We start from the raw sequence: 57671 nt of genomic DNA, 5'->3' as shown, positions 1-57671 counted from the left end.
AACCGTTTGATTTTGAAAAAAAGCCTGCAGTTCATCAAACGCCCTTGAATCATATTGGCTTGTGGGTAGATGATTTGCCGAAGGCGGTTACATGGCTCTCTGCACATGGTCTGCGATTTGCTCCTGGGGGCATTCGTAAGGGTGCCGCTGGATATGACCTTACTTTCGTTCATCCTAAAAAGCCAACGATGAATTTCCGATTAGTGGTGAGGGCGTCCTGATCGAGCTAGTACAGGCACCCCCCCCCGAGGTAATTTCTGGATTGAGTTCATAATGTGGATTACTAATTAACAAGTAATCCAACCTAATAAGGTTTAACGTGGCAAATATACTAGCCATCGACACCTCTGCAGAATGGTGTTCGGTGGCTTTATCTTTAGAAGATCAAGTACCCGAGCTAAGACACGAAAGAGTTTCAGCGGGTGCTAGCCAATTGCTTTTGCCCTGGATTGAATCTCTTTTGAGTGATGGGAGAGTTGTCTTAAAAGATCTTGATGTAATTGCGGTTGGTGTTGGACCAGGTGCCTTTACTGGGGTGCGCTTAGGTGTTGCAGCGGTACAAGGATTGGCAATTTCTCAAAATATTCCAGTATTGCCAGTTTGTAGTTTAGATGCTCTCGCCGCCCAGCTTCTCACCACTGAAGTATTTAAACAAATACGCCCCGAGCAATTTACGGTCGCCATTGATGCCCGTATGGAGGAGGTTTACTGGGCTAATTACGAAATGCAGAATGATGGATTACCAAAACGTATCAACGAAATGCAACTGACTAGACCAGAGGGTGTGAATTTGAAGGGAGCAGAATTCTTGGCTGGTAGCGCTATTCATCCATACCGCAATCGATTACCTGCGTTTGCCTGTCCAATACACTCCGATATTGCTGTTTCAGCTTTAGGCATCTTAACTTGTGCAGAGCAAATGCTGAGCGATGGCCTGCAATGTGATGTTCATCTACTTGAGCCGTTATATGTCCGCAATAAAGTGGCATTTACAACCGCAGAGCGCGAAGAGGGTATGAGGTAATGCCTGAAAGCATCTTTGATGAATTCGGTTACCGAACTTTCCTTTTTGCCGATGCAGGAGGCGAATCTCGATCAAGTATTGGGGTACGAGCAGATCGGTATCCGCAAAAATTATGACCAGAAAGTCCGGAGACAGGTTGTCGCGAGAGGGTGCACTCGTAATGGCCAAATCGATTAAGCTACAAAAATGAATGGATGTGGAAGGGTGCCTCTAAGTCTTTATCTCAGATGGGCATTCCAGAATTACCAGTTGTAGCAGTTGCTTTTGGTGGCTCTGTCGCACAAAAAATCACCGGAGAGAAGGATCCTTTGACAGAACTGCGCCAAACGGTCTTAGCTCTCATTGCTGGTGGCAACGAAGAAGTTCCTGTGATTGCCTCCTTCGATTTGCCTCAGGTTCTTACTAAGCCAAAAGAAAAAGCAATGCTTTGGCAGGATTTACTACTTGCAAGATCTGTTCTGCAGAACAGCTAATATTCTTCATACCCATTACACAACTTAATGGGTATGTTCACCGATTAGGTGCATAGAGTCATATTCTGCCTGGTTCCTAGTGTGACGCTTAATTACTAACCACATGATTAAGCTGACTGCAACACCAAAGCCAATGATGACTGCCTGAATTGTGACATCTAGCCAAATCAGTAATGAATAGATTAGCAACATTATTAAGACGGAAATATTTTCGTTAAAGTTTTGGACAGCGATAGAGTGACCGGCTGACATGAGTACATGGCCACGATGTTGTAGTAGCGCATTCATTGGAACCACGAAATAACCTGCCAACCATCCCACCAAAATTAATAACAGGTAGGCGGGCAGCAAGTTCCATGTCACCTGAAGTTTGCCTAGCGAGACAATGGCCGTATCAGGAAGCATGTCAGAGTTATAAATTGCCATGATGCAAACAACTAAACCCATGGCAACGCCATATGGCAATACGTTTAACGATTTGCGTAAAGGGATACGCCAAGCAGCATATACCGCTCCACCTGCTACGCCGACAGCGGAGATGGCCTGCAAAATTGCGCCTTGCGACAGATTCATGTGTAAAGCAACTTGCGCCCACTTGATCACAATAAATTGAAGGGTTGCGCCAGCACCCCAGAACAAAGTCGTAACCGCCAAAGAAATTTGCCCGAGACGATCATCCCAAAGTGTTTTTAAGCACATGGCGAAATCTTTTACTAATTCGATTGGATTGGTTTTTTGCGAAACATAGCGAGCACCGGTATCCGGAATTTTGAGATTAATGAGTGCGGCTATGACATAGATCATCATGATGATCATGATGGCAGATTCGGCTGGCGTATCAATGCCCGTCTCGAGAGTCAGAATATCCCAAGCCAAAAGACTTTGAGAGACAGTACTGCTAATTAATACGCCTCCCAGAACAGCACCCAAAATAATTGAGCTTACAGTCAGACCTTCAATCCAACCATTGGCGGCAACTAATTTCTCGGGCGGCAAGAGTTCCATCAGAATTCCATACTTTGCCGGAGAGTATGCAGCGGCTCCCAGGCCAACAATGGCATAAGAGAGCAATGGATGACTGCCAAACAACATGGCTACACATCCAGCAAATTTAATAGTGTTTGTAATGAACATGACATTGCCTTTTGGGCGGGAGTCAGCGAATGCTCCAACAAACGCAGCCAGAAGCACATAGGACCATACAAAGAACAATTTGAGCAATGGGGTCATCCACGCCGGTGCATGGAGCTGGGCCAAGAGGGCAATAGCCGCAATTAGGAGAGCATTATCAGCAAGCGACGAAAAAAATTGTGCCGCCATAATGGTGTAAAAGCTACAGTTCATTCGTACAATCTAGTCCTTAATACAATTAAAACATGAAAGGAGGAGTGTTCTTGGGTGATTCAGCTAACGATCTGATTAATAGGCCAATTATGGCCTCTATGCATACTGCCGCCTTTCAGCATAATTTAAACCGAGTTCGAGAGTTAGCGCCGGAGTCCAAGATTTGGTCGGTAATCAAAGCTCGCGCCTATGGTCATTGTTTTGAAGCTGCCCTCAAGGGTTTGGCCTCTACTGACGGTTTTGCCCTATTGGATATTCAAGATGCGTCTTGGCTTAGAGAGCAAGACTGGGAGGGTCGAATTCTGCTTTTAGAGGGTTTTTTTCATGCAAATGAGTTAAGTCTCGCAGAAGAATTATCTTGTGATTTAGTAGTTCACTGCGATGCACAAGTAGATTGGCTTGAGCAATTTAAAGGTAAAAACCACAAACCTTTTAATATCTTTCTAAAGATGAACACTGGGATGAACCGTTTAGGTTTTAAACCTGAGGCATATCGCGTGGCATTTCATCGTTTGCACGCAGCTGGTTATCACATGCATCACATGACTCATTTTGCCAATGCCGCTCAGTTAGAGCGACTGCCCACCGTAGGTGCACAGCAAGAACTTTTCAATGAAACGATTGCAGGTCTAGAAGGGGCAACCTCATTGGCCAATTCGGCCGCCATTTTGTGGCATCGAAATGCCTTAGGTGATTGGGTTCGTCCTGGGATCATGTTGTATGGGGCTTCGCCAACTGGATTGCACGCTGATATTGAGCACGCTAACCTTCAGGCTGTCATGCGATTCCATAGTGAGATTATTGATATCCAAGATCTGCAAAAGGGTGACCGTATTGGCTACGGTAGTCGCTATGAAGCTCCTGAAGATATGCGAGTTGGTATCGTAGCATGTGGCTATGCCGATGGCTATCCCAGGCATGCAAAGGATGGCACGCCTGTTTGGGTTGCAAATGGAGACCAAGGTATTGTGTGCCCATTGGTTGGAAGAGTTTCAATGGATATGCTGACAATTGATTTGCGTAATACTCCCCAAGTCACAATAGGAAGTCATGTTCAGTTGTGGGGTGACAAAGTACCGGTAGATGATGTAGCCCAAATGAGCGATACGATCGGCTATGAATTACTTTGTGCTATTGCACCCAGAGTACCGGTCGCCATCACTTGATTCAAAAAAATCCTCCTGATTGTAGGATTTTGACAACACTACTTGTTCCAGAATTGCCACCATCTGCGCTCTTTTTTCACGCGTTGTCCAGTAAGCATCATCTCGCTTTCAGGGAAGTTTAATTTGAAGACGCGGGCAGCATCATTACTGAACTGTGTCATCCCCAGTTTTTCATATGATTTAGTCAGAATATAAAGAGCCTCTTCGACAGCAGGTGCTCGGTCATAGTCTCGAATCACTAACTGAGCGCGATTGGCTGCCGCTAAATAGGCGCCACGCTGGTAGTAATAACGCGCCACAATAACATCAGCCTCGGCAAGGGAGTTAACGATGTAACGCATGCGGTCGAGAGAGTCGGGCGCATATTTGCTATTAGGAAAGCGCTCAACCACGACCTTAAATGACTCAAACGCTTCTTTGGCCGCCTTGGGGTCGCGCTCACTTAGATCTTGGCCGGTAAATTTACCTAGCCATCCAAGATCATCGTTAAAAGTAATTAAGCCTTTAAGGTAATAGGCGTAATCTAAATTAGGACTACCTTGGTGAAGTTTAATACAACGATCAATTGCAACGAGCGCTTGAGTTTGTTCTTGGGCCTTCCAATAGCAATATGCTGCATTAATTTGTGCTTGTTGAGAGTAGGGTCCGAATGGAAAACGCGCCTCTAGCGTTTCAAAATACTTTCCGCACTTGGCAAAGTCGGCGTCATTTAATTTGACTGTTGCCTCAGAATATAACTTTGCCTCAGACCAGATATCAGTATCGTCTTTGCCTCCATCGCTGCCAGCGCATCCGGTCAATAGAATGAGTGTCAGCAGCAAAGCTAAAACTAAGGTGAAGCGCATACCCTTTAATTTAGGACTACCATTTTGGGCAGAATAATTTCCAGCAAGCCTTAAACTGGCGTCTGACACTACCTCCGACATAACTGAAAGGCTATTTAAGCGTGGCATTGCCGCAAACTCCTGAATCGAATCCTGTTGATTATATCGATGATGAGGATTTCATCTCCCTGGAAATTCCTTTGGAGATGGCTGGCGAACGCTTGGATAAGGTGTTGGCTGGGTCTTTGCCTGATTATTCGCGTAATCGTCTTAAGGCTTGGGTTGAAGCTGGGGCGGTTATGGTCGATGGCAAGGTTACTAAGGCGCGTTACCTGCTAATGGGAGGCGAGAGCGTCAAGGTGTTTCCCCGGGAAATGCCAGAGCAATTTGCCTTGAGCCCAGAGGATATATCCTTGGATATAGTTTATGAGGATGAATCCATCATTGTGGTCAATAAACCAGCCGGCCTAGTAGTGCACCCAGCAGCTGGTAATTGGTCTGGAACGCTTTTAAATGGATTCTTGTTTCGATATCCCGAGCTCAAATCCTTGCCTCGCGCTGGAATAGTACATCGTTTAGATAAAGATACGTCAGGATTAATGGTTGTGGCAAGAACACCTCATGCACAAACTTCTTTGGTGCGTCAGCTCCAGGAGAGAACGGTTGGGAGACGCTATCTTGCCTGGGTTTGGGGGGAGCCACCGAGTCATGGCAAAGTTTTAGCATCGGTTGGGCGAGATCAGCGTAATCGCCTAAAGATGACTGCTGGCAGCCCTCAAGGCAAGCCTGCTGCTACATTATTTCGAAGATTGGCAAAAGGATTGGTTGGGGAATCTGCCGTGGCTTTGTTAGAGTGTCGGCTTGAAACGGGCCGCACTCATCAAATTCGAGTGCATTTGGAGTCTTTGGGCTTTCCATTAGTCGGAGATCCCGTCTATCGTAAAAAAACTCCTGGAGTGGCCAAGAATCTTTCATTTAATCGTCAGGCTTTACATGCTTTTGCATTAAGTCTTCAGCACCCAAGCTTAGACAAATTGATGACTTGGTTTCGACTTCCCCCTCAAGGGTTATTAGAGTTGCTGCCCAAATTAGGCATGGATGGTGAAGTTTTGCCCAATGAGGCATCTGTAATGGGTTCTATGCAAAATGAGCCTCAAAAATGAGTTTTATTGCTCCTCAATGGCCAGCCCCTAAGACTATTCACTGCTTAGTGAGCACCCGTTCAGATGGAGTCAGCGGCGCACCATTTCATTCGCTTAATTTAGGGGATCATGTTGGTGACAATGCCGCTGATGTTCTTCTTAATAGAACTATCTTCACTAAAAAATTGCCCAATCAGCCCATTTGGCTAAAGCAGACACACAGCATAGTTGTTAGCACTCCCAAGAGCCGAGCTTTGCCAGGGTGTGATGAAATCCTTGCTGATGCTTCGGTAAGCAATGTTCCGAATGAGGTCCTAGTCATCATGACGGCAGATTGCTTGCCTGTTTTATTGACGAATACCAAAGGTACGATTATTGGTGCAGCCCATTCTGGTTGGCGGGGACTGAGCGCTGGCATTTTAGAAAATACCGTCAATGCAATGCTCAAACTTGATAGCGAAACCCAATCATCAGATTTGATTGCTTGGATGGGGCCCGCCATTGGGCCGGATTTCTTTGAGGTAGGCCAAGATGTAAAAACCTGTTTTCAAGAATCAGGTGTGTCATTTGCTGAGAATGCGTTTAAACCAATCCCAAATAAGCCTGGGAAATTTCTCGCAGATATTTGCCGATTGGCGAGAGGACGTTTGGAGACTCTAGGGCTCAAAATGATTTTTGGTGCCGAACACTGCACGGTTAGGGATCAAGAATTATTTTTCTCATATCGTCGCGACGGTCAAACAGGAAGATTCGCCTCTGCCATCTGGATTTCAAAATAATTAGTCTGAATCTGTATGAGGGCATTCCCTAGCTAATCTCTTGGGCTAGGGTTATTGAGTATAACGCCTATAGAGCGTATGGGTTGAAAATGTCTCTAACTAATTGAAGAGACGACTATGTTTGCAGGCATAAATACCGGTGCAACGCCATCCTTGGCGCCGCACCATATGGCGTTAATTCCACCAGAGCGTTTGTCCGAAATTCAAAAGGAATACTTTACGGAGTTAGCGCATATCGCGACCAATCCTGAGGTGATAGAGGTTAAAGACCGTCGCTTTCCTGGTTAATGCTTTTGGCACTCCTCTTGGAGTAAGGTCATCGCTGCGACTTATTTATTAAATTCAAAGCACTTAATGGCTTTAGCCAAAGCAGTTGAAACGAATGAAAAGTCAACGCAAAAAATTCTGTTCACTACAGAGCAGATGATTGGTGCATTATCGCCATCTAACGTTATTGCCACTCATCCTGAAGTGCTTGAGAGCATTATTAGCTCTCAAGGACAATCTATTCAAAAGGGGATCATTAACCTTTTGGGGGATATGAAAAAAGGCAAAGTCTCACAAACAGATGAGTCTGCTTTTGAAGTGGGCAAAAATATTGCAACCACAGAAGGTCATGTGCTGTTCCGTAACGAGTTATTTGAGTTAATTCAGTACAAGCCTTTAACAGAGCAAGTTTTTGAACGTCCCTATTTAATGGTGCCACCTTGCATTAATAAGTACTACATTTTGGATTTGCAACCTGATAACTCGGTTATGCGTCACATAGTCAGTCAAGGTTATACCGTGTGCTTGGTTTCTTGGAAGAATCCAGATGCCTCGATGGCGCAAGTCAGCTGGGATGAGTATGTTGGTAAAGGCGTTATCAAGGCCATCGATGTTGTAAAAGAGATTGGTGGCACCAAGCAAATTGACGTCTTAGGTTTTTGTGTTGGCAGCACAATAACAACCTCAGCATTGGCTGTCCTGGCTGCCAGGGATGAGCATCCAGCTGCTAGCTTGACTCTCTTTACTACACTACTGGATTTCACGAACACAGGTATTTTGGATGCCTTTATTGACGAAAGAATGGTTGAGTTGCGTGAGAATACCATCGGCGGTAAGGGTGGACAGTACGGCATGATGTCAGGTTTGGACTTGGGTAATACGTTCTCATTCTTGCGTCCAAATGATTTGGTCTGGAATTATGGGTTGAAAACTATCTCAAAGGTAATTCACCGCCACCATTCGATTTGCTTTGCTGGAACAGCGACTCTACGAATTTACCGGGCGCTATGTACTGTTGGTATCTGCGCCACACCTATTTGCAAGATGATTTAGTAAAACCAGGGAAAGTAAAAATTTGTGGCGAAAAAATTGATCTAGGTAAGATTAAATGTCCGGCCTATTTATATACCTCACAAAAAGATCATATTGTTCCTTGGCAATTCGCTTATGAAGCTACCCATCTCTTGAATGGTAAAAATCGGTTTGTTCTAGGTGCATCTGGTCATATCGCTGGCGTTATTAATCCGCCAGCTAAAAATAAGCGCTACTACTTTGAGTATAAGAAGATTGCGCCAATGGCACATGAGTGGCTCGAAGGTGCAAAACAGCTTTCTGGAAGTTGGTGGCCCGACTATACTAAACGGCTAGAGCAATTTGGTAGCGAGAAAAAGCCAGCAAGTAAGACATTTGGCAATGCCAAGTACAAAAAGATGGAGGCGGCTCCCGGCGCATATGTCAAAGAAAAAGCAACTTCAGAATTGAACCAACAATTAACGAAGGTTTTTAAAGTAGTGGAAGTAATGTCTCAAAAAGTCGAATATGTAACTGGTGTTATGGGTACCGCCATTTTTAATGTCACCAAGCAAGTGATCGATGGGATGGTTGACAATAATTGGGGGCGCATTATCAATATTTCCTCGGTAAACGGTCAAAAAGGACAGTTTAGCCAATGTAACTATTCGACTGCTAAAGCTGGTCTTCATGGTTTCACAATGGCTTTGGCCCAAGAAGTGGCGACTAAAGGGTGACAGTTCATACTGTTTCACCTGGCTATATTGGCACCGATATGGTGAAGGCAATCCGTGAGGATGTTTTAGAGCAGATTGTTTCTGGCATTCCTGTGAAGCGTTTAGGTACCCCTGAAGAAATCGCTTCTATTTGTTGCTGGATTGTGTCGGAAGATGGTGGTTATGCTACTGGTGCTGATTTCTCATTGAACGGCGGTATTTATACAGGCTAATATTGCGCTGCAGCAATTCATGCGGTATTTGTAGTGCGCAACACAGTGTATTTACCTTTAGGTCACACTAGAGATAAACTACGCTGATGGTGCGGTGCAGTAAAGAGCAAGGAAAAAAATGGTAACTCGTGCGAAAGGAGCTGGCGAAGATCGGCTCATTAAGAAGTATCCCAATCGTCGCCTATACGACACTCAAACTAGTACGTATGTCACGCTGTCAAACATCAAAAATTTAGTCATGTCCAATGAGGTCTTTAAGGTCGTTGATGCTAAAACAGAAGCAGACTTAACTCGCAATATCTTGTTGCAAATTATTCTTGAGGAAGAGGCTGATGGTGCTCCAGCATTCTCTTCACAAATGCTTTCGCAAATTATCCGCTTCTATGGAAACTCCATGCAAGGATTAATGGGGAACTATCTTGAAAAGACTATGCAGTCATTTGTAGATATTCATAATAAGTTGGGCGACCAGACAAAAGGTTTAGGCGCAGGCAGCACTCCTGAAGCATGGTCTCAGATGATGAATCTACAAAATCCTTTAATGCAAGGATTAATGGGTAATTACATGGAGCAGAGCAAGGATTTATTCATCAAAATGCAAGAGCAGATGCAAGGCTCGCAAAATATATTTGGAAATTTTCCCTTCACGCCTCAGCCGAACACAACTGAAAAAGAATAGTTGTGACAGGCACAGTCGGATTTGTATCCTTAGGCTGTCCTAAGGCCTTAGTAGATCCGGAGCGCGGATTCTGACGCAACTGAGTGCTCAGGGTTATGAAACTCTGCTAAGGATTATTCAGGCGCCGATCTCGTTGGTAAGGTCATTGTCATTGGCTGTCTTGGTGCCAGACAAAATACTGATGGTAGCGATCTGATTCAAAGCATTCATCCAAAAGTGCTGGCGGTTACTGGTCCGCACGCTGTGCTGATGAAGTCATGCAGGCGATTCATTTTACATTTGCCCAAGCCGCATGATCCCTTCACTGATTTCGTGCCTCTTGCGGGTGTCAAACTGACACCCAAGCATTACGCATACCTCAAAATTAGCGAAGGCTGCAACCATCGTTGCACTTTTTGTATTATTCCGAATATGCGGGGAGACTTAGTTTCGCGTCCCATCGGTGAAGTTTTGCTTGAAGCAAAACGCTTATTTGAGTCGGGCGTAAAAGAATGATTAGTTGTCTCCCAAGATACCAGCGCCTAAGGAGTTGATCTTCAATATCGGACGGGCTGTTGGGATGGCAAGCCAGTCAAAACGAAAATGTTTGATTTAGTAAACGCTTTAAATCAAATGGCGCCTGAACATCAAGCATGGGTTCGTTTACATTATGTCTACCCCTATCCGCATGTGGGTGATGTTTTGCCGTTGATGGCGGAATTTTCTGAGCACATGGATATGGCGATCTTGATATTCCCCTCCAGCATGCTCATCCAGATGTATGAGAGCGCATGAAACGTCCTGCTAGTGGTGAGAAAAATTTAGAGCGTATCTTGGCATGGCGCCAAGCTTGTCCTGATTTAGTCATTCGCAGTACCTGTATTGCTGGCTTTCCAGGTGAGACCGCAGAAGAGTTTGAATATCTTCTGAATTTTTTAGATGAGACTCAAATCGATAGAGCGGGTTGTTGTGCTTATTTGCCAGTCGAAGGTGCTGCTGCAAACCTACTCGATAACCCGGTTCCAGATAATATTCATGAAGAACGGCGTCCCAGATTTATGGCAAAAGCTGAAGAAATTTCCATTCATTAAGCGGATTGCCAAAAAATAGGCAAGCATATCCAGGTTCTGATAGATTGTGTCGATGAATCTGGTGGAATTGGTCGAAGTATCGGTGAGGCCCCTGAAATTGATGGTTTAGTGAGGGTTTTGCCACATACTAAGCCGTCCAAGCGTTATCGAGTCGGTGTGAAATCATCAAGGTAACAGTGGTTAGCTCCCAAGGGCATCACCTAATAGCCGAAATGTGACTAATACAATAAAACTATTAGTTGTAGTAATTTTTAGTACAAAGTTAGCCCAAAATTGGACTTAGTAAAGTGGATTGATATGAGTCGTGATATCGTTGTTTTAAGTGCAGTTCGTTCCGCAATCGGCGCCTTTAATGGATCGCTTAGTAGCTTTGAGCCTGCTGAGTTAGGCGGCATCGTGATGAAAGAGGCAGTAACGCGCTCAGGTGTAGATCCAGCCTTGATGAATTATGTGACCGTTGGAAACACGATTCCTGCTGATAGCCGCTATGCCTATATTGCACGTGTTGCGGCGATTGTGATTATGGAGTTGGTGGTGGTGTTGAGGTAATGTCACGCGGAATGTATGGTTCACCTGCAATGCGCAGTGCTGCGCGAATGGGTGATACCAAGATGCTTGACCTGATGGTGGCAGTGTTAACCGATCCATTCGGCGTTGGACATATGGGAGTTACCGCTGAAAACCTCGTTGAAAAATGGAAGCTCACTCGTGAAGAGCGGGATGCTCTTGCGCTTGAATTTCATCGTCGTGCTGCTCACGCTATCAAAGATAGGTCGCTTCAAATCTCAAATCGTGCCGATCACGATTAAGACTCATAAGGGCGATGTCATATTTGATACGGATGAGCATTGCAAGCCGGATACTACGATGGACACATTGGCCAAGATGAAGATAGTGTTCAAGAAAGAGGGTGGCTCTGTCACGGCAGAGCAATGCTTCAGGCATTAACGATGGCGCTGCATTTTTTGTATTGGCTGATGCTGAAACTGCGAAGAAAGCTGGTCATAAACCAATAGCTCGCTTAGTTTCTTATGCAGTTGCTGGAGTGCTTAACCACATCATGGGTGAAGGTCCCATGCCTGCAACCAAGTTGGCTCTCGAGCATGCTGGACTCAAGCTTGATCAAATGGATGTTATTGAGTCAAACAAAGCATTTGCTGCACAAGCGTTGGCTGTGACCAAAGGTTTTGGTCTCGATCCAGCAAAAACCAATGTGAATGGTGGTGCGATTGCATTGGGTCACCCGATTGGTTGTTCCGGTGCTGCAATTGCTACTAAGACAATTCATGAATTACACCGCGTACAAGGTAAATATGCATTGGTAACAATGTGTATTCGTGGTGGTCAGGGTATTGCTACGCTTTTCAAGCGCATGTAATTGCGCTGAAAAATTGATCGATGATCTCTTGGGTTAAGTCTTAAGAGATCAGTAGTACAGCAGCATCTAAGCCGACTCGGTCGAAAGCTGCGTCGGCTTTTTCTTTCACTACTGGTTTTGCTTGGTAGGCTACGCTGATCCCAGAGCCATTCATCATGATTAAATCATTTGCTCCGTCTCCCATAGTGATGGAATTCGTTTTAGTGCACCCGAGACGTAAACATGCTTCATCTAAATATGCCGCCTTGGCTGCACCATCAACGATATCACCGACGACTTTTCCCGTTAGCTTGCCATCAATGATTTCTAGGGTGTTAGATTGCGTTTGTTTGAAGCCCAACTCTTGGCGTAACTTCTCAGTAAAGAAGGTAAACCCACCAGAAACCAATAACGTGTAAAGACCGCGCTCGTGCGCGCCGGTCAATAATTCAGCGGCTCCAGGATTGGGGCGTAAACGCTCTCGATAAACCGATTCTAGTGCATTTGCTTCAACCCCTTCCAGTAATGCAACACGTCTGCGCAAGCTTTCTTTAAAATCTTTGATTTCCCCACGCATTGTGGCTTCAGTTATTTCTGCCACAGCCGCCTTCTTGTCGGTGAAATCAGCTATTTCATCAATGCATTCAATGTTGATTAATGTTGAATCCATGTCCATCGCTAAAACACGAATCTCTTGAGGTAAAAGATCGCCCTTTAAAAAACAGAGATCGGTATTAAATTGCGCTGCTATTGAACGTAAATACTCTCTCTGCTCTACCCCTAAATGCCCACTAGATTCAAAGCGTTCACAAAAATAGCTGGCATTACTCGTTTGCAATCCAATAGAGTGCAAGGATATGTCAAATCTTAGAGCGCTATCTTTTAAAGAAAAGATCAGTTCTCCAGAGATGGGTGCCCTGGAAAGGACAACCAGAACTTGGTGTTTCATCATCATCATCAATAATCATTGGATTTAACTTGCCTGGGCAGTACTGAGAACAGCGGATTCGTTGTGAGGCGACGTAATATCTGGCGAATGGCATCTAAGCGCTGTTCTAGCTTTTCAAACTCTCGGTCTTTTTGAGGTAGTACCTTCAATTTATCTTGACCATTGAGTTGAATATGTTGTGATGACTGAATCAATTGAATGATTTTCATTGGATCAATTGGTGGATTGGGAATAAATTGAATTTGGATTGAGGCTGGCGTAGCGTCTATTTTTTTAATGCCAAATCCCGTCATTTCAAGTCTTAGGCGATGGGTTTCATAAAAAGACTTGGCTTGATCAGGCAGATCACCAAAGCGATCGACCAACTCTTCGCGCAGACCCATCAATTCTGAGAAGTCATGTGTGCCTGCAAAGCGCTTGTAGAGAGATAAGCGCTCATGTACGTCTGGACAGTAGGCTTCCGGAAGTAAGGCGGGGACACCAAGATTAACATCAGTTGTTGCCTGAAGAGGAGAGAGTAAATCCGGCTCCTTACCGCTGCGAAGAGACTTAACAGCGCGATCAAGCATTTCGGTATAGAACTGAAAACCAATCTCATAAATTTCACCAGACTGTTTATCACCTAGAACCTCACCAGCACCACGAATCTCTAAATCATGCATAGCCAAATAAAAACCAGAGCCTAATTCTTCCATCGCTTGGATGGCATTGAGGCGCAATTGGGCTTGCTTACTCAGTGCTTCTGGATCTGGAACCAACAAATAGGCATAGGCTTGATGGTGAGAACGACCAACCCGTCCGCGAAGTTGATGCAACTGAGCAAGGCCAAATTTATCTGCACGATGCATGATGATGGTGTTAGCAGTAGGAACATCAATTCCAGTTTCAATAATGGTGGTGCACAGTAAGATATTTGTTCTTTGCGTTACAAACTCACGCATTACAGATTCCAGTTCACGCTCATGCATCTGTCCATGTGCAACGCTAATACGCGCCTCCGGAATCAGTTCTTGTAAAACAAGTTTGCGGTTTTGAATTGTTTCTACTTCATTGTGCAAGAAGTAGACCTGTCCACCACGTTTAATTTCACGTAGCACCGCTTCTCGAATAACGCTATCACCCTCGCGTCGCACAAAAGTCTTAATGGCTAAACGTTTTTGTGGGGCGGTGGCAATAATCGAAAATTCACGCAGACCCTCCATTGCCATACCTAGGGTTCGTGGAATTGGCGTTGCTGTTAGAGTCAGGCTATCAACCTCTGCTCGCAGTGCTTTAAGGGCATTTTTTTGACGCACTCCGAAGCGATGCTCTTCATCAACAATCACTAGGCCTAGATTTGCAAACTGTGTTTCTTTGGAGAGCAACTTGTGTGTACCAATAATGATGTCGGCCTCTCCTTTGGCTATGGCCTCTAATGCAGTATTAATTTCTTTTGCTGTCTTAAAGCGGGAAAGTTCAACAATGCGGACCGGCCAATCAGCAAAGCGATCCGTCCAAGTAGCCACATGTTGTTCTGCAAGTAGGGTTGTAGGTGCCAAAATAGCAACTTGTTTCCCCCCCATAACTGCTACAAAGCTTGCGCGTAGGGCAACCTCTGTTTTGCCAAAGCCTACATCGCCACAAACTAAGCGATCCATTGGGGTTCCGCTAGTCATATCACCAATAACGGCTGCAATCGCACTGGCTTGGTCTGGCGTTTCTTCAAAACCAAAGCTTGCAGCAAATGCGGCATAGTCATGTGCTGAGAATTCAAAAGCATGTCCTTTACGTATCGCTCTAGCAGCATATAAACCTAATAGCTCAGCAGCAGTATCGCGAATTTGTTGAGCCGCTTTGCGTTTGGCCTTATCCCATTGACCGGAGCCTAGCTGGTGAAGCGGGGCAGAGTCTGGGTCTGATCCAGCATAACGTGTCACCATTTGCAGCTGTTGCACTGGCACATAAAGAGTAGCTTCACCAGTATATTGAAGATGTAAAAATTCTTCAAAAATAGGCGCCTGTTTAGGTGGAGCTAGATTAAGCAGTACTAAGCCCTGATATCGCCCGATGCCGTGCTCAGCATGAACCACAGGATCACCAATCTTCAGCTCAGAGAGATCCTTGAACAACATGTCAGGATCAGCATTTTCACTACCCTTACCCTTACGCCTTTGTCTAGCAGTGGTAGTAAATAACTCTGCCTCAGTAATGACAATCAGATTCTCGGCAGCCCATGTAAAGCCGTTAAATAGGGGGGCAGTCACTAGACCAAATAACGCATTGCTCTTCGTAAAATCAGCAATGCTGTCAAAAATTTCCGGTTTTAGTGGGTAGAGAGGTTTACCATTCTGGCCGGATACAGAGCTACTCTCTTCGAGTAGCTGTCGTATCGATTCTTTACGTCCCGCGCTATCACTGCAAATTAATATTCGGAATTTTTCGGTGGATGCTACATTGCGTAAGCGGCTGATAGGGTCTGCATCTCGACGATGGACCGCAATATCTGGAACTTCTAGAAACTGGGTCTTATCTGAGTCATCTTTATCAAGTGCTAAACGTGCGTATAATTTTAGTGTTGTAAAGAACTCACCTATATCTAGAAATAGGTTCTTTGGCGGAAGAATGGGTCGATCCAGATCGTGTTTAAGAAACTCATATCGGCTAAGCGTATCTTGCCAGAAGCCTTTAATGGTCTCCTCTACATCCCCAATAGTTACTAACCATACAGGATCGCCTGATCTGGGGAAGTAATCAAAGAGATTAGATTGCTCTTCAAAAAAGAGGGGAAGATAAGATTCAATGCCGGCACTTGGAATTCCCTGATTAGCATCCTTATAGATAGAGCAGCGGGTAGGATCTCCTTCAAACACCTCTCTCCAGCGCCCTCTGAAAGCTATACGAGAAGCATCATCGAATGGGAACTCATGTCCTGGGAGTAGGCGTACCTCTTTTACTGGGTATAGGCTGCGCTGAGTGTCGGGATCAAATGCGCGTATTTGTTCAATCTCATCGCCAAATAAATCTAGGCGATAGGGTAGGTTGGATCCCATGGGAAACAAGTCAAATAAACCGCCTCGAATACTGTATTCACCGGGTCGCATCACCGCACTCACTGGGTCGTACCCAGCTTGTTGCAGCTGGAATTTTAAAGCAGATTCATTGAGTTTGTCACCTTGCCTAAAGAAAAAAGTGTGACCAGATAAAAAATTAGGCGGACCTAGTCTTTGCAGTGCTGTTGTTGCTGGAACCAAAACAATATCACAACGACCATTAAGTAATTCATACAAAGTGGCTAGTCGCTTAGAAACTAAATCCTGATGGGGGGAAAAATGATCATAAGGAAGAAGCTCCCAATCGGGCAGCAGGCTGGCTTTCAGCTGCGGCGCAAAAGCGGGAATTTCTTCTAAAAGTCTCTGAGCTTCCTGTGCTTGTGCACAGAAAATGACCATTACAGAAAAATTGTCCCGGTAACGGAGAGCTGTTTGAGCGATGAGGGCGGCATCCGATGAACCCACTAGCCCTGAAAAGGTAAAGCGCTGCCCAGCCCGCGGAGCGGGTATGAGAGGTACCAGATTTAATGCATCAGACATTTAGGCTCATTATAGAATCAGGCATGGATTCTGGACATCATTCAAATATGAAATGTCATGTGCTGTTACCGACTGCTGGTACCGGCTCCCGTCTTGGTGGGGAATTGCCAAAGCAGTTTCAATCGTTGGCAGGGAAACCCATGCTGAGCTATGCATTGGAGGCGTTTGGCAAAACTGCCCATATTCAGTCGATTTGGGTTGGTGTCTCACCCAGCTTTATAGATAATCTTATTCTGCAGAAGATGGCGGGTGAAATACACAACATTCAATTTACACCAACCGGTGGGCCAACGAGGCAAGAAACTGTCCGAAATACTTTGACAGCTATGTTGAAGTCTGGCATTTCTGGAGATGACTGGGTACTAGTGCATGATGCCGCTAGACCCGGCATCACACCTGCTTTAATTAATCGACTAATTGATGCAGTTCTGGCATCGGGTACCGGTGGTCTATTGGCTGTTCGTTTGGCTGATACCTTAAAGCAGACTGATTTGGATTCGGTGATCGCTGGGAATATTCCGCATGCTGAAAGAACAATTCCGCGCGATCATTTATGGCAAGCCCAAACCCCGCAGATGTTTGGTTTAAAGGAATTGCGTGATGCTATCGATAGCGCGATTCTTCTTAAGGCTGATGTGACGGATGAAGCGAGCGCCATCGAGTTGTCTGGTGGCAAACCTCTATTAATAGAAGGTGCAGCTCGTAACTTTAAAGTGACCCATCCGGCCGATTGGGAATTAATGCAATTGCTATTAAGGAATATTGCTAAATCACAAGAGAGTAACCATGACGCACAGTAATTTACATATACCGCAATTTAGAATTGGTCAAGGATATGATGTGCACGCTTTAGTGTCTGAACGAAAGCTAATATTGGGTGGTGTTCATGTGCCCTTTGATAAGGGTTTACTAGGACACTCAGATGCTGATGCACTTCTTCATGCACTAACTGATGCCTTATTGGGAGCCGCTGGTTTAAATGACATTGGTCAGCTTTTTCCGGATACTGCTCCTCAATTTAAAGGTATGGATAGTCGAATTTTGCTTAGGGCGGCCTTACAGAAGGTACAAGCAGCGGGATTCCAAGTGGGCAATGTCGATGCCACTATTATTTGTCAAAAGCCAAAATTAGCTGATTTTTTACCAGAAATGGTCCGAAATATTGCCGCTGATTTGGCTATCACCCCCAGCCATGTCAATCTCAAAGCCAAGACCAATGAATCTTTGGGTCACCTAGGCAGGTGTGAGGGCATTGCAGTGCATGCGGTAGCTTTGCTATACAAGGTCTAAAAGATCTTCTAAAACCCCAGGCATTGTAGAATTACGGTCTTTAGAGTGAAGTTTAAGTGTGACAAGTTTGCGGATATTCGCGAGGATGGCGAAATTGGTAGACGCACCAGGTTTAGGTCCTGACGCCAGAAATGGTGTGGGGGTTCGAGTCCCCCTCCTCGCACCACAAGATTGCTACTTGGCTTGGACTTCAGACTTCAATTAAGAGACGAGAATGGCTGTGCAGATAGAAAATTTAGGTTCGCTAGACCGCAAAATGACTTTGGAGTTCGCTCGTGCCGATTTAGCTAAAGCGCATGAAACGCGTTTGGCTAAAGTAGGTAAGACCATGAAAATGGCAGGTTTCCGCCCAGGCAAAGCTCCAAAGAGCCTCGTCGAAAAACAACACGGCATGCAGATTGATTTCGAATTGCAATACGACAAAGCAGCAGAGCTATTTTATGAGCAAGCCCAAAAAGAGGGGCTAGCATTAGCTGGTCAACCCCGTTTTGAGCCTAAGAGTCAGCTCAAAGCTGACACGGTTTTATTTGACGTTTATTTTGAAGTATTGCCAGAAGTCAAAATTGGTGCCTTTAGTCAGGCAGAAGTTACCAAATACTCTACCGAAATCGGCGAAGCAGAAATTGATCGCGCATTAGATGTATTGCGTAAGCAGCAAGTTCATTACCATCCTCGTGGAGAGGCTGGTGCTCATGGCGATGGTGGGACTGATACTTCAGTACAAAATGGAGATCAAGTTGTTATTGATTTCGTGGGCAAAATTGATGGTGTTGAATTTGCGGGCGGCAAAGCAGAAAACTTTGAATATGTTTTGGGCGAAGGCCGTATGCTGCCTGAGTTTGAAGCGGCTACTTTAGGACTCAAAGTTGGTGAGAGCAAGTCTTTCCCATTAAGTTTTCCAGCCGACTACCATGGTAAAGATATAGCGGGCAAAACAGCTGCATTTACGATTACCGTGAAGTCGGTGAATTGGCCACACCTGCCGGTAGTAGATGATGGGTTTGCATTGTCATTAGGTGTTATCGAGGGTGGCGTTGCCAAAATGCGTGCCGAAGTGAAAGAGAATTTAGATCGTGAAGTTAAGCGTCGGATTACCTCCTTGTTAAAAAATGAGGTGATGGACAAGCTCAACAGCTTATGCGAACTTGATGTACCTAAATCTTTAGTTGCTTCTGAGCAGGAGCGCTTAGTGGAAGATGCTCGACAAGATTTAATGCAACGTGGCGTCCCCAATGCAAAAGATGCGCCCATTCCTGCCGAGTTATTTGCTGAGCAAGCAACCAAACGCGTTCGTTTAGAGCTCATTTTGAGTGAATTGGTTAAAAAGCACAATCTAGCGGTTACTGCTGATCAAATCAAGGCTGAAATCGATGAGCAGGCTGCAACTTACGAAGATCCAAAAGAAGTGGTGCGTTGGCATTACAGCAACCCAGGTCGGTTGAAGGATGTCGAAAATCTTGTGCTTGCAGACAATGTGATTAAGTATTTCACGTCTCAAGCTAAGGTAAACGATAAAGCGGTTACCTTCGAAGAGCTCAGCAAGCTAAACTAAATCATCTAATATTAAGAAGAGGTTTCAATATGATCCAGAATCATTACCAGTCTGAAAATCTAAAACCAAAAGGCTTGGGCTTGGTTCCAATGGTGATTGAAACCTCAGGTAGGGGTGAACGTGCATATGACATTTATTCGCGCCTATTGCGTGAGCGTGTTGTCTTCTTGGTTGGCGAGGTAAATGATCAAATTGCTAACTTGGTGATTGCACAACTTTTGTTTCTTGAGAGCGAGAAACCTGACAAAGAGATTGCTTTGTATATTAATTCTCCAGGTGGTTCTGTTTCAGCAGGTTTAGCTATTTATGACACAATGCAATTCATTAAGCCGCACGTCAGCACCTTATGTATGGGCATGGCAGCAAGCATGGGCGCATTTTTGTTGTGCGCAGGCGAGAAGAATAAACGGTATGCCTTGCCTAATTCACGAGTCATGATTCATCAGCCCTTAGGCGGTGCACGTGGTCAGGCATCTGATATCGAGATTCAGGCACGCGAGATCCTATATTTACGTGAACGACTTAATAAAATTTTGGCCGACCGTACAGGTCAGTCAATTGAAACCATCGCTAAAGATACTGATCGCGATAATTTCATGTCTGCCGATCAAGCTCGCGAGTATGGCTTGATCGATAAGGTTATTGAAAAACGTCCTTAATTTCTTTATTAATTACTTATCGAGTTTATTTTGAGCGATACCAACACTACATCAGGCGATAAGGTTCTATATTGCTCTTTCTGCGGTAAGAGCCAGCATGAAGTTAAAAAATTAATTTCTGGTCCATCGGTTTTTATCTGTGATGAGTGTATCGATCTTTGCACCGATATTCTTCAAGAAGAAATTGCCAAGTTACCTAAAGAAGAGGGCGATCATTCCTTGCCTACGCCTCATCAAATTCGTGAGAATTTAGATCAATACGTTATTGGTCAAGATCAAGCCAAGAAAACCCTAGCGGTTGCCGTCTACAACCACTACAAGCGCCTTCAATATTTGCCTAAACCAAAAAAAGAAAAGCTCGATAAGGATGGCAAGCCTGTAGAAAACTCTGACAAGAAAGAAGCTAAGCTACCAGCGAAGGCAATAGTTGATGGTGTCGAGCTAGCTAAAAGTAATATTCTTTTAATTGGACCAACTGGTTCAGGTAAAACGCTATTAGCGCAGACTTTGGCGCGTATGCTGGATGTGCCTTTTGTCATGGCCGATGCAACAACCTTAACCGAGGCTGGTTATGTTGGCGAAGATGTTGAAAATATCATTCAAAAGCTATTGCAAGCTTGTGATTACAATGTAGAAAAAGCTCAGCGTGGCATTGTTTATATTGATGAGATCGATAAAATATCTCGCAAGTCAGACAATCCCTCAATTACTCGAGATGTATCTGGTGAGGGAGTTCAGCAAGCATTGCTCAAGCTGGTCGAGGGCACTATGGCCTCCGTACCTCCACAAGGAGGACGCAAGCATCCTAACCAAGACTTTTTACAGGTGGACACAACCAATATTTTGTTTATTTGCGGAGGTGCATTTGATGGTCTTGAAAAAGTCATTCAACAAAGAACTGCGAAAACTGGTATTGGTTTCAATGCAACCGTTCCTGGCAAAGATGATCGTGGCGTAAGTGATCTTTTGATCGAGGTGGAGCCAGAAGACTTAATGAAGTTTGGCTTGATTCCAGAGTTGATTGGGCGCCTTCCACTAGTTGCTACCTTAGCGCAATTGGATGAAGAGACTCTAATCCAAATTCTGACTGAACCCAAAAATGCTTTAGTGAAACAGTATCAAGCGCTCCTGACCATGGAGGGCTCTGAGCTTGAGGTCCGACGCGAAGCTTTATCCGCTATTGCCAAAAAAGCAATAGCTCGAAAAACCGGTGCCCGTGGTCTGCGATCAATTCTTGAAGGTTCCTTAATGGATGTGATGTATGACTTGCCATCCCTTAAAAATGTGCAAAAAGTCGTAATCGACGAAAGTAGCATTGCAGACGGCGGAAAACCATTGCTTGTCTACAAACAAGACCCTGAACAGCTTGATTTGAGCAAAAAAGCCTAAATTCTTAGGGTTTTCGCTATTAATGGGGCATTTTTGCCCTATTTTTGTCTTTTTACCTCTTGTTTTTCTGCAAGGTCTACCCATATAGGTAGTATGCTACTCATAAATAATGTCTCTATTTAGTGGTCTCTGCTAGAAAAGCCACTAAATATGACTTTTGAGGATTGATTACTTTGGAGGATTTGCCCCCCATGCCTGGCCACTTATTATTACCCTCTGAGCCCATTCAACTACCTTTACTCCCATTAAGGGACGTAGTTGTATTTCCTCATATGGTGATCCCTTTATTTGTGGGTCGCCCAAAATCGATTAAAGCCCTCGAGGCTGCTATGGAAACCGGCAAAAATGTTCTGTTAGTTGCGCAAAAAGCAGCGGCTAAAGATGAGCCAGTAATTGAAGATCTTTATGAAGTTGGCTGTATTGCCAATATTTTACAGATGCTTAAATTGCCTGATGGCACTATAAAGGTGCTGGTTGAGGGCGTTCAGCGTGCAGAGGTAAGTCAGATTGAGGATAGCCTTGGCTACTTCAGTTGTGAAGCCAAGCCAACCGCACTCAATACTGTAGACGCTCATGAAACAGAAGCTTTGCGCCGTGCAATCATGGCTCAGTTTGATCAGTATGTAAAACTCAACAAAAAAGTTCCGCAAGAGATGCTATCTTCGTTAGGCGGGATCGATGATCCAAGTCGTCTAGCCGATGCGATTTGTGCGCACTTGCCTGTTAAGCTCGAGCAAAAACAACGCCTTCTCGCAATGACAGAAGTGATACAGCGCTTAGAAAGTCTATTGACTGATCTTGAGAGTGAAATTGATATTCTGCAGGTTGAAAAACGTATTCGCGGTCGTGTGAAGCGACAGATGGAAAAGAGTCAGCGTGAGTATTACTTAAATGAGCAGGTAAAAGCGATTCAAAAAGAGCTCGGCGAAGGGGAGGAGGGTGTTGATTTTGAGGAGCTCGGGAAGCGTATTAAAGCTGTTCGCATGCCTAAAGAAGCCCTTAAAAAAGCAGAGTCTGAGTTGAAGAAACTGAAGTTGATGTCACCAATGTCAGCTGAAGCAACAGTGATACGTAACTTTATTGATACTTTGGTCAATCTTCCTTGGAAAAGGAAAACCAAGATTAACAATGACCTCACTAATGCTGAAAAAGTATTGGATGAAGATCACTACGGCTTGGATAAAGTGAAAGAGCGTATCTTGGAATATCTCGCCGTTCAACAGCGAGTGGATCGTGTTAAGGCTCCAATTCTTTGCTTGGTAGGGCCTCCAGGGGTAGGTAAAACCTCTTTGGGTCAGTCTATTGCTCGCGCCACCAATCGAAAGTTTGTTCGCATGGCTCTTGGAGGGGTGCGTGATGAATCCGAAATTCGTGGTCATCGTCGTACCTATATTGGTTCAATGCCAGGCAAGATTTTGACAAGCCTCATCAAAGTGGGTGAGCGCAATCCATTATTTCTTTTGGATGAAGTGGATAAGATGGGGATGGATTTCCGTGGAGATCCTGCCAGTGCATTGTTAGAGGTTTTAGATCCAGAGCAAAATCATACTTTCCAAGATCACTATGTTGAGGTTGATTTTGACCTATCGGATGTGATGTTTGTGGTTACCTCTAATTCCTTAAATATTCCAGGCCCACTCTTAGATCGTCTTGAGATTATTCGTCTAGCAGGTTATACCGAGGATGAGAAAACTAGCATTGCTGTTAATTATTTAATTCCCAAGCAAATTAAAAATAATGGCCTCAAAAAAGATGAGCTGAAGATTGATGAGAGTGCTGTTCGCAATATGATCCGCTATTACACACGCGAAGCTGGAGTCCGATCCTTGGAGCGTGAAATTAGCAAGATTTGTCGCAAAGTAGTGAAACTACTGCTTCTAAAGAAGGAGGCCGCTCCTGTGGTGGTCAATGCAGATAACTTAGAGAAATTCCTTTCTGTTCGCATGTATGACTTTGGTCTTGCAGGCAAAAAGAACCAAGTTGGTCAAGTGACTGGATTAGCGTGGACCGAAGTTGGCGGTGATTTGCTTACCATTGAGGCTGCTGTTATGCCAGGTAAAGGTGTCATTACTAGAACTGGTTCCATTGGTGATGTGATGAAAGAATCTGTTGAGGCGGCTCGAACTGTTGCCCGCTCTAGAGCAAAGCGCCTAGGAATTGCAGATGAGTCTTTTGAGAAAAAGGATATACATATTCACTTCCCAGACGGAGCCACCCCAAAGGATGGTCCATCAGCTGGCATTGCAATCACTACTGCTTTGGTGTCTGTATTTACTGGCATCCCAATTCGATCTGATGTTGCAATGACTGGAGAAATTACTCTTCGTGGCGAGATATTGCCAATCGGTGGATTAAAAGAAAAGCTCTTGGCAGCGCATCGTGGTGGAATTAAGCTTGCTTTGATCCCGGAAGAAAATGTAAAGGATCTGATTGATATTCCAGATAATGTAAAGAATGCAATTGAGATTGTTCCTGTACGTTGGATCGATAAAGTTTTGGAGTTAGCGCTTGAACGCATGCCCGAAGCACTTCCAGATTCAACACCTGAGGAACTTGCTAAAAAAGCTGCGGAAGCGAGCAAGGCAAGCGAAAAGGGTGCCTCTGCGGACGTTCTTAAGCACTGAAGTGAGGTGCTTTTCCGTTAAACTGTTCTCTGGATTTTGGGTGGATTTAACGGAAATATCCCTGGTAATTCTCCCTTGGGTTACAATCTCAGCTGTAATATTTTGGGGCGCTTAGCTCAGTTGGTAGAGCGTTTGCCTTACACGCAGAATGTCGGGAGTTCGAGCCTCTCAGCGCCCACCAAATATTATGATTCACATCCTCGGCCCACTCTGGCTATTTAGTACCCCTCAATGCTCTTCGCCTATTACACTCATGTAATGATACATTTATTTAGCAAAATTTTACATGTTTGATACCGTCCGTAAGCACCAACAAATACTTCAGTTAGTCCTGATGTTGTTCATTGTTCCGTCATTTGTGATGTTTGGCATTTCAAGCTATTCAGAATTCCTGGATAAGGAAACGGATCTGGTTAAGATCAACGGTAAGCCAATTACTGCGCAAGAAGTGGATTCGGCTGCAAAGCGTCAAGCAGAACGAGTCGGTGGAAATGTGCAAATTGCACAGAGTCTGCAATTCAGACAGACAATTTTGAATGAATTATTACAACAAAGAATTTTAGGTTTTGCTGTTGATGATCTGCGATTGCAGGTTCGCAAAGAAAGTTTGATTAAGAGCCTGCAAAATATCCCACAAATTCGTGCGCTTTACAAACAAGATGGCAGCTTTGACAATATGCGTTTTAAGCAATTGTTAGCGAGCAATGGTTTAAATGAAGAGCAGTTCTACGCAGGTCAAGCATTTGATTTAAAGATTAGTCAGCTTGTTAACTCTGTGGCGCGTACTGAGATAGCGAACCGTAAGTTATCAGAGATCATCTCAACTTTGTATGAGACAGAACGTCAAGTGCAAGTTTTGTCCTTTGATGCAAAAGATTATTTGTCGCAAGTAAGTCCTTCGCCAGAAGATTTGCAGAATTTTTACAATGCAAACACAAAGCTGTTCGAAAGTCCCGAGTATGTAGATGTGGAATATATCGTCCTTAAGGCCGATCCCAAAGAAGACGCAAAAGTCTTTAGCGAAAAAGCAGATCAATTTGCGAACATGACTTACGACCAGTCCGATAGTCTCAAACCTGCTGCTGATAAATTAAAGTTAAGTATTCAAACTCAAAAAGGCGTTACTAGATCTGGTGCATCTGGAGTTGGAAAAGACCATCCGTTAGCCAATCCCAAAGTTGTTAAAGCACTTTTTGGTGATGAAGCCGTTAAAAATAAACGAAATATTGAGGCGGTGCAAACTGCCTCCGGCGTAATTATGTCGGCTAGAGTGGTGACATTTTATCCTGCACAAACTTTGCCATATAAGGATGTGGCTGCCGAAGTAAAACGACAGGTGAGTCAACGCATGGCTGAAAAGCTTGCTGTTGCAGCTGCGGCTGAGCGTTTTACTGCATTAGAAAAAGATCCTAAAAGTGTTGCAGGGTTCGCTAGTCCAATTTGGGTATCCAGAAACAAGCCTGCAAACTTAGTTGGTGGTGCCCTTGATAAAGTTATGACATTGAATCCAGAAAAATTGCCAACTGTAATATCAGTCAGCAATCCAGGACTGGGAACAATGTTGTATCGAGTAGATCAAGTAAGACAACCTACTAGCGTAGATACCAAAATCCATAAAGCGCAAGCTCAGCAAATACAGGCATTGGCAGCCCAATCTGAGTTCGCAGGTTTTATGGCCTACTGGCGTGATGTGGCTGGTGTAAAAGTAATCAACCCCCTTAAACCAATGTCATCCGATTCTGGAAGTTAGGTATTGCGCTATTGAACTTTTAATAGTGTTTGATATGGGGCCATTGCGCCCCATACGTTTTTAAATAGAATAGCTTGGGCTTTTTCATTGGGGTGAATGCGATCTGCTTGAAATAAACTCAGATCTAACGCTACTCCATTCATGAAGAATGGCACTAACTCAACTTTTTCTTGATTGGCTAGTGTCGAGTAGAGGTCTTTAAACTGTTTTGCGTACTCCGGACCATAATTTGGCGGTATTTGCATGCTAAACAGGAGGACTTTTGATCCTGAATTTGTGCATAAATGAATCATTTTTCGTAGATTTTTCTCCGACTCTTGGATCGAAAGACCGCGTAACGCATCATTCGCTCCAAGCTCTAGCAGTATGATTCCTGGCTTCTTTTGTTCTATTAATTTTGGTAATCGCTTTAAGCCACCAGCGGTGGTTTCTCCGCTGATGCTGGCATTAAAGACATTCCATTTGCTCCCTTGTTTTTGGAGCTGATCCTCTAAAAGCTTGACCCAACCAGTGCCCATTGTTATGCCATATTCTGCCGATAAGCTATCCCCCAGTACCAAAATAATTGGATTTATCTGTGCCTGCGTGTCGAAGGAAATAAAAAGGCAAAATAGGGTCATAGCCCTTGTAAGAGGTAGCCATTTTTTTCTAAAGTAACCCATACAACTATTTTTATTCATCTATGAATATTCCATCAAAAGTCCTCAGCGCAATAGACCTGAGTAAAGAGGTTCCATCTAGCGATGGAGATCTCACTATTTTGCACGCGCTCTGCTTTGATGTTCTGCATGGCGAAAGTGTTGCGATTACTGGAGCGTCAGGTTCCGGAAAAAGCACCTTATTGGGACTTTTGGCTGGGTTTGATTTGTCATCTAATGGTCATGTTGAATTGATGAGGCAAAATCTCAATCAGCTTGATGAAGACGGCAGAGCACATCTGATGGGGCAAAATGTTGGGTTTGTATTTCAATCTTTTCAACTGCTTCCCTATCTGACTGCGCTTGAAAATGTTATGCTTCCAGCAGAGCTAAACGGCTCGGGGAAAGCCAAGGAAAATGCTTTAAGTTGTCTTGAACAAGTAGGCCTTGGCCATCGAACCAATCATTTCCCTACAACACTCTCCGGGGATGAGCAACAGCGCGTAGCTCTAGCCAGAGCCTTCACATCATGAAGGCCGCCATTTTATTTGCGGATGAGAGCCTACCGGTAGCCTTGATGCGGCCGGTGGCGGCAGGGTCATAGAGCTGCTTTTCCAGCGAAATCCAGCCAATCAATCAACCCTGATTTTGGTAACCCACAACCAGGCCTTGGCTGATAGGTGCCAACGCCAATAGCACCTTCAGGGTGGGCGATTACTGTAGGCAAAACCTTATAATCTAGGGATGTCTTTTTTCCACTTTTTGCCTGGCGCAGATGCGCTTTCCCCTTTTCGCGAACAGCGACTTTTAGCTACTTTGGCTGATCAAGGGGTTGAGCTTGAGTTTATAGAGGCCCAGTACCTACATTTTGTATGGGCTGACTCTGAGCTCGAAAGCAAAAACCAAGATGGTTTAACTAACTTGCTCACTTATGGTCAACCTTTTCACTCTCGAATTATTCCGGGTAAGTCCTGGTTTGGGAAAGAGAGATCAGACAGACAGATTGCCATAGTTATTCCGCGCTTAGGTACAGTTTCTCCATGGGCTAGCAAAGCGACTGATATCGCTCGCCAATGCGGTTTAGATATCTTACGACTTGAGCGAGGTATGCAGTTTTCTTGGAAAAGTAAAAAAGAACTAACACTTGAACAAAAACAAGTAGTGTTTACTGCAATCCATGATCGCATGACTGAGGCGGTAATTGAATCTGTTGATGCAGCTAATGTCCTGTACCAATCATTAGAAGATAAGCCATTGCTGCGTATTCCTGTCATGACGGAGGGAAAGTCTGCACTTGATCGGGCTAATCAAGATTGGGGTCTTGCATTATCTGACGATGAGGTAGCTTACTTAGTGGAAAACTTTGTACGCCTTGGGCGCAATCCATCTGATGTAGAGCTCATTATGTTTGCTCAGGCAAATAGCGAGCATTGTCGTCATAAGATTTTTCACGCGAGTTGGACTATAGACGGTGATGACCAAGAGCGCTCATTGTTTGCTATGATTCGAAATACTCATCAACTGCACCCTGAAGGCACGATCGTTGCCTATTCTGATAATTCTGCGGTAATGGCAGGATGCGAGGCGGAGACTTGGGGTCCTCAAGGTGAGCATCATCGCTATGAAAAAGATACCCGTTTAGTTCACACCTTGATGAAGGTGGAGACCCACAACCACCCAACTGCAATTGCTCCATTTCCAGGTGCCTCAACTGGTGCGGGAGGAGAAATTCGTGATGAAGGTGCAACCGGTGTCGGCGGACGCCCTAAAGCAGGTTTAACAGGGTTCTCCGTTTCTCATCTCAACATCCCTGGCACTGATCTTCCTTGGGAACGTGAAAAGCATGGAAAGCCAGAACGCATAGCAACGCCTTTGCAAATCATGATTGATGGTCCTTTAGGTGGAGCGGCGTTTAATAATGAATTTGGTCGACCAATATTAGGTGGATATTTCCGAGTTTTTGAACAAACTTTAGATGGTGTTCGTTGCGGATATCACAAGCCAATCATGATCGCTGGCGGCATAGGTAGTATTGATTCCATACATACAGACAAAAAAGCAATTAAAGCTGGTCATTTACTTATTCAGCTTGGTGGACCAGGTATGCGGATTGGTATGAGCGGAGCTACAGGAAGTTCTGTGGCAACGGGCACTAATACGGCAGATCTAGATTTTGATTCAGTTCAGCGGGGTAATCCCGAAATGGAGCGTCGAGCGCAGGAGGTAATTAACGCCTGTAGGGCATTAGGTGAGCATAACCCTATTGTTTCTATCCACGATGTAGGTGCAGGCGGTCTTTCCAATGCATTCCCAGAGCTTGCAGCTGGTGCGGGACTAGGGGCGAAATTCAAGCTGCGCAGTGTCCCTCTTGAAGAGACTGGCATGAGCCCTGCAGAGATCTGGTGCAACGAATCTCAAGAGCGTTATGTATTAGCGATTGAGAAAAAGGATTTAGATCTTTTCAAATCATTTTGTGAGCGTGAGCGTTGCCCTTTTGCTGTAGTAGGTGAAGCCACTTCTGAACGTCAATTGCAATTGAGTGATTCCAAACAATCGCCAAGCGCTGATGAAGCACTTCCGATTGATATGCCTATGGAGGTTCTGCTAGGTCAACCACCTAAGATGCATCGAAATGTTATCCGTATTGTTCAGGAATTTGAGGAGCTGGATGTTACGAATGCAGACTTGACTCAGTCTATTGCATGGGTGTTACAGCAACCCACTGTGGCGAGTAAATCATTCTTGATCACAATTGGGGATCGGACTGTGGGTGGTTTGAGTGCGAGAGACCAGTTTGTTGGACCATGGCAGGTACCCGTTGCTGACTGTGCTGTCACCTTAATGGATTACAAAGGTTATCGTGGCGAAGTAATGTCCATGGGTGAGAGAACACCGCTAGCAGTCATTGATGCGCCTGCAGCTGCGCGCATGGCTGTGGGAGAGGCTGTTACAAATCTTTTGGCAGCTGATATTGCGGAACTTAGCGGAGTTAAGCTCTCTGCCAACTGGATGGCAGCATGTGGTGCTCCTGGCGAAGATGCAAAACTCTATGACTCTGTTAAAGCTGTCGGTATGGAGCTGTGTCCAGCTTTAGGAATTTCTATACCTGTTGGTAAAGACTCCCTATCAATGTCGACAGCTTGGCAAGATGGAAATGCCGATAAAAAAGTAATTGCTCCAGTTTCTTTGATTATTTCTGCTTTTGCTTCGGTTCAAGATGTCCGTAGGACTCTGACTCCGTTATTGCAGTTAAAGAATCCAGATGACTCCGCAATTGAGTCTGAACTCATTCTGATTGATTTAGGCCGTGGCAAGAATCGTATGGCAGGTAGCATCCTAGCTCAAGTGCTAGATCAATCTGGCAAGCTACCACCAGATGTGAATCATCCAGAGGATCTGAAGGCTTTAGCGGCTGTCATGATTGAGCTTCGCCAAGCAGCTAAGTTGCTGGCGTATCACGATCGTTCAGATGGAGGCTTATTTGCATGCGTAGCTGAAATGGCGTTTGCTTCGCATTGTGGAATCTCAATTAATGTAGACATGATCGCTATGGATGCAGATCAGGAGCCTGACTATGGCGATGCCAAAAATTGGGCGCAACAGATTTCTGGTCGTCGTCATGAGCAAACCATGAGGGCGCTTTTTAATGAAGAATTGGGTGTTGTAGTTCAGGTTCGTAAAGAAGACCGTGATAGTGTATTTGCCGTATTAAGAAAGCATGGCTTGAGTGCCTATAGTCACGTCATCGGTACGCCAAACTCCAATGGGAGAATTGAGATTTGGCGTGATGCAAAAAATATTTTTGCAGAACCACGTGAAGTGCTGCAAAAGATTTGGATGAATACCAGTTATCAAATAGCCCGTTTGCGAGATAACCCAGCATGTGCAAATAGCGAGTTTATGCTTTTGGATGATCCTACCGATCCAGGCATGAGCCCGAGACTGACTTTCGATGTATCGGAAGATATTACAGCACCGTATATTTCTAAGAAAATTCGCCCTAAAGTAGCAATATTACGAGAGCAGGGCGTTAACTCTCATGTAGAAATAGCCTATTCAGTCAATTGGGCTGGGTTTGATAGCTATGATGTCCATATGACCGATTTGCTTAGCGGCAAAACTAAGCTAGATGACTTTAGGGGTTTAATTGCTTGCGGCGGATTCAGTTATGGGGATGTCTTAGGTGCGGGTGAAGGATGGGCAAAAACCATTCTATTTAATCAGCAGTTGCGTGATCAATTTGCAGCATTCTTTAATCGCCAAGACAGTTTTGCATTAGGCGTTTGTAACGGTTGTCAGATGATGAGTAATTTATCTGGAATCATCCTTGGCGCAGATGCATGGCCAAAATTTACTCGCAATCAATCGGAGCAGTACGAGGCTCGATTAGTAATGGCTGAAGTTATGACATCTCCTTCAATCTTTACACAAGGCATGGAAGGCAGTCAGATACCAATTGCAATTGCCCATGGAGAAGGTTTTGCAAACTTCAGCCAACAAGGAAGCTTAGAGAAAATTCAGAGCCAAGGGCTGGCCTCCTTCCGATTTGTGGATCATCAAGGCAGACCAACAGAAACCTATCCCATGAATCCAAATGGGTCTCCAGGCGGATTGACAGGAGTTACTACCCCGGATGGTCGTTTCATGGTCATGATGCCGCATCCCGAACGTGTATTTAGGGCTGTCCAGATGAGTTGGTGTCCCCCTGGTTGGCTTGATACGTCCGATGGTGCTAGCCCTTGGTTACGCTTATTTCGCAACGCCCGTTGTTGGGCTGATTAATTAACTCAGCCATCAAGAGATGGAGTCAATTACCTTTTCTGAAAGCCGCGGTATTCGCTATCTTCACTTTGGTACTGCATTAATCCAGGGCGCAATGCGTCTGCGTGATCCAGATGAAATCTATCTGGAATACAACCAACAAATGATGGCTTGGCTGCTATTTTTAAAAACTAAACCTGGAATGCGGATTGCGCAGTTGGGGCTGGGAACTGGTGCATTAACTAAGTTTCAATATCGCTATTGTCCTGCTGTCAAAACCACCGTTGTTGAACTTAACCCATCAGTCATTGATTCTGCACGCTCGATATTTTTTACGCCTGCTGATGATGATCGCAAACTAGAAACTCTCCAAACGGATGCAAAGCAGTTTGTAAAGAACAAACAATATCAGGGTCATTTTGATGCAGTGCAAGTTGACTTATATGATGCAATTTGTGATGGTCCTGCTGCCAGCTCATTGGAATTTTATAAAGGATGCTTTAATGTTCTGAAGAGCCCTGGTGTGATGGCAGTAAACTTGTTCTCAAGACATAAGAGTTTTGCAATAAATCTGAAAAATATCTGTGAAGCTTTTGATGATCGGGTTTTGTTGTTTCCTGAATCACATGATTGCAATGTGGTAGCTCTCGCATTTAAGGGTCCTAAGTTAGTGGCAGCGTGGAAAGATGTTTCTCGGCGTGCGAAGCTTCTGATGAAACAAACTGGTTTACCAACCAATAACTGGGTCTCTGGTCTAAGTCGTGCGAATGCCCGACAAGAGTCTATGCTTTCAATCTAATTTGTTTTATTTCAATAAAAAAGGCGATCATATGATCGCCTTTTCTTTAGCCAAACAACTACTACTGATAGTAGTAGTTAAATAGCAACCGTATTGGCGACATCGCTAAATGACGGGATCTTGTCAAAGTTCGTATAGCGATACACCTCAGCTGCCTTAGCATTCAATGACTCAACTTGCTCCAAATATTCTTTGGGAGTAGGTAGTCGACCCAAGAGTGCTGCAACAGAAGCAAGCTCAGCAGATGCTAAGTAAACACGCGTATCAATGCCCAAACGATTAGGGAAGTTACGTGTCGATGTAGATACTGCGGTTGAACCCTTGCGGATTTGAGCTTGATTACCCATACAAAGTGAACAGCCTGGGGTTTCCATCCGGGCGCCGGTGCGTCCTAGGACGCCATAGTAACCCTCTTCTGTGAGAACCATTTGATCCATTTTAGTGGGAGGGGCAATCCAAAGACGGGTTGGGATATCAGACTTACCCTCGAGTACTTTGCCAGCTGCACGGAAGTGACCAATGTTAGTCATGCACGAACCAATAAAGACTTCGTCAATTTTTTCGCCAGCAACTTCAGAGAGGAACTTGACATCATCTGGATCATTAGGGCACGCCAGGATTGGCTCTTTAATTTCACTCATGTCAATCTCAATGATCTCAGCGTAGTCAGCATTTGCATCGGCCTTGAGTAATTCAGGCTTTGCAATCCATGCCTCCATGGCCTTAATGCGGCGACCTAAAGTACGCTTATCTTCATAGCCATTAGCAATCATCCACTTCATTAGTGTGATGTTAGATTGCATGTATTCAATGATTGGTTCTTTATTAAGTTGTACTGCACAGCCACCTGCAGAGCGCTCAGCGGAAGCATCAGACAATTCAAATGCTTGCTCAACCTTAAGGTCTGGTAAGCCTTCAATCTCTAAAATACGTCCTGAAAAAATATTTTTTTTGCCTTGTTTCTCAATGGTTAACAAACCTTTTTTGATTGCATACAAAGGAATAGCATTTACCAGATCTCGCAACGTAAGACCGGGTTGCATTTTTCCTTTGAAGCGAACCAATACAGACTCGGGCATATCTAATGGCATTACGCCAGTTGCTGCTGCAAAGGCTACTAAACCAGAGCCTGCAGGGAAGGAGATGCCGATCGGGAAACGAGTATGGCTATCGCCACCAGTGCCGCAAGTATCAGGCAGTAATAAACGATTAAGCCAGCTATGAATCACGCCATCACCTGGACGCAATGCAACACCGCCACGATTGGTCATAAATGCCGGCAATTCATGGTGGGTGCGAATATCAACAGGCTTTGGATAAGCTGATGTGTGACAGAAAGATTGCATCACTAAATCAGCTGAGAAGCCTAAGCAAGCCAAATCTTTCAACTCATCGCGGGTCATAGGGCCAGTGGTATCTTGAGATCCAACAGTGGTCATATGAGGCTCACAGTAAGTGTCTGGGCGTACGCCTTGACCTTCTGGCAATCCACAGGCGCGACCAACCATCTTTTGAGCCAAACTGTAACCTTTTTTATTGTCGGGTGGGCTAACAGGTACGCGGAACTCCGTGGAAGCTGGCAAACCGAAGGCCACACGAGCTTTTGCAGTAAGACCACGACCTACGATCAATGGAATACGACCACCTGCTCGAACTTCATCAAAAATAACTGGGGACTTCATTGTGAAAGAAGCAATCTCTTTACCGTCTTTATAAGCTTTACCTTCATATGGGCGCAATTCAATAACATCACCCATATTCATTTGATTGACATCGAGTTCTATTGGTAATGCGCCCGCGTCTTCCATCGTATTGAAGAAGATCGGTGCAATTTTGGTGCCCAAGCAGACGCCGCCATAACGTTTGTTTGGTACAAAAGGGATATCTTGGCCAGTCCACCATAAAACAGAATTTGTTGCAGATTTACGTGAAGATCCGGTTCCAACAACGTCACCAACGTAAGCAATTTGATTGCCCTTTTTCTGCAACTCAGCAATTTGTTTCATCGGACCGCGAACTCCGGTCTCATCGGGTTCAATGCCAGGACGTGGATTCTTCAGCATGACGGTAGCATGCAAAGGAATGTCGGGTCGACTCCAAGCGTCAGGAGCGGGGGATAAGTCGTCGGTATTGGTTTCGCCTGTGACCTTGAAAACCGTAAGTTTCATGCTTTCTGGAACAGCAGGGCGACTTGTAAACCACTCTGCATCAGCCCAGCTTTGCAGAACCGATTTAGCATTCGCATTTCCTTTTTCCGCTAACTCTTGAACATCGTGGAAATAGTCAAACATTAATAATGTTTTCTTAAGGGCAGCCGCCGCTGCAGAACCACACTCAGCATCACTCAGTAATTTAACAAGCGGTTTGATGTTGTAACCGCCAAGCATTGCTCCCAATAACTCAGTTGCTTTGATACGAGAAATTAAAGGGGACTTTTCTGTGTCCTTGGCGATTGCATTTAAAAACTCAGCCTTTACTTTTGCTGCTTCATCAACGCCTGCAGGAACACGATTTGTTATTAGCTCTACAAGTTCAGCCTCTTTGCCGTTAGGCGGGGTTTTTAGCAATTTAACTAACTCAAATGTTTGATCCTTGGTTAATGGTAGTGCGGGAATACCAAGAGCTGCGCGCTCTGCAACTTGGGCGTTATAGGCTTCTAACATTGTGTTTCCTGTGAGGTAAAAGTGGTCAAGAGAAAGGCCGAAAGGGAATTCTCTCCCGACTAAACCGATTATAGTTACTTATTTAAGTCTTATATAAGAGTTTAAAAGAGAAATTTAACTAAAAAAACTCTAAATCATTGAAAAATATGGGTTTTTACTAGGAAGATTTGTAATCCCTCAATGCAATATGGAAAAGTTACAGGCTAAAACTACAAAACCTCCTCATCCTTCATCACCCAAACTAGGGCAATAACCCAGCCTATTAAGGACCATCCAAGAAATAGATTCAAAGCAAAAATAGCCCCTATATTGGCAGGCATTCTTATTGAATGCGATAGCAAAAGGGAGAGGATGGTTAATAGTGCGGCAAATAATAGGCGCATAGCTAAAAAAGTCTTTATAGGCAAGAAAACAGAATATTAACGATTTTCAATTTGAGGGAAAGCATTGTCTATCGTTATAATTACTTTTTGCAAGAGAGCTTATTAAGCGATGACCAAATGCGTTTTTGTCACTGGTGGCGTGGTTTCTACTTTAGGGAAAGGAATTGCAGCTGCCTCGCTTGCCGCGATTCTTGAATCCCGCGGCCTGAAAGTCACCCTCCTAAAATTAGACCCTTATATCAACGTAGACCCGGGCACTATGAGCCCCTTACAGCATGGCGAGGTTTTCGTTACTGAAGATGGAGCTGAAACGGACTTGGATTTGGGTCACTACGAGCGCTTCGTGTCTGCCAAGATGCGCAAGAGCAATAATTTCACGACTGGTCAGATTTATGAATCTGTCATCAGCAAAGAACGTCGCGGCGAATATCTTGGAAAAACAGTTCAAGTGATTCCGCACATTACCAATGAAATTCAAGCATTTGTCGAACGCGGAGCCAAAGCAAGTCATGATGGCAAAGCGGATGTAGCTATTTGCGAAATTGGTGGAACAGTCGGTGATATCGAGTCTCTTCCTTTCTTAGAGGCAGCAAGGCAAATGAGTTTGCGCTTGCCGGTGCATGACTGCGCTTTTGTGCACTTGACTTTAGTACCATATATCAACAGCGCAGGAGAGTTAAAAACTAAGCCTACGCAACACTCTGTACAAAAGTTGCGTGAGATCGGCATAATGCCGACCGTATTGCTTTGTCGGGCAGATCGTCCGATTCCAGAGGATGAGCGTGCCAAGATTTCACTATTCTCCAATGTGCGTGAAGAAGCTGTCATTTCAGTTTGGGATGTAGACACGATATATAAGATTCCTGAAATGCTCCATGCTCAGGGGATGGATGATTTAATTTGCCGTGAGTTAGAAATCAAAGCAAAGCCGGCTGATCTTTCTGTTTGGGCTCAGCTGGTTTATGAACTAGCAAATCCAAAACATGAAGTCACCATTGGAATGATTGGTAAGTATGTGGAGCTAACAGAGTCTTATAAATCACTTATTGAGGCCTTGCGTCATGCCGGCATTCATACTCATACACGTGTCAATATCAATTACATTGATTCTGAAGATATAGAAAAAGAAGGTGTTACTTGCCTCAAAAACCTTGATGCTATTTTGGTTCCTGGTGGCTTTGGTAAGCGGGGTACCGCAGGTAAAATATCAACGATTCGCTATGCTCGCGAGCAAAAAATTCCATACCTTGGTATCTGTTTAGGCATGCAATTGGCTGTCATCGAATTTGCTCGACATGTAGCTAATTTTAACAAAGCCAATAGCACTGAATTTGACCCTCAAGCAGAGCAGCCTGTTGTGGCTTTGATTACCGAATGGCTTGATAGAGAGGGCAACCTAGAGAAGCGCTCCAATGACTCCGATCTAGGTGGCACCATGCGCCTTGGATCACAGCGTTGTTCTGTTAAGACGGGTACTTTGGCCCACCAAATATATGGGGCTGAGGTAAACGAACGTCATCGCCATCGCTACGAGGTCAACAATACTTTTGTTCCGCAACTTGAAATGTCAGGTTTGATTATTTCAGCCAGAACCCCTAATGAGGAGCTTCCGGAAATGATGGAGTTACCTGCATCTATGCATCCATGGTTTTTCGGTGTGCAGTTCCATCCAGAATTTACATCTACACCACGTGATGGACACCCCTTGTTCTCTGCATTTATTAGCGCCGCACTTGAGCACCAAAAATCCGCTGAAAAACAGGCTGCATAAAGGAAAACTATGAGCGCATTTAAGCTGTGTGGATACGATGTAGATTTGGATCAACGCCTTTTTTTAATAGCTGGTCCATGCGTGATTGAGTCTGAACAATCGGCAATTGATATCGCTGGCCAACTTAAAGAAATTACCTCTACCCTTAAGATCCCATTTATCTATAAATCTTCATTTGATAAAGCCAATCGCTCCTCTGGCACATCCTTTCGTGGTTTAGGAATGCAAAGGGGTTTGGATATTTTGGCTACAGTCAGAAAACAGGTTGAGGTGCCTGTTTTAACCGATGTGCATAACATCAGCGAAATTGCGGACGTTGCTAGCGTTGTGGATGTGCTTCAGACCCCAGCCTTTCTCTGTAGGCAAACGGACTTCATTCGCGCCTGTGCTCAGAGTGGTAAACCCGTGAACTTTAAAAAAGGGCAATTTCTCTCGCCACACGAGATGCTCAATGTCATTGAAAAAGCACGTATGGCAGCCTCTGAAAAGAACCTTCCTGACCAGTTTATGGTTTGTGAACGCGGCGCATCGTTTGGTTACAACAATCTTGTCTCTGATATGCGTAGCCTTGCGATACTACGTGAGTCAAATGCACCTGTAGTTTTCGACGCCACTCACTCAGTTCAGCTCCCTGGGGGTCAGGGGAGTTCCAGCGGTGGACAGCGCGAATTCGTGCCTGTGTTGGCACGTGCTGCTGTTGCCGTTGGCATTAGCGGTCTCTTTATGGAAACCCACCCGGATCCCGCTAAAGCCCTATCTGATGGTCCTAATGCTGTGCCACTAGATCGGATGAAAGATTTGTTGGAATCATTGGTAACTTTAGACAATGTCGTTAAATCAAGCGGCTCATTTTTAGAAGACAGCTTTAGGTAATTATTTCAAACCATTTCATATTGGTTTAAGGAGAAGGTGTATGAGCGCCATTGTTGACATCATTGGTAGAGAAGTTCTAGATTCACGTGGCAACCCAACAGTTGAATGTGATGTTTTGCTTGAATCTGGTGTTATGGGTCGTGCAGCCGTTCCCTCTGGAGCCTCAACAGGCTCTCGTGAAGCAATTGAATTGCGTGATGGTGATAAAGCTCGCTATCTGGGGAAAGGGGTTTTGAAGGCCGCTCAAAACATCAATATTGAGATCGCTGAATCTATTCTGGGACTTGATGCAAGCGAACAAGCATTTTTAGATCGCACCCTGATTGAATTGGATGGCACTCACAATAAAGCGCGTTTGGGCGCAAATGCAACCTTAGCCGTATCCATGGCTGTTGCTCGTGCGGCTGCCGAAGAAGCAGGTCTTCCGCTCTATCGATATTTCGGGGGTTCTGGTGGTATGCAGCCACCAGTTCCAATGATGAATATTGTGAATGGCGGTGCACATGCCAATAATAGCCTAGATATTCAAGAGTTCATGGTAATGCCCGTTGGTGCTGAAAACTTCCGCGATGCTTTACGCTGTGGTGCTGAGATTTTCCATGAGCTCAAAAAGATTTTGGCTGCACAGGGCATGCCTACCACTGTTGGTGACGAAGGTGGATTTGCTCCAAACTTTAAGAGTAATCACGAGTGCCTGCAAACGATTATGAAAGCGATTGAGGGTGCTGGATACCAAGCTGGAGAGGACGTCCTTTTGGCGTTGGATTGTGCAGCAAGCGAATTCTATAAAAACGATGAGTATCATTTGTCTAGCGAAGGCCTACAACTTAGTTCAAGTGAGTTTTCTGATTATCTCGGTAATCTGGCCGATCAATTTCCAATTGTTTCTATAGAGGATGGTATGCACGAAAGCGATTGGGATGGTTGGGCCGATATTACCAAGAAGCTTGGTAAGAAAATCCAGCTGGTGGGCGATGATCTCTTTGTAACCAATACACGCCTTCTGAAAGAAGGCATTGAAAAGGGGATTGCAAATTCAATTCTCATCAAGATTAATCAAATCGGTACATTGACAGAGACGTTTGCAGCAATTGAGATGGCTAAGCGTGCAAATTACACAGCAGTAATTTCACATCGTTCTGGTGAAACCGAAGATAGCACGATTGCTGATATCGCAGTCGGCACCAATGCTGGTCAAATTAAGACAGGGTCTTTGTCACGCTCAGATCGTATTGCAAAATACAATCAATTGTTGCGTATTGAAGAAGATTTAGGCGATGTCGCTACTTACCCAGGTAAGTCAGTCTTTTATAACCTTAAGCAGTAAGCATCCTATAGTCTATGCGTATAGTCATTTACTCCATGCTGGTATTGCTGATTGCAATTCAGTACCCCCTTTGGTTGGGTAAGGGGGGATGGCTTAAGGTGTATGAGATGGAGCGTCAAGTTGAGCTACAAGAGGCGCAGAATAGCCTCTTGTCTCTTCGTAATGCTAAATTAGCAGGGGATGTTAAAGATCTCAAGGATGGGACCCGTGCCATCGAAGAGCGCGCTCGAGTTGAGCATGGCATGATTAAAGAGGGCGAGTTCTTTGTGCAGATTCTTCCCGCCGACAAATCCTCAGCACCTCAGGCAACAAAACAATAGATGATTAATGTCCGCTTGAAGGAGAGTAGGTGGCATCGCTTAATAAATCAGTCTTCAAGACTTGAATGCAATCTACTGCACCAAAACGATAGGGTTGGGCACAAAAATCACAGATAGTTGCTACTGCAACTTATTCTGCAAGAGTGCTTTCTTTGCACTTCCTCCTCACCAAGCCTACGCAAAATATCAGTAACTTTATTTCTTGAGGCTGACACTCAGAAGCGTTGCTGCGCCCAACAAAGTCACCCAAAAAATTTTGCGTACGGCAACATGGGGGGTCATTACGACGCTCTAGAACAGCTTGCCAGGCATTGCCGATAGAGACGATTTCACCCCTGACTGGCGCACCATCACACATAAGTCAAAGTATCCACTTTGTTCCGAATTTAGTCATATTCAGGCTAACCTGAGATAATGCTATTTATGCATATTCGTACACGTTTCGCCCCAAGTCCTACAGGCTTTATACATTTGGGAAATCTACGCAGTGCCCTCTATCCTTGGGCATTTGCTCGCCATAATCAGGGAGACTTCATTCTGCGTATTGAAGATACTGATCTTGAGCGGTCCACGCAGGAGGCTGTTGATGTCATTATCGAGGGCATGTCATGGTTAGGCTTAGATTGGGATGAGGGTCCGATCTACCAAATGCAGAGAATAGATCGCTATCGTGAGGTGGTAAAGCAGATGCTAAATGCGGGTTTAGCTTATCCGTGTTACATGACTGAAAATGAGTTAAACCTGTTGCGCGATCAACAAATGGCCAATAAAGAGAAGCCTCGCTATGACGGTATGTGGCGACCTGAGCCCGGCAAATCTTTGCCTCCGATTCCAGAGGGTATTAGTCCTGTGATTCGCTTTAAAAATCCCATTGGCGGTTCCGTAATTTGGAATGATGCAGTTAAAGGTCAAATAGAAATTAGCAATGATGAATTAGACGACTTAGTCATTGCAAGACCTGACGGCACTCCAACATATAACTTTTGTGTCGTGGTTGATGATATGGATATGAAAATTACCCATGTAATTCGAGGTGATGATCATGTCAATAACACCCCAAGGCAGATTAATATTATGAAAGCCTTGGGTGGTACACCACCCGTATATGCTCATCTACCAACTGTTGTAAATGACGGCGGTGAGAAAATGAGCAAGCGTAACGGCGCCATGAGTGTGCGGGATTACCAAAGGGCAGGTTACCTTCCTGAAGCCATTCTTAATTATCTTGCACGTCTTGGTTGGTCGCATGGCGACGCAGAGGTGTTTACTAAAGAGCAATTTGTAGACTGGTTTGATTTAAAAAATTTGGGTCGCTCGCCAGCACAGCACAACCCCGAGAAATTACTGTGGCTTAATCACCAATATATTCAAAATTCTGACCCTATGAGATTGGCAGAGATCACAGAACCCTTTGCACACGAATTAGGTATCGATACCGAATCGGGGCCAGACTTTGTTCAAGTGGTGAGTTTGCTTCAAGATCGTGCGAATACTTTGCTTGAAATTGCAGAAGGCGTAAAGCTCTTTTACTTGCCAGCGCCTCAATTGACCACTGATCAAATTAAAGAAAACATACCTGAGGCTATAGTTCCAGCATTAAAAGACTTGGTTGATGCGATCTCTATATGTGAACCAAGTAAAGAGGCTTACAGCGCAATATTTAAACAAGTGTTGGCTAAGCATCAAATCAAAATGCCTGCCTTGGCAATGCCTGTTCGTTATGCGCTATTTGCTACTACAAAGACCCCCGCTATTGATTCTGTACTCGTGGTATTAGGCAAGGAGGAGGCATTGAATCGCCTCTCGAATGTGTTTCTAGACTGAATTTGCGCGCTCGCACAAAAATAGGATAAAATTTTAAATTGTTTTGAGTGTCTTGTGGTTTTGTTACGAGATTTTTCGGGGGTATAGCTCAGCTGGGAGAGCGCTTGCATGGCATGTAAGAGGTCAGCGGTTCGATCCCGCTTATCTCCACCAAGCATTTAAAATAATTATATGTTTTGTGTACTCCAGGTCCCCATCGTCTAGAGGCCTAGGACATCACCCTTTCACGGTGAGTACGGGGGTTCGAATCCCCCTGGGGACGCCAGATTTTTCTGGTTGCTGTAAAAGATGTATGGTGTTGTGTTAGTCGATGTATTTTGGAGCGGTAGTTCAGTTGGTTAGAATATCGGCCTGTCACGCCGAGGGTCGCGGGTTCGAGTCCCGTCCGTTCCGCCAAGACAATTAAAAAGCCCCCTTTACAGGGGTGGGCGTTTTTCTAAATGACTGCTTCTTCTTGGGTGTTGTGGATTGAGTGTGAGCAACTGGAGGGCCCAAGAATATGGCTGCAAGGAACCCAAGGCAATTGATCAGGTTGTTGATAGAGCCTATTAATACGTTTGAGATTCCTGGTTTTTATTTATCCAGTACCCAGCAGGTGCTTGATATTCTGAATGATGTAGGCGCAGATAATCATATTTATTCAATATGATATTTATCCTCTCTATTGTTACTTTAAAGGGCGGCTTTGCCAGCTCCAAAATGTTAGAAGTTCATGGCGAGAGAATGGTAAAAAGAACATTCGACCCAGGCTTCAGGATTGAGTTGCATCAAAAAGACCTTAATCTCGCTCTCAATCGCGCTAAAGCCCTCGGCGTCTCTTTACCAAATACTGCAACAGCTCAGGAATTATTTAACTCATGTTCTGCTTATGGAGGTAAAGCCTGTGGGATCACTCCGCCATGGTTAAGGCTTTAAAGAAAATGGCACATTTTGAAATCGGACCACAGGCCCCAGTCAATACATGACCTCAACTTTAATTGTCTATCTTCATGGCTTTCGCTCTTCGCCAAGATCAAGTAAGGCAGTCATTACTGGTGACGCAATTAAAGCTTTGTCTACATTAGAGCGTCCAATTGAATGGTATTGCTCTCAACTTCTCGCATCACCCAAAGACAGTATAGACATGGTGGTTAAGCATATTGAAGAGTCTATTCATGATCGTTTAGTAGTGATTGGCTCCTCTTTGGGTGGTTATTACACAAATTATTTAGCAGAGAAATATGGCTGCAAAGCAGTTGTATTAAATCCAGCAGTTAGAGCGCCGAGAGAGTTAGCTCCGCATGTAGGCATGCTTACTACATACGATACTGATGAACCCTTTGATTTTCGACGGGAATATATAGATGAACTCAAATTACTCCAAATTGAGCAAATTAGCAATCCAGGGCGTTACCTTTTGATGGCTGCAAAAGGTGATGAGCTTTTGGATTGGAAAGAAATGGTAGATTTCTATAAAGGCTCCACACAATTGGTTCTTGAGGGCAGTGATCATGGAATTACTGAATACCAAGAACATCTGCCAGAAGTTATAAGGTTCATCTCTTTTTAGCAGATTGATTGTCACCATCTCAGTTACTAAAGTTTTTGAGTCACTCGGCACCATAGTATGAGTATACCGATATATCTTATTTGACATAATAATAATTATACGCAGATATATATCAAGGCTTCATCGGTCCAAGGCCTTTTGGAGCTTTATAAGTCTGCTTATAAAGCTTTTGCTAGCGAGATATTAAATTATATGAATTGCCCTCTAGAGCAAGCGTAATGCAGTGGTGTCCATCAAAGCCAATATGATTAATTTCTGCTCTTCTTTGCGCTACTAGACTCTTGACCACCGGTAAATTTCCATCAATATAGGCAATCATCAAAGGGGTTTCACCGCTTTTATTCGATAAATCTACATCGGTTGATTTATTGCTAATGTGACTTTAACAGAGGCAATGCCATTACATTAAACTCTAACCATATGAAAACATGCATAAAAATTATTTGAGGTTATAGTAGCTAGTTGCTCTACGGATACATCTTTCAAGTCTGCGATAAATGCTCCAATCTTGGAAACCCAAGCGGGTTCATTTATCTTGCCGCGATACGGAACGGGTGCTAAATATGGTGAATCTGTCTCTATTAGCAATCGATCCATAGGTATTAGCTTGCAGGTTTCTCGGAGATCTTTTGCGCTTTTGAAGGTCACAATGCCAGAAAATGAGATGTAGAAGCCTATATCCATTGCTGCCTTTGCAACCTCATAGGATTCGGTAAAGCAGTGCATCACACCGCCGATCTGATCAGCGCCCTCTTCCTTCATGATTTTGATGGTGTCTTCAGAGGCGAATCGAGTATGGATGATCAAGGGCTTTTTACAAGCAATTGCAGCCCTAATATGAGTACGAAAGCGTTCACGCTGCCATTCCATAGACTCATAGCTTCGATCACCCATGCGATGGTAATCTAATCCCGTCTCCCCGATGGCGACAATTTTGGAGTGGTTGAGTGCTGTATCAACCAAAAACTCCATACTAGGTCCAGGAGTATCCTCGTAGTCGGGGTGGACCCCGACTGATGCAAATAAATTTGAATGATCCTGTGCCAGTTTTAAGACTTTTGGAGAGTCAGGTAAGTCAACCGATACACACAATGCATGACTAACCCTGGCCTCACGCATGTTGCTCAGAATCTCAGGTAGTCGAGATTGAAATTCTGGAAAATCGAGATGGCAATGGGAGTCTATAAACATAACTTATCATTTTACATCCCAAAAATTTGCTGATACTGAGCAAGTAGAGCCTCCAACTGAATTCTATTGGCTAGAGGATGATTTTCATGACGCCGTGCTTGGGTTAGCAATTTCCAGAAATAGAGTAATTTGGGGGTATGAATGGATTTTGCTAAGCCCTGCAGAATGGCTAAGTGCTTTGGGTAATAACGAGGATTTCCACCGAACGATATGGATTGCAAATCAGAAGCCCAACGCTGCATACTGCCTAATAAATAGGCAAATTCTGCTTTATGGGTTTTCTCTGCAGCTTCTAACCAATTTATTCTGGCTCCCTGTGCCATAGATTGCAATAAGTAGCGAGATGCTTGAATTGATATGGTGAGCTCATCCTTGTCATCTTTTTGATGACTTGCTATGAGTGAATTCAGTGCCGAAAAAGGTGCCCCACCCTGCTCATCGTAGACTGTCTCGAGATCTCCCTCATTCATTTTTAGCCCGGCAATACTATTTAGCTGATTCTTTAACCAAGCTAAACCTAATGTTCTATCTGGGCGAGGTGCTAGTAAAAGACGGCAGCGCGACCTGATGGTTGGCAATACCCGATCCACTCTATCTGCTAATAAAATAAATATGGTGTTTGCAGAGGGTTCTTCGAGTGACTTTAATAAGGTATTAGCAGAGTCAGTGCGGAGCATTTCTAGTGGATAAATCAATATGACGCGATTACCACCACGATGCGACCCTATTGCAAGATTCTCAATGGCGTTGCGAGTTTCTTCAATTGAAATATTTTTCTTTTCCTTTGTCTCGCTTGCTTCGCCATTTTCTTCCCGCGTAGATTTACTTTTTTTTAGCATCTCATCAGAATCATAGTCTGCATGAAGCAAGAGTTTGCGGTGAGTTTCCGGAACCAATGAAATGAAGTCGGGATGATTGCCTGTATCAAACCAGTGACAAGCTTCGCATTTATTACAAGGCCTCATAGCAGCATGAGAGTTTTCACAAAGCAGCGCCTTAGCAAATTCCACAGAAAATGCGAACTTCCCTATCCCAGACTGACCACGTAGCAGGATGGCATTTGGAATGTGAGCAAAATCAAGGCTTTTCCATAAGGGCATTAACCATGGTGCAATTTGTGATTGTTTATCCACTTAAAAATTAATCTGAATTTGTTTTAAACCATTCCAAATCGCTTCAGTGGTGTGGGTAGCGTCAACTAAATGAAAGCGATTTGAATTAGCACGAGCTCTTCTAAGGTATGCTTGGCGAACTCTTTCAAAAAAATCTAAATCCATTTTTTCAAACTTATCTGGAGCGCGCACCTGAGAGCGACGTGACTCAGCAACCTCGCCTGGTAAGTCAAAAAGGATGGTTAAATTGGGTTGTAAAAGTGTGCCATCAGCACGACCTTGAACCCAACGTTCTAAATCGTTCAATTTTTCTACACTCAAACCGCGACCGCCGCCTTGGTAGGCAAAGCTTGCATCAGCAAAGCGATCTGATATGACTATTTTGCCAGCATCCATTGCTGGCTCAATAACCTGAGCTATGTGCTCTCGACGGGCAGCAAACATCAGCAATGCTTCCGTCTCTAAATTCATAGGGGCTTCTAACAAAAGTTTGCGTAATTGTTCTCCAAGAGGGGTTCCCCCTGGTTCTCGGGTCACCATCACATCCATATCTGGAAAGCGGTCTTGCATGAGATGTCGAAATGACTCTATGTGAGTGCTCTTCCCAGCTCCATCAAGACCCTCGAAGCTAATGAAATAACCAGATTTAGCGGAGCTCATATCAATGTATCTTCAATTAGCGATATTTTTGGGAGCAATTTTCCGTTGATATCGATCAACGGCCGACTCATGTTCTTTTAGGCTTTGGGAAAAGTGACTACTACCGTCACCTTTAGCTACAAAGAATAAAGCATTACTTTTTGCAGGATGCACAGCAGCCTGCAAAGATTCCTTGCTGGGCATAGCAATTGGACTTGGCGGCAGACCCTTACGCATGTATGTATTGTAAGGAGAATCCCTTCGTAAGTCTGATTTACGCAGATTGCCATCGAACTTTGGGCCTAATCCATAAATGACCGTAGGATCAATTTGGAGGGGCATATTCTTATTGAGGCGATTTATAAAGACGGCAGAAATCATGTCACGATCACTCGATCTGCCTGTCTCCTTTTCTATCATGGACGCTAAAACTAAGAGCTCGTATGGAGTTTTCAAAGGAAGTCCTGCTTCTCTTTGGTCCCATATTTGGTTTAGATGCTTTTGCATGCCCAGTGCTGCCCTACGATAGATATGAAGATCGATCTCATCTGGGTCAAAGATATAGGTATCTGGCAAAAAGATGCCCTCAGCGCTTGGATAATTTAAATTTAAGCTTTGTAACAGCTCTTTAGTGCTCATTCCCTTCGTTTGGTGCACAATAGCTGCGTGACTATCCATTATGTTTCTTAGCTGCCATATGCTCATCCCTGGGATGATGGCAATGCTCTCTTTAACTCTGTCTCCGCGAGCAACTTGCAAAAGAATTTGCCCAAGACTGGCCCCCGTAGGAAACAAATAGGTACCAGGCTTTAGCTTTGAGCTGACGAATAAACCTCTTGCCCCAAGCTGCAGGACTAGTGGGTTGATTGACAACCCTTGCTCTTGCAGCTGACTACCAATGTTGACTAAGCCAGATTGAGGATTAATTTTGACCTTAAACGCAACCCCATTCTCGAAATGAGACCTACTAGGAACTACGGGGACCAAAAATAACACGCCATAAATTAAGCATAAAAATCCAATAAAAAGGATGAACCAAAACCTGAGACCATATCGCTTGGCCCTTTTCTTGAAACATAATGATCTTCTGTGAATTTTTCCGCTCATCAGGCTATGATAAAAGGGTCATGACAAACATCTCAAAAATTCAGTTCAACCCCCTGGACACACCCTCATCGTTTCCTTGTAAATTAACTCAGTGGGGTTTGATTCTAGTTGAAGGGCCAGATGCTGCACGCTTTCTACAAAACCAGCTAACAAATTCCATTTTGGGATTAAGTCGCACCTTGCCTGGCCAAATTGCCCATGGTTTTTCTGCTGCTCGTTTAGTCGGATATTGCAGCCATAAAGGTAGATTACTAGCAAGCGCATGGATTGGTCTTTTCACGCCCAGCATAGAAGCAGATGATCACTTTTTTTTGTTTGTTTCAAAAGACCTTGCTACAAGCACTGCCAAGCGACTTTCAATGTTTGTACTGCGCTCTAAAGTTAAAGCAACCAATCTCTCGGATCAATGGATGATTTCAGGATTTTATGGTTCTGAGAGCAGAATTACTGAATATGCATTGGATGCAAGTAGTTTCGCCCTACGTATGCCAGACGTATTAGCCAATAATCAATCAATTGCTCGCTTATTAATAGCCTCACCAACAAGCACCGCAATGGATTGTGAGGGGTCCAACAACGAGAAGCTAGCTTCTTTTAATCTGCTTGAAGTTTTGAGCGCTATCCCGAGAATCGTTCAAGCAACACAAGAAAAATTTGTACCGCAAATGATTAACTTTGAATCTGTGGCTGGTGTCGATTTTAAAAAAGGTTGTTATCCTGGCCAAGAAATTGTTGCTCGGAGTCAGTATCGTGGCGCGATCAAGCGTCGTTTGCAACTAGCGCATCTATTGAGCGAGGAGATTGATGAAAGTCCATTTATGCCGGGAGTTGCGATATTCCACTCAAACGATGAATCTCAACCTGCTGGCATGGTTGTCCTTTCTGCACGCGATCCCCATGAGTCTAAATGTGTGCATTTACAAATCGAATGCAAACTTGAAGCGCTTGAATCTGGGGAAATACGGCTAGCTTCGCCCAACGGTCCAGTATTAACAATAGATCCACTTCCGTACTCTCTCATCGAGATCTAATAGCTTATATGTGCCTCATTCTTTTTGCTTGGAATTCTCATCCAGAATACTCGTTGGTAGTAGCGGCAAATCGCGATGACTTGTATGAGCGAGATACCGACGGCGTAAGCTGGTGGTCAGAGCACCCTTACATACTCGCTGGAAGAGATCGCGCGGATGTTCTGGGTAGTCCTGGTACTTGGCTCGGTTTTACAAAAACGGGCAAGTTTGCCGCCATTACCAATGTAAGAGCACCCAGCGAGAACAATCCTGATGCGAGAACGCGTGGCGAAAACTATCCTTGATGTATCTAACCAGTAAGGATAGGCCTCACGAGTTTATTCATGGTAATTCAAAGCGTTTTCAGACATACAACGGTTTTTTAATCTTTTGATGGCAGATCTTAGTGATCCAGGTAAAGCTGAAATGCATTGGGTGAGTAACCGCATGATGATGCGGCCAAAGCATACGTCCACGTCAAGTCTTCCCACAACAGGCTCTTGAGGCAGGTGTTTATGGCTTGTCAAATGCAATGCTAGATACGCCGTAGCCAAAGGTGAATCATCGTATCGCTGCTTTTGCTCAAACGCTAGCCATGGACCAAGGTCAGTTAAAAAATGCCGACCAAGCACCGTTCTCAGAGTGAGAAAAGATGGACAGTTTGAATTGGTTGAGCGCCGTTTTAATGCTTCAGGAGCAGTGGGCCAATGACGTTATCATTAGCACTATAAATTCTGCATTGCGAGTCGCTAAGCGCTTTAGGTGCTTAAACGTGCCAGTGGCCATGCAGCAGATCTCGCCTTGGTCGTTGTATAACTTTGCCGCGTAAAAGGCCATCGTTGCGGTTCTTCTTACAGAATCTACTTTTATCCTAAGAACACCTGTTGCGGCCTGCATAAAATTGTTTTTCATCCCAATAGTGACAACACTTCGTTCTGCTGGTTCACCAGAACGAGCAGCTACAGCCATAGCAACATCCATAAGTGTGAGCAAAACACCGCCATGGGCAACTTCCCAGATGTTGTTATGTTCAGGAGGTTTAAGGGCTAAAAGAATCTCTCGCCCTTACCCATTTCGGGACTCAGACAGCGTACCCCAAGGTGGGTCTGAGGATCGATTTGGACTTGTTTACTCACGGGTTAATTTTAGAGGCATGTACGTAGAATAGGCAATCCCCCTAGAATAAGCCCATGGCTTTTACTCTTCGTGGCCATGATGTCTGCCAAGCAACTCCTCCTACTTCGATACCCAATCCTTATTGGGTTGCCCTCTCTCCATCGTCAGCCAAACTGATTGGCATTGATCTTGACGCTAAAAATTTACCAATCGATCAAGCGTGGCTAGAGGTTTTATCGGGAAATAAGCTATCAACTACAAACCACCAATTCTCCGATCCAATTGCTACGGTTTATAGCGGTCACCAATTCGGGGTTTGGGCTGGTCAGCTTGGGGATGGTCGAGCAATTTTGTTGGGCGATATTGCTGGCCAGGAGTTACAGTTGAAGGGAGCCGGAATTACTCGATTTTCAAGGATGGGTGATGGTCGTGCTGTATTGCGATCCTCCATTAGAGAGTTTGTGTGTAGCGAGGCGATGTTTGCCTTAGATATTCCGACCACTAGGGCACTAGCTATTGTCGGATCAGACCTACCTGTAAGACGGGAGACTATGGAGACAGCTGCAGTGTGTGCAAGGCTGGCACCTAGTTTTGTTAGGGTGGGTCATTTTGAGCATTTTGCATCTTTGCAAAACGAGATGCGTTTAAAAGAGTTAGCCAATTTGATGATTGACGCTCACTATCCAGATAGTCGTGGCGCGTCTAATCCCTACTTATCTCTTTTTACGCATATATGCGAACGTAATGCACCACTAGTCGCTCAGTGGCAATCAGTTGGTTTTTGTCACGGCGTTCTGAATAGCGACAATATCAGCGTACTAGGTCTGACTATTGATTATGGCCCTTTTGGATTTTTGGATCAGTTTCAGATTGATCATATATGCAATCATAGCGATCAAGGCGGCCGCGCTACGCATATCATCGGCAACCACAAATCATGCACTGGAATATGGCCTGCCTTGCTAGTGCAATGGTTTCATTGGTCGGTCTTTATGCAAGCGAAAAGAAAGCGCAAGATTTATTGCGAGATGCTTTAGAAGGGTTTTCAATTACTTATGCACAAAAATGGCAAGATTTATTCAGAAAGAAATTGGGCTTTGCTACTGAAGATGCTGATGACATAGTTCTGATTGAGCAACTTTTACAAGCAATGCACGACTCAAGAGTGGATTTCACAAATTTGTTTCGTAGTCTTGGCGAAATCAAAATAGATACATCGATAGATGAGATTTCATTGAGGCATAACTTTATCGATCGAGCAGTGATTGACCAATGGTTCTTTAACTACATAGCTCGTCTCCGCAAAGAATGCAGCAACGATTCTGTCCGTAAAACATTAATGCATCAGGTCAATCCAAAGTATGTGTTACGCAATCATCTTGCGCAAAATGCCATTGAACTTGCTCAGAAAAAAGATTACTCAGAAGTAATTAAGCTTCTCGACATCCTCGGAAAACCCTTTGATGAGCAACCCGAAAATGAATCCTATGCCCTATCTCCCTCATCTGAGCTACAAGTGGTTGAGGTAAGCTGCTCGTCCTAATGTTGAATGATGATTACCTTCTGTGAACAAAATGAAAAAATCTGACCAAGAATATAAGCAGACATTGAGCGATATTGAATATCGGGTAACTTGTGAAGCTGTTACTGCAAGGCCCTTTTCTAGCCAGTATTAGGATCATTGGGATCAGAGGCGCTATAACTGTATTTGCTGCGATACCCCTCTATTTTTATCAGAAACTAAATTTGATGCTGGCTGTGGATGGCCAAGCTATAACGATCCTGAATCTGTCTCTTTAATTAAAGAGAGGCGAGACACTAGTCATAGCATAATCCGTACTGAAGCACGTTGTGCCAACTGCGATGCGCATTTAGGTCACGTATTTGATGATGGTCCTATTTATACCTACTGGACTGAGATATTGCATCAATTCCACATCCCTAAGCTTTAAACACAGTGAAAATGTGGATTCAATCAATAAGCAATTGCTAATTAGCTGGATAATCGACGTATGAAATTTTTATTCGATCTCTTTCCGATCATTCTATTTTTTATCACATTTAAAGTAAGCGATATTTATACTGCCACTATTGTTGCCATGGTAGCCACTATCGGTCAGATTCTTTGGGTTTATTACCGTCATCGCAAAATTGATGCCATGCAATGGGTAAGTTTGGTAATGATTGTTGTATTTGGTAGCCTCACCATTTTTTTACACGACAAAACTTTTATTCAATTAAAGCCCACAGCACTTTATTGGCTGTTCTCAGGCACCCTTTTTATTAGCGCCCAATTTTTTCAAAAGAACTGGATACAGGCACTAATGGGCAAACAAGTTACTTTGAAAGAAAAAAATGCAGATTCAGTATGGCATCGGCTCAATATCGCATGGGCTACTTTTTTCTTTTTTATGGGCATACTCAATATTTATATTGCATTTGAATACTCGGAAGAAACTTGGATCAACTTTAAGCTTTTTGGCAGCACGGGGCTGTTGTTGATTTTTATTGTGATTCAGGGGATTTGGATTGCCAAACATATGGAGCACCCATCTGAACGATGATTAATCAGCGGCGCATGCAGAATTTCGAAGAGGACTTGCGAAAGGTTTTTCAGGTAAGCAGTCTCCTCATTGATGATGAGAGCCACCTTCATGCCGGACATGCAGGGGCGGCAAGTGGAGGCGGTCACTTTAAGTTAAAAATTGTCGCACCAGAATTTAAGGGTTTAAACCCAGTAGCCCGTCACAAAGCTGTCTATGCCGCTCTAAATCGGCATATTCCTAACGAAATACACGCATTAACGATTACGGCCTTATCTCCAGATGAAGATGCAAGCTAGGGCTCCCGTAAAATAAACAATTCTTTTTAAGCGTCTACATCAGTATGTTTAATAAATGTCAAATATTCTCCGTTAGTATTCTTAGCGCTACCCTAATCTCTACTAGTGTAATTGCACAAAACGCAGTAATCGTAAATGAAAAGTCGATACCAAAGACCCAATTGGATACATTGGTGCAGCGTTCTGGACAGCCAGATAATCCTCAAGTTCGCGATCAAGCACGTGCAATGTTGGTAACGCGCGAATTGGTACTTCAAGAGGCAGATAAGCGCGGAGTAATTCAAAAAGAATTGGTACGGAAGCAATTAGAACAGGCTCGACTAGGCGTATTGATAGCAGCCGTTTTTGAGGATTATATTGAGAGGGCAGGTGTTGCTGAAGCGGATCTGAAAGCTGCCTATGACTCAGTGAAAGCTCAATATTCTGGGAAGGAATATCATGTAGAGCATATTTTGGTTGAAAAAGCATCCGATGCTAAGGCCATCATTGCACAACTAAAGTCAGGCGCTAATTTTGAAGAAATTGCAAAGGCTAAAAAACTAGTGATCCAGGTTCTGCGAAAAATGGTGGTGATCTAGGGTGGGCGAGTGCCAAAGCTTTGGCGCCAGAGTTTTCTAAAGCTATGGTTCAACTGAAAAATGGTCAAATTACAGACAAGCCTGTGAAATCTCAGTTCGGCTGGCACATCATCAAGATGATTGATGCGCGGGACGTGAAGGCACCAAGCCTGGATGCACTGAAGGATCAGTTGAAGCAGATGATCATGTCTGATCAGACTTGGCAAAAAGCAAAGTTTTCAGAAATGATGCAAAAACTTCGCGCAAAAGCAAAGATTCAATAAATCAATCCGTAATATTTTATCTGGTGGGATATTGGCGCCCTCTGAGTTTTTGGATCGCCATTCCCGCTAGTCCGCATGCAAATGCCGACATCACAAATACGTCTCTGGGTTGAGAAGCCTCCCATATCCAGTCTGCGCATAAGCCCCCTAGCGCCTCCCGCCCAATCCATAGGATTATGGTATCCATTAGAGCTTGTCCTCTAACCTGAACTAGACCGGAGAACAATCTTTGTAGTCATTTAGCACCATGGCCATCAAGCCAATAGAACCCCAAAGGCGTAGACGACCATAGCGTTTATCACAAGAATTGTCTTTGTACAATGCATGGATTATGGCTCATTCACCAAGTAGCATTAAGCTACTTAAGATTGTATGCAACACAAACATCCAGACAAAACAACTGATGTAGCTTTGCAAAAAATAGATGCTAATAACAACAAGAGCAGCTAAACATGCGCATAGACAAATGATTCCGATGCGGTTAGAAAGATAGTCAGATAGCCAACCCCAAGAGAATGGGCCAACAATACGAGTAATTTGTAGCATTGACATCAAGGCGGCGATTTCAATAGCGCTCAAGCCTTTTTCAAGAAAAAAGCTTGCGTAAGGAGATACTAGTCCGACATATGCGAAATACAAAAGGAAAAAGGACCCGGAGGCCCAGCGAAGCGAAGGCGTCATCATGAAATGAGCTACTAATCACCGAAAAAGCCAGGTTGTGCCGCTGGGACCGATAAATTTGGTTTAGGAACATCAGCACACTGAGCGCGATGTCGTAAAGCATGATCCATCAAAACTAGGGCTAACATGGCCTCAGCAATAGGGGTAGCACGAATGCCAACACAAGGGTCATGTCTACCCTTAGTTTGTAAGGTAATTGGTTGGCCATCCAAATCTATAGACTGTTTAGGAGTCATGATGCTAGAGGTGGGTTTGATAGCAATTGAGACGCGCAAGTCTTGACCGCTGCTGATGCCGCCGAGGGTGCCACCTGAATTATTAGATGCAAAGCCATCAGGGTGCATGTCATCACCATGTTCGCTACCGCGTTGTGTGATGGATTTAAAACCAGCACCTATCTCAACACCCTTTACCGCATTAATTCCCATCATGGCATGGGCAATATCTGCATCTAACCTATCAAATAAAGGCTCACCTAAACCCGCCGGTACATTACGGGCACGAACTTCAATGCGTGCCCCACAGGAGTCGTCTGCTTTACGTAATTCATCCATGTAGCTTTCAAGCAGAGGAATTATTTCAGCATTGGCAGCAAAAAAAGGATTCTGCGCAATTTGTGCAACATCTTTAAAAGGGATCTGCATCTCCCCTAGTTGACTCATATAGCCATAGAATTCAGTGCCATATTTCTCACGCAACCATTTTTTGGCTATTGCAGCTGCAGCGACAACTGGAGCTGTTAGGCGCGCTGAAGAGCGACCTCCACCACGCGGATCCCGGATGCCATATTTGTACTGGTATGCATAATCAGCATGACCAGGTCTAAAAGTTTGCAATATGGCGCCATAATCTTGACTACGCTGATCGGTATTTCGAATCAGCAGCGCAATTGGCGTCCCAGTGGTTTTACCCTCAAATACACCCGAGAGAATCTCCACCCTATCCTCTTCTTTGCGCTGAGTAACGTGTCTTGAGGTCCCGGGCTTACGTCTATCTAAATCCAACTGTAGGTCTGCCTCTGAAAGTTCCATACCTGGGGGGCATCCGTCAACTACCGCACCAATAGCCAGACCATGAGATTCACCAAATGTTGTGACAGTAAAGAGAAGGCCTATAGTATTTCCTGACATATCTACATTATGTCATTGGTCAAGAAATATGGAATCAGAGGGCTGCGAAGGCGCCTTTTCTGTGTCTTCTGGCCAATCGCGGATGTAGGCTTTTAACATCGTATTCTCAAAATCTTGAGCCTCAACGACCGATTTGGCGACATCATAGAAAGAAATAACACCCATCAGCATTTTTTGGTCCACTACGGGCAAATATCGCGCATGATCAACAAGCATCATACGACGCACCTCATCAATTTCGGTTTCCATACTGCAAGTCAAAGGCTTTTGATTCATTACGGAGCTCACATTGAGCCCCTCTAGCTTGCCATGATGTTTGGCCAATGCTGAGATAACCTCGCGAAATGTCAGAATACCAACTAATTTGTCGTATTCCATCACAACCAGAGAGCCAATATCGTGCTCGCTCATTACCAGAACTGCAGTTTGTAAAGCCGTATCCGGCGCACCTGTAAAAAGAGTGCTACCTTTAACGCGCAATATGTCACGAACTTTCATTTGATCTCCGAAAGGCGATGCTCTGGTATAGCTTCAATATAGACCTAAGCCGCCCCTGAAGCAAGGGGCAAGCGAGGCCTTTTAGTAACGAATAACCCTAATCACACCACTGCGAATATCGGATAGAGTTGATACTAAAACGGCCCCAGCCAAAGTAATCCACCAGGTCATGTAAATCCACATCAGATCCACCCTTCTGAGTCGCTGAATACGACTCCACTTAGAGGTATATATGCCGATACCTAAAAGAATGGGCCCTAAGATTGTTGCTGCGCCATCAATCAGAATTTTTTTATATAAAGGTCGACTAGTTTTCACTCTAAAGATTTGGTTAAACGCACCTTCGATTACAGCCAATGTCATTACAGTAGTAATTATCAAAGCGACCGAGCCAACAAATGTTAAGTCTTTTGCCTGTGAGGAAAATTGATCCAAATAGATAAATACTTGTTGATTTAAACCACCCGGCATATAAGTAGTTGTAAAGGCCAAGCTGGCAGCAATTTGCTGCAAATTTTGACCGCGATTTCGCTCCCAGATCTTTTTTCCCCAGAGAAAGCCATAATTGGGGGTTACGAATAAGGCGCATCGCCGTATCATAAGAGATAAATATGAGCCAACCTGAAATATTAGTTTTGTACTACTCCCGATATGGGGCCACCAAAGATCTGGCGCGCCTCATTACAGAAGGAATTGAAAGTGTTTCTGGAGCAAATGCGCGCTTAAGAACTGTGCCACCCATTTCCACAGTTTGTGAGGCCACCGAATCTTCTATCCCCAAGGATGGGGCCCCCTATGCTGAATATGCTGATTTACAGGAATGTATCGGTCTGGCCTTGGGATCACCAACACGCTTTGGCAATATGGCGGCTCCCATGAAATACTTCTGGGATGGAAGTTCATCAGAGTGGCTAAGCGGTGCTTTGGTTGGAAAACCTGCTTGTGTATTTACTAGCACTGGCAGTATGCATGGAGGACAAGAAAGTACGCTTTTAACCATGATGATTCCACTATTCCATCATGGCATGTTGTTGATGGGAATTCCTTATGGCGAACCAGACCTTATGTCGACCAATACAGGCGGTAGTCCCTATGGCCTAACTCACTTAGCGCATGCTGATGGACGCGCGCCAATTAGCCCAGAAGAACAGCGCTTAGCAACAGCTCAAGGTAAGCGCTTGGCAGAAACTGCCTTGATGCTCCACGCAAATAAAAGGTAGCACATCTAAAGCAGATCATGATCAAGCAAATTCTTATAAAAAATCCTTATCAGCTTTTGGCTACGGCGGCTTTTATAGATGTATTCATTCTTTGTGTATGTTGGGAGTGGTTTATCTCTCCCCTTCGACCTGGAGGATCATGGTTGATCCTGAAAGGAATTCCTCTACTTTTTGCCATACCTGGATTATGGAAAGGCAGTGTCTACACTATGCAGTGGGCCTCCATGTTAATCTTGCTTTATATAACTGAGGGCTTAGTTCGAATTCTCGAAACAGGAGCCAACTTTTGGCTTGCTGCTTTAGAGACCTTACTTGCACCAATTGGTTTTGTTTGTTTATTGATGTATTTGACACCCTTCAAAAAGGAAGCAAAAGCATTGCAGAAGAAACTTCAATCAGAGCCCTAATGCACAAACCGATTGGCGAAAGCGCTTGATCCGGGTAAAGCACTATCTGTTGTTCTTCCAAGTAGTAGCGAAGAAGTGGCCCAGATTGTGAAGTTGTGTAGCAAGTATCTCAGATTGCGATTGTTCCGCAGTGTGGTCATACAGGTTTTTGTGGTGGCGCTACGCCGGATAATAGAGGTACTAAAATCATGGCTTTTTATTTCCCTTAAGTCTTGGGGCTGAATTGGCAGCTGTATGATTGGTTGGAATCTAGCAACTAACGCTGGTGGCACTAATGTACTAAGGTACGGTAATGCTCGAGACCTTGACTTAAGGTTAGAGGTAGTCACCGCTCAGAGTGAAATTTGGAATGGCATCAAAGGACTCCGTAAAGATAATACCGACTGCGATTTGCGTGATTTGTTTATCGTGATGGTACCCTCGGTGTCATTACTGCTGCAGTACTGAAGTTATATCCCCTGCCCATATCTCAATGAACTACTCTTGTTGCTTGTGAGTCCATCGCATCCACAATTGCTCTATTAAAGCTGTTTCAAAAGCGTGCAACTTCGCTACTCACTAGATTTGAAATGATGACGAGTGAGTCATTGGAGCTAAATGAGAAACACTTTCCACACATGGCCAATTCTTTGCGGGCCAAGCCACCCTGCTGCACAGTCTTAATTGAACTATCTGATCACGAGAGTGAGGATCATGTCAGGCAACCTCTAGAAACTATCCTTGAAGAAGTATTTCAGGATCACATTATTAGCGATGCGGTAATTGCAAATAACTTAAGTCAAGCAAATGCTTTTTGGCATATACGTCTCTTGCTCAGGCCGAAGAAGGTGCCATAGAGCACTATCCAAAGATATTTAACGAAACGGCATGAAAAGCACATTCAAGACCTGGTTTATGCTCAAGTAGAGCGTCATAAAGGCTCTATCTCAGCAGAGCATGGCGTTCGGCAGCTTAAATTGGAAGCTGAATGAGTTCAAAAAATTCTCTGCTTCGTCTATTAGTCATTCGGGTATTTCTTCAGGGATGTAATGGCCGCTAGGCACCGCCCTCCCGCTTACATCTAAAGCAACTTGCTCCCAATCCGTGATTGGATTAAAGCATT

50 protein-coding genes, 5 tRNA genes and 11 pseudogenes (2 of these 66 only partly in view) are annotated in these 57671 nt (G+C 44.3%); 48 read left to right on the top strand and 18 right to left on the bottom strand.

Annotated features, from left to right (window positions below; genetic code table 11):
• The 3 genes and pseudogenes from DXE31_RS08510 to DXE31_RS08500 all read left to right on the top strand — a co-directional run.
• Nucleotides 1-274 (top strand): annotated as a pseudogene (locus tag DXE31_RS08510) (VOC family protein) (it extends 199 nt beyond the left edge of the window).
• Between the two features lie 45 nt (nt 275-319).
• Nucleotides 320-1024, top strand: coding sequence for a tRNA (adenosine(37)-N6)-threonylcarbamoyltransferase complex dimerization subunit type 1 TsaB (gene tsaB, locus DXE31_RS08505; protein ID WP_231969490.1), 705 nt, complete (start codon nt 320-322; stop codon nt 1022-1024).
• 194 nt (nt 1025-1218) lie between these two features.
• Nucleotides 1219-1497 carry a uracil-DNA glycosylase family protein gene (locus DXE31_RS08500; RefSeq protein ID WP_114698474.1) on the top strand — a complete coding sequence of 93 codons (279 nt, stop codon included), beginning with the start codon at nt 1219-1221 and terminating at the stop codon, nt 1495-1497.
• 24 nt (nt 1498-1521) lie between these two features.
• Here DXE31_RS08500 and lplT read toward each other — a convergent pair whose 3' ends face one another.
• On the bottom strand, nt 1522-2841 hold the full coding sequence (gene lplT, locus DXE31_RS08495; protein ID WP_114698473.1) for a lysophospholipid transporter LplT: 1320 nt from the start codon (nt 2839-2841) through the stop codon (nt 1522-1524).
• A gap of 32 nt (nt 2842-2873) precedes the next feature.
• Between lplT and alr the strand changes: the two genes are divergently transcribed.
• On the top strand, nt 2874-4007 hold the full coding sequence (alr, locus tag DXE31_RS08490) for an alanine racemase (protein ID WP_415077974.1): 1134 nt from the start codon (nt 2874-2876) through the stop codon (nt 4005-4007).
• Between the two features lie 38 nt (nt 4008-4045).
• Here the strand turns inward: alr and DXE31_RS08485 are convergent, their stop codons facing one another.
• The gene (locus DXE31_RS08485; protein ID WP_114698691.1) at nt 4046-4933 is read right to left on the bottom strand and encodes an outer membrane protein assembly factor BamD; all 888 of its coding nucleotides are present in this window, start codon (nt 4931-4933) and stop codon (nt 4046-4048) included.
• A 20-nt stretch (nt 4934-4953) separates the two neighbouring features.
• Between DXE31_RS08485 and DXE31_RS08480 the strand changes: the two genes are divergently transcribed.
• The 9 genes and pseudogenes from DXE31_RS08480 to DXE31_RS08450 all read left to right on the top strand — a co-directional run bounded on the left by DXE31_RS08480 (nt 4954) and on the right by DXE31_RS08450 (nt 12106).
• The gene (locus tag DXE31_RS08480) at nt 4954-5994 is read left to right on the top strand and encodes an RluA family pseudouridine synthase (RefSeq protein ID WP_114698472.1); all 1041 of its coding nucleotides are present in this window, start codon (nt 4954-4956) and stop codon (nt 5992-5994) included.
• Nucleotides 5991-6752: a peptidoglycan editing factor PgeF gene (gene pgeF / locus DXE31_RS08475; RefSeq protein WP_114698471.1), complete on the top strand. Its 762-nt coding sequence runs from the start codon at nt 5991-5993 to the stop codon at nt 6750-6752. Before DXE31_RS08480 ends, pgeF begins: the two co-directional genes overlap by 4 nt.
• A gap of 117 nt (nt 6753-6869) precedes the next feature.
• A complete protein-coding gene (locus tag DXE31_RS11675; RefSeq protein ID WP_231969489.1) occupies nt 6870-7040 on the top strand; it encodes a hypothetical protein in 171 nt (56 codons plus the stop codon).
• Between the two features lie 66 nt (nt 7041-7106).
• Nucleotides 7107-8072 carry a PHA/PHB synthase family protein gene (locus DXE31_RS11670; protein WP_231969488.1) on the top strand — a complete coding sequence of 322 codons (966 nt, stop codon included), beginning with the start codon at nt 7107-7109 and terminating at the stop codon, nt 8070-8072.
• Nucleotides 7985-8194: pseudogene (locus DXE31_RS11665) on the top strand (class I poly(R)-hydroxyalkanoic acid synthase); the annotation flags it as partial. The gene DXE31_RS11670 and the pseudogene DXE31_RS11665, both read left to right, overlap by 88 nt.
• 384 nt (nt 8195-8578) lie before the next feature.
• A pseudogene (locus DXE31_RS08465) lies at nt 8579-8979 on the top strand (SDR family oxidoreductase); the annotation flags it as partial.
• Nucleotides 8980-9097: 118 nt separating this feature from the next.
• Nucleotides 9098-9658 carry a polyhydroxyalkanoate synthesis repressor PhaR gene (gene phaR / locus DXE31_RS08460; protein ID WP_114698470.1) on the top strand — a complete coding sequence of 187 codons (561 nt, stop codon included), beginning with the start codon at nt 9098-9100 and terminating at the stop codon, nt 9656-9658.
• A gap of 2 nt (nt 9659-9660) precedes the next feature.
• Nucleotides 9661-10946, top strand: a pseudogene (gene rimO / locus DXE31_RS08455) (30S ribosomal protein S12 methylthiotransferase RimO).
• A 79-nt stretch (nt 10947-11025) separates the two neighbouring features.
• Nucleotides 11026-12106: pseudogene (locus DXE31_RS08450) on the top strand (acetyl-CoA C-acyltransferase).
• Nucleotides 12107-12146: 40 nt separating this feature from the next.
• Here the strand turns inward: DXE31_RS08450 and serB are convergent.
• Both serB and mfd read right to left on the bottom strand, forming a co-directional pair.
• Nucleotides 12147-12938 (bottom strand): phosphoserine phosphatase SerB, encoded by a 792-nt coding sequence (gene serB / locus DXE31_RS08445; protein WP_415077970.1) that lies wholly within the window; start codon nt 12936-12938, stop codon nt 12147-12149.
• A gap of 104 nt (nt 12939-13042) precedes the next feature.
• A complete protein-coding gene (gene mfd, locus DXE31_RS08440) occupies nt 13043-16603 on the bottom strand; it encodes a transcription-repair coupling factor (RefSeq protein WP_231969487.1) in 3561 nt (1186 codons plus the stop codon).
• 23 nt (nt 16604-16626) lie between these two features.
• Here mfd and ispD point away from each other — a divergent pair, with 23 nt between their 5' ends.
• The 9 genes from ispD to DXE31_RS08395 all read left to right on the top strand — a co-directional run bounded on the left by ispD (nt 16627) and on the right by DXE31_RS08395 (nt 25867).
• The gene (gene ispD / locus DXE31_RS08435; protein ID WP_114698469.1) at nt 16627-17403 is read left to right on the top strand and encodes a 2-C-methyl-D-erythritol 4-phosphate cytidylyltransferase; all 777 of its coding nucleotides are present in this window, start codon (nt 16627-16629) and stop codon (nt 17401-17403) included.
• Nucleotides 17390-17893: a 2-C-methyl-D-erythritol 2,4-cyclodiphosphate synthase gene (gene ispF, locus DXE31_RS08430; protein WP_114698468.1), complete on the top strand. Its 504-nt coding sequence runs from the start codon at nt 17390-17392 to the stop codon at nt 17891-17893. The genes ispD and ispF overlap by 14 nt, the downstream gene beginning before the upstream one ends.
• A 79-nt stretch (nt 17894-17972) precedes the next feature.
• Nucleotides 17973-18059 (top strand) — tRNA-Leu (locus tag DXE31_RS08425).
• Between the two features lie 48 nt (nt 18060-18107).
• Nucleotides 18108-19445, top strand: coding sequence for a trigger factor (gene tig / locus DXE31_RS08420; RefSeq protein ID WP_114698467.1), 1338 nt, complete (start codon nt 18108-18110; stop codon nt 19443-19445).
• A 29-nt stretch (nt 19446-19474) separates the two neighbouring features.
• Nucleotides 19475-20104, top strand: a complete 630-nt coding sequence (clpP, locus tag DXE31_RS08415) for an ATP-dependent Clp endopeptidase proteolytic subunit ClpP (RefSeq protein ID WP_114698466.1) — start codon at nt 19475-19477, stop codon at nt 20102-20104.
• Nucleotides 20105-20134: 30 nt separating this feature from the next.
• Nucleotides 20135-21493 carry an ATP-dependent Clp protease ATP-binding subunit ClpX gene (gene clpX / locus DXE31_RS08410; protein ID WP_114698465.1) on the top strand — a complete coding sequence of 453 codons (1359 nt, stop codon included), beginning with the start codon at nt 20135-20137 and terminating at the stop codon, nt 21491-21493.
• Between the two features lie 191 nt (nt 21494-21684).
• Nucleotides 21685-24117: an endopeptidase La gene (gene lon / locus DXE31_RS08405; protein WP_114698464.1), complete on the top strand. Its 2433-nt coding sequence runs from the start codon at nt 21685-21687 to the stop codon at nt 24115-24117.
• A gap of 105 nt (nt 24118-24222) precedes the next feature.
• Nucleotides 24223-24298, top strand: a tRNA-Val gene (locus tag DXE31_RS08400).
• Between the two features lie 105 nt (nt 24299-24403).
• Nucleotides 24404-25867, top strand: coding sequence for a peptidylprolyl isomerase (locus DXE31_RS08395; RefSeq protein WP_114698463.1), 1464 nt, complete (start codon nt 24404-24406; stop codon nt 25865-25867).
• An 8-nt stretch (nt 25868-25875) separates the two neighbouring features.
• On the opposite strand, the gene DXE31_RS08390 is transcribed toward DXE31_RS08395, so the two are convergent.
• Nucleotides 25876-26487: an arylesterase gene (locus DXE31_RS08390; protein WP_231969486.1), complete on the bottom strand. Its 612-nt coding sequence runs from the start codon at nt 26485-26487 to the stop codon at nt 25876-25878.
• A gap of 62 nt (nt 26488-26549) precedes the next feature.
• On the opposite strand from DXE31_RS08390, the pseudogene DXE31_RS08385 reads away from it, so the two are divergent.
• The 3 genes and pseudogenes from DXE31_RS08385 (at nt 26550) to DXE31_RS08375 (ending at nt 32065) form a co-directional block, all read left to right on the top strand.
• Nucleotides 26550-27201: pseudogene (locus DXE31_RS08385) on the top strand (ABC transporter ATP-binding protein).
• A gap of 48 nt (nt 27202-27249) precedes the next feature.
• On the top strand, nt 27250-31287 hold the full coding sequence (purL, locus tag DXE31_RS08380) for a phosphoribosylformylglycinamidine synthase (RefSeq protein WP_114698461.1): 4038 nt from the start codon (nt 27250-27252) through the stop codon (nt 31285-31287).
• A gap of 19 nt (nt 31288-31306) precedes the next feature.
• Entirely contained in the window at nt 31307-32065 is a 759-nt protein-coding gene (locus DXE31_RS08375; protein ID WP_114698460.1) for a spermine/spermidine synthase domain-containing protein, read from the top strand.
• Nucleotides 32066-32142: 77 nt separating this feature from the next.
• On the opposite strand, the gene DXE31_RS08370 is transcribed toward DXE31_RS08375, so the two are convergent.
• Nucleotides 32143-34728: a bifunctional aconitate hydratase 2/2-methylisocitrate dehydratase gene (locus DXE31_RS08370; RefSeq protein ID WP_114698459.1), complete on the bottom strand. Its 2586-nt coding sequence runs from the start codon at nt 34726-34728 to the stop codon at nt 32143-32145.
• Between the two features lie 209 nt (nt 34729-34937).
• Complete coding sequence (locus DXE31_RS11660; RefSeq protein ID WP_231969555.1) at nt 34938-35048, bottom strand: superinfection immunity protein; 111 nt, start codon at nt 35046-35048, stop codon at nt 34938-34940.
• 172 nt (nt 35049-35220) lie between these two features.
• On the opposite strand from DXE31_RS11660, the gene DXE31_RS08360 reads away from it, so the two are divergent.
• The 11 genes and pseudogenes from DXE31_RS08360 to DXE31_RS08305 all read left to right on the top strand — a co-directional run bounded on the left by DXE31_RS08360 (nt 35221) and on the right by DXE31_RS08305 (nt 42775).
• A complete protein-coding gene (locus tag DXE31_RS08360; RefSeq protein ID WP_114698458.1) occupies nt 35221-36882 on the top strand; it encodes a CTP synthase in 1662 nt (553 codons plus the stop codon).
• A 9-nt stretch (nt 36883-36891) separates the two neighbouring features.
• Nucleotides 36892-37755, top strand: coding sequence for a 3-deoxy-8-phosphooctulonate synthase (gene kdsA / locus DXE31_RS08355; protein WP_114698457.1), 864 nt, complete (start codon nt 36892-36894; stop codon nt 37753-37755).
• A 40-nt stretch (nt 37756-37795) separates the two neighbouring features.
• Nucleotides 37796-39082, top strand: a complete 1287-nt coding sequence (gene eno, locus DXE31_RS08350) for a phosphopyruvate hydratase (RefSeq protein ID WP_114698456.1) — start codon at nt 37796-37798, stop codon at nt 39080-39082.
• Nucleotides 39083-39096: 14 nt separating this feature from the next.
• On the top strand, nt 39097-39402 hold the full coding sequence (ftsB, locus tag DXE31_RS08345; RefSeq protein ID WP_114698455.1) for a cell division protein FtsB: 306 nt from the start codon (nt 39097-39099) through the stop codon (nt 39400-39402).
• A 414-nt stretch (nt 39403-39816) separates the two neighbouring features.
• The gene (gene gltX, locus DXE31_RS08335; protein ID WP_114698454.1) at nt 39817-41226 is read left to right on the top strand and encodes a glutamate--tRNA ligase; all 1410 of its coding nucleotides are present in this window, start codon (nt 39817-39819) and stop codon (nt 41224-41226) included.
• Between the two features lie 77 nt (nt 41227-41303).
• A tRNA-Ala gene (locus DXE31_RS08330) sits at nt 41304-41379 on the top strand.
• A gap of 36 nt (nt 41380-41415) precedes the next feature.
• A tRNA-Glu gene (locus DXE31_RS08325) sits at nt 41416-41491 on the top strand.
• Nucleotides 41492-41545: 54 nt separating this feature from the next.
• Nucleotides 41546-41622: transfer RNA gene (locus tag DXE31_RS08320), tRNA-Asp, on the top strand.
• Between the two features lie 130 nt (nt 41623-41752).
• Nucleotides 41753-41882: pseudogene (locus tag DXE31_RS11655) on the top strand (hydroxypyruvate isomerase); the annotation flags it as partial.
• 16 nt (nt 41883-41898) lie between these two features.
• Nucleotides 41899-42191 (top strand): annotated as a pseudogene (locus DXE31_RS08310) (NAD-binding protein); the annotation flags it as partial.
• The gene (locus DXE31_RS08305; protein WP_114698453.1) at nt 42188-42775 is read left to right on the top strand and encodes a YqiA/YcfP family alpha/beta fold hydrolase; all 588 of its coding nucleotides are present in this window, start codon (nt 42188-42190) and stop codon (nt 42773-42775) included. The pseudogene DXE31_RS08310 and the gene DXE31_RS08305, both read left to right, overlap by 4 nt.
• 172 nt (nt 42776-42947) lie before the next feature.
• Here DXE31_RS08305 and DXE31_RS12525 read toward each other — a convergent pair whose 3' ends face one another.
• From DXE31_RS12525 to mltG, 5 genes are all read right to left on the bottom strand, one after another.
• A complete protein-coding gene (locus DXE31_RS12525) occupies nt 42948-43094 on the bottom strand; it encodes a hypothetical protein (protein WP_331852016.1) in 147 nt (48 codons plus the stop codon).
• An 86-nt stretch (nt 43095-43180) separates the two neighbouring features.
• Nucleotides 43181-43966, bottom strand: coding sequence for a TatD family hydrolase (locus tag DXE31_RS08300; protein ID WP_114698452.1), 786 nt, complete (start codon nt 43964-43966; stop codon nt 43181-43183).
• A gap of 11 nt (nt 43967-43977) precedes the next feature.
• On the bottom strand, nt 43978-45099 hold the full coding sequence (locus DXE31_RS08295; protein ID WP_197712216.1) for a DNA polymerase III subunit delta': 1122 nt from the start codon (nt 45097-45099) through the stop codon (nt 43978-43980).
• Nucleotides 45100-45738, bottom strand: coding sequence for a dTMP kinase (tmk, locus tag DXE31_RS08290; RefSeq protein ID WP_114698451.1), 639 nt, complete (start codon nt 45736-45738; stop codon nt 45100-45102).
• A gap of 12 nt (nt 45739-45750) precedes the next feature.
• Nucleotides 45751-46713 (bottom strand): endolytic transglycosylase MltG, encoded by a 963-nt coding sequence (gene mltG / locus DXE31_RS08285; RefSeq protein WP_231969485.1) that lies wholly within the window; start codon nt 46711-46713, stop codon nt 45751-45753.
• A 131-nt stretch (nt 46714-46844) separates the two neighbouring features.
• Between mltG and ygfZ the strand changes: the two genes are divergently transcribed.
• Both ygfZ and DXE31_RS10625 read left to right on the top strand, forming a co-directional pair.
• Nucleotides 46845-47855: a CAF17-like 4Fe-4S cluster assembly/insertion protein YgfZ gene (gene ygfZ, locus DXE31_RS08280; protein WP_114698449.1), complete on the top strand. Its 1011-nt coding sequence runs from the start codon at nt 46845-46847 to the stop codon at nt 47853-47855.
• An 8-nt stretch (nt 47856-47863) separates the two neighbouring features.
• Nucleotides 47864-48139, top strand: a complete 276-nt coding sequence (locus DXE31_RS10625; protein WP_197712215.1) for an NRDE family protein — start codon at nt 47864-47866, stop codon at nt 48137-48139.
• Between the two features lie 385 nt (nt 48140-48524).
• Here the strand turns inward: DXE31_RS10625 and DXE31_RS08270 are convergent, their stop codons facing one another.
• Nucleotides 48525-48827 (bottom strand): PaaI family thioesterase, encoded by a 303-nt coding sequence (locus tag DXE31_RS08270; RefSeq protein WP_197712214.1) that lies wholly within the window; start codon nt 48825-48827, stop codon nt 48525-48527.
• A 197-nt stretch (nt 48828-49024) separates the two neighbouring features.
• Between DXE31_RS08270 and DXE31_RS08265 the strand changes: the two genes are divergently transcribed.
• From DXE31_RS08265 to DXE31_RS08245, 6 genes and pseudogenes are all read left to right on the top strand, one after another.
• Nucleotides 49025-49987, top strand: coding sequence for a protein adenylyltransferase SelO family protein (locus DXE31_RS08265; protein WP_231969484.1), 963 nt, complete (start codon nt 49025-49027; stop codon nt 49985-49987).
• Complete coding sequence (locus DXE31_RS11650) at nt 49888-50493, top strand: protein adenylyltransferase SelO family protein (RefSeq protein ID WP_331852015.1); 606 nt, start codon at nt 49888-49890, stop codon at nt 50491-50493. Before DXE31_RS08265 ends, DXE31_RS11650 begins: the two co-directional genes overlap by 100 nt.
• Nucleotides 50494-50524: 31 nt before the next feature.
• A pseudogene (msrB, locus tag DXE31_RS08260) lies at nt 50525-50966 on the top strand (peptide-methionine (R)-S-oxide reductase MsrB).
• Nucleotides 50963-51514, top strand: coding sequence for a septation protein A (locus tag DXE31_RS08255; RefSeq protein WP_114698448.1), 552 nt, complete (start codon nt 50963-50965; stop codon nt 51512-51514). The pseudogene msrB and the gene DXE31_RS08255 overlap by 4 nt, the downstream one beginning before the upstream one ends.
• Complete coding sequence (locus DXE31_RS08250) at nt 51511-51792, top strand: BolA family protein (protein WP_197712213.1); 282 nt, start codon at nt 51511-51513, stop codon at nt 51790-51792. The genes DXE31_RS08255 and DXE31_RS08250 overlap by 4 nt, the downstream gene beginning before the upstream one ends.
• A gap of 44 nt (nt 51793-51836) precedes the next feature.
• Nucleotides 51837-52633, top strand: a pseudogene (locus DXE31_RS08245) (peptidylprolyl isomerase).
• A 336-nt stretch (nt 52634-52969) separates the two neighbouring features.
• Here the strand turns inward: DXE31_RS08245 and DXE31_RS11645 are convergent.
• From DXE31_RS11645 to DXE31_RS08225, 4 genes are all read right to left on the bottom strand, one after another.
• On the bottom strand, nt 52970-53314 hold the full coding sequence (locus tag DXE31_RS11645; protein ID WP_231969554.1) for an MFS transporter: 345 nt from the start codon (nt 53312-53314) through the stop codon (nt 52970-52972).
• A 14-nt stretch (nt 53315-53328) separates the two neighbouring features.
• Nucleotides 53329-54444 (bottom strand): chorismate synthase, encoded by a 1116-nt coding sequence (gene aroC / locus DXE31_RS08235; RefSeq protein ID WP_114698447.1) that lies wholly within the window; start codon nt 54442-54444, stop codon nt 53329-53331.
• Between the two features lie 12 nt (nt 54445-54456).
• Entirely contained in the window at nt 54457-54942 is a 486-nt protein-coding gene (locus DXE31_RS08230) for a CBS domain-containing protein (RefSeq protein ID WP_114698446.1), read from the bottom strand.
• Nucleotides 54943-55023: 81 nt separating this feature from the next.
• Entirely contained in the window at nt 55024-55542 is a 519-nt protein-coding gene (locus DXE31_RS08225) for a YhjD/YihY/BrkB family envelope integrity protein (protein WP_231969482.1), read from the bottom strand.
• Nucleotides 55543-55553: 11 nt separating this feature from the next.
• Between DXE31_RS08225 and wrbA the strand changes: the two genes are divergently transcribed.
• From wrbA to DXE31_RS08205, 4 genes are all read left to right on the top strand, one after another.
• A complete protein-coding gene (gene wrbA / locus DXE31_RS08220; protein ID WP_114698445.1) occupies nt 55554-56162 on the top strand; it encodes an NAD(P)H:quinone oxidoreductase in 609 nt (202 codons plus the stop codon).
• Nucleotides 56163-56179: 17 nt separating this feature from the next.
• A complete protein-coding gene (locus DXE31_RS08215; RefSeq protein WP_114698444.1) occupies nt 56180-56569 on the top strand; it encodes a DUF2069 domain-containing protein in 390 nt (129 codons plus the stop codon).
• A 234-nt stretch (nt 56570-56803) separates the two neighbouring features.
• Complete coding sequence (locus DXE31_RS08210; RefSeq protein ID WP_114698443.1) at nt 56804-57016, top strand: FAD-binding oxidoreductase; 213 nt, start codon at nt 56804-56806, stop codon at nt 57014-57016.
• 53 nt (nt 57017-57069) lie between these two features.
• The gene (locus tag DXE31_RS08205) at nt 57070-57405 is read left to right on the top strand and encodes an FAD-linked oxidase C-terminal domain-containing protein (protein ID WP_114698442.1); all 336 of its coding nucleotides are present in this window, start codon (nt 57070-57072) and stop codon (nt 57403-57405) included.
• A gap of 165 nt (nt 57406-57570) precedes the next feature.
• Here DXE31_RS08205 and DXE31_RS08200 read toward each other — a convergent pair.
• A pseudogene (locus DXE31_RS08200) lies at nt 57571-57671 on the bottom strand (alpha/beta fold hydrolase); it runs 539 nt beyond the window's last position.

It is taken from the genome of Polynucleobacter necessarius, assembly GCF_900095185.1.
Taxonomy (GTDB): Bacteria; Pseudomonadota; Gammaproteobacteria; order Burkholderiales; family Burkholderiaceae; genus Polynucleobacter.
The sequence above is the reverse complement of the archived record's forward strand: the minus strand, read 5'-3'. Positions and strand labels throughout refer to the sequence as shown.

Bases quoted from the DNA above. Each gene is read 5' to 3' on its own strand.
- DXE31_RS08370 (WP_114698459.1), bottom strand. From the start codon at position 34,728: ATGTTAGAAGCCTATAACGCCCAAGTTGCAGAGCGCGCAGCTCTTGGT.
- DXE31_RS08230 (WP_114698446.1), bottom strand. From the start codon at position 54,942: ATGAAAGTTCGTGACATATTGCGCGTTAAAGGTAGCACTCTTTTTACA.
- lon (WP_114698464.1), top strand. From the start codon at position 21,685: ATGCCTGGCCACTTATTATTACCCTCTGAGCCCATTCAACTACCTTTA.
- DXE31_RS11660 (WP_231969555.1), bottom strand. From the start codon at position 35,048: ATGCCTGCCAATATAGGGGCTATTTTTGCTTTGAATCTATTTCTTGGA.
- DXE31_RS08390 (WP_231969486.1), bottom strand. From the start codon at position 26,487: ATGACCCTATTTTGCCTTTTTATTTCCTTCGACACGCAGGCACAGATA.
- tig (WP_114698467.1), top strand. From the start codon at position 18,108: ATGGCTGTGCAGATAGAAAATTTAGGTTCGCTAGACCGCAAAATGACT.
- pgeF (WP_114698471.1), top strand. From the start codon at position 5,991: ATGAGTTTTATTGCTCCTCAATGGCCAGCCCCTAAGACTATTCACTGC.
- ispF (WP_114698468.1), top strand. From the start codon at position 17,390: ATGACGCACAGTAATTTACATATACCGCAATTTAGAATTGGTCAAGGA.
- DXE31_RS11645 (WP_231969554.1), bottom strand. From the start codon at position 53,314: ATGACGCCTTCGCTTCGCTGGGCCTCCGGGTCCTTTTTCCTTTTGTAT.
- mfd (WP_231969487.1), bottom strand. From the start codon at position 16,603: ATGTCTGATGCATTAAATCTGGTACCTCTCATACCCGCTCCGCGGGCT.
- DXE31_RS08485 (WP_114698691.1), bottom strand. From the start codon at position 4,933: ATGTCGGAGGTAGTGTCAGACGCCAGTTTAAGGCTTGCTGGAAATTAT.
- alr (WP_415077974.1), top strand. From the start codon at position 2,874: ATGAAAGGAGGAGTGTTCTTGGGTGATTCAGCTAACGATCTGATTAAT.
- DXE31_RS08300 (WP_114698452.1), bottom strand. From the start codon at position 43,966: ATGTTTATAGACTCCCATTGCCATCTCGATTTTCCAGAATTTCAATCT.
- aroC (WP_114698447.1), bottom strand. From the start codon at position 54,444: ATGTCAGGAAATACTATAGGCCTTCTCTTTACTGTCACAACATTTGGT.
- phaR (WP_114698470.1), top strand. From the start codon at position 9,098: ATGGTAACTCGTGCGAAAGGAGCTGGCGAAGATCGGCTCATTAAGAAG.
- DXE31_RS11675 (WP_231969489.1), top strand. From the start codon at position 6,870: ATGTTTGCAGGCATAAATACCGGTGCAACGCCATCCTTGGCGCCGCAC.
- DXE31_RS11670 (WP_231969488.1), top strand. From the start codon at position 7,107: ATGGCTTTAGCCAAAGCAGTTGAAACGAATGAAAAGTCAACGCAAAAA.
- DXE31_RS08225 (WP_231969482.1), bottom strand. From the start codon at position 55,542: ATGATACGGCGATGCGCCTTATTCGTAACCCCCAATTATGGCTTTCTC.
- DXE31_RS08395 (WP_114698463.1), top strand. From the start codon at position 24,404: ATGTTTGATACCGTCCGTAAGCACCAACAAATACTTCAGTTAGTCCTG.
- wrbA (WP_114698445.1), top strand. From the start codon at position 55,554: ATGAGCCAACCTGAAATATTAGTTTTGTACTACTCCCGATATGGGGCC.
- gltX (WP_114698454.1), top strand. From the start codon at position 39,817: ATGCTATTTATGCATATTCGTACACGTTTCGCCCCAAGTCCTACAGGC.
- purL (WP_114698461.1), top strand. From the start codon at position 27,250: ATGTCTTTTTTCCACTTTTTGCCTGGCGCAGATGCGCTTTCCCCTTTT.
- DXE31_RS08500 (WP_114698474.1), top strand. From the start codon at position 1,219: ATGTGGAAGGGTGCCTCTAAGTCTTTATCTCAGATGGGCATTCCAGAA.
- DXE31_RS11650 (WP_331852015.1), top strand. From the start codon at position 49,888: ATGCACTGGAATATGGCCTGCCTTGCTAGTGCAATGGTTTCATTGGTC.
- eno (WP_114698456.1), top strand. From the start codon at position 37,796: ATGAGCGCCATTGTTGACATCATTGGTAGAGAAGTTCTAGATTCACGT.
- tmk (WP_114698451.1), bottom strand. From the start codon at position 45,738: ATGAGCTCCGCTAAATCTGGTTATTTCATTAGCTTCGAGGGTCTTGAT.
- ygfZ (WP_114698449.1), top strand. From the start codon at position 46,845: ATGACAAACATCTCAAAAATTCAGTTCAACCCCCTGGACACACCCTCA.
- clpP (WP_114698466.1), top strand. From the start codon at position 19,475: ATGATCCAGAATCATTACCAGTCTGAAAATCTAAAACCAAAAGGCTTG.
- DXE31_RS08360 (WP_114698458.1), top strand. From the start codon at position 35,221: ATGACCAAATGCGTTTTTGTCACTGGTGGCGTGGTTTCTACTTTAGGG.
- DXE31_RS12525 (WP_331852016.1), bottom strand. From the start codon at position 43,094: ATGATTGCCTATATTGATGGAAATTTACCGGTGGTCAAGAGTCTAGTA.
- DXE31_RS08250 (WP_197712213.1), top strand. From the start codon at position 51,511: ATGATTAATCAGCGGCGCATGCAGAATTTCGAAGAGGACTTGCGAAAG.
- kdsA (WP_114698457.1), top strand. From the start codon at position 36,892: ATGAGCGCATTTAAGCTGTGTGGATACGATGTAGATTTGGATCAACGC.
- DXE31_RS08305 (WP_114698453.1), top strand. From the start codon at position 42,188: ATGACCTCAACTTTAATTGTCTATCTTCATGGCTTTCGCTCTTCGCCA.
- DXE31_RS10625 (WP_197712215.1), top strand. From the start codon at position 47,864: ATGTGCCTCATTCTTTTTGCTTGGAATTCTCATCCAGAATACTCGTTG.
- ftsB (WP_114698455.1), top strand. From the start codon at position 39,097: ATGCGTATAGTCATTTACTCCATGCTGGTATTGCTGATTGCAATTCAG.
- DXE31_RS08255 (WP_114698448.1), top strand. From the start codon at position 50,963: ATGAAATTTTTATTCGATCTCTTTCCGATCATTCTATTTTTTATCACA.
- ispD (WP_114698469.1), top strand. From the start codon at position 16,627: ATGGATTCTGGACATCATTCAAATATGAAATGTCATGTGCTGTTACCG.
- DXE31_RS08265 (WP_231969484.1), top strand. From the start codon at position 49,025: ATGGCTTTTACTCTTCGTGGCCATGATGTCTGCCAAGCAACTCCTCCT.
- lplT (WP_114698473.1), bottom strand. From the start codon at position 2,841: ATGAACTGTAGCTTTTACACCATTATGGCGGCACAATTTTTTTCGTCG.
- DXE31_RS08375 (WP_114698460.1), top strand. From the start codon at position 31,307: ATGGAGTCAATTACCTTTTCTGAAAGCCGCGGTATTCGCTATCTTCAC.
- DXE31_RS08210 (WP_114698443.1), top strand. From the start codon at position 56,804: ATGATTGGTTGGAATCTAGCAACTAACGCTGGTGGCACTAATGTACTA.
- DXE31_RS08215 (WP_114698444.1), top strand. From the start codon at position 56,180: ATGATCAAGCAAATTCTTATAAAAAATCCTTATCAGCTTTTGGCTACG.